43 protein-coding genes (1 of these 43 cut by a window edge) are annotated in these 57,671 nt (G+C 50.3%); 30 read left to right on the forward strand and 13 right to left on the reverse strand.

All coding sequences use genetic code 11. The features are described 5' to 3' along the window. The first annotated feature begins 348 nt into the window (after window positions 1–348). Window positions 349–918 (forward strand): c-type cytochrome, encoded by a 570-nt coding sequence (locus tag J2I46_RS33020; RefSeq protein ID WP_310589097.1) that lies wholly within the window; start codon window positions 349–351, stop codon window positions 916–918. 321 nt (window positions 919–1,239) lie between these two features. On the opposite strand, the gene J2I46_RS28715 is transcribed toward J2I46_RS33020, so the two are convergent. Next, a complete protein-coding gene (locus J2I46_RS28715; protein ID WP_207332550.1) occupies window positions 1,240–2,265 on the reverse strand; it encodes a sensor histidine kinase in 1,026 nt (341 codons plus the stop codon). Window positions 2,266–2,593: 328 nt separating this feature from the next. Next, window positions 2,594–3,619, reverse strand: coding sequence for a sensor histidine kinase (locus J2I46_RS28720; RefSeq protein ID WP_207332551.1), 1,026 nt, complete (start codon window positions 3,617–3,619; stop codon window positions 2,594–2,596). Between the two features lie 236 nt (window positions 3,620–3,855). Between J2I46_RS28720 and J2I46_RS28725 the strand changes: the two genes are divergently transcribed. From J2I46_RS28725 to J2I46_RS28750, 6 genes are all read left to right on the forward strand, one after another. Continuing rightward, window positions 3,856–4,434 (forward strand): cupin domain-containing protein, encoded by a 579-nt coding sequence (locus tag J2I46_RS28725; RefSeq protein ID WP_207332552.1) that lies wholly within the window; start codon window positions 3,856–3,858, stop codon window positions 4,432–4,434. Between the two features lie 135 nt (window positions 4,435–4,569). Beyond that, a complete protein-coding gene (locus tag J2I46_RS28730; protein ID WP_207332553.1) occupies window positions 4,570–5,703 on the forward strand; it encodes an NHL domain-containing protein in 1,134 nt (377 codons plus the stop codon). A 41-nt stretch (window positions 5,704–5,744) separates the two neighbouring features. Beyond that, window positions 5,745–6,473, forward strand: a complete 729-nt coding sequence (locus tag J2I46_RS28735) for a hypothetical protein (RefSeq protein ID WP_207332554.1) — start codon at window positions 5,745–5,747, stop codon at window positions 6,471–6,473. A gap of 203 nt (window positions 6,474–6,676) precedes the next feature. After that, window positions 6,677–8,452, forward strand: a complete 1,776-nt coding sequence (locus J2I46_RS28740) for an IPT/TIG domain-containing protein (RefSeq protein ID WP_207332555.1) — start codon at window positions 6,677–6,679, stop codon at window positions 8,450–8,452. Window positions 8,453–8,681: 229 nt separating this feature from the next. Then, window positions 8,682–10,208: a PKD domain-containing protein gene (locus J2I46_RS28745; RefSeq protein ID WP_207332556.1), complete on the forward strand. Its 1,527-nt coding sequence runs from the start codon at window positions 8,682–8,684 to the stop codon at window positions 10,206–10,208. A gap of 283 nt (window positions 10,209–10,491) precedes the next feature. After that, entirely contained in the window at window positions 10,492–11,535 is a 1,044-nt protein-coding gene (locus J2I46_RS28750; RefSeq protein WP_207332557.1) for a sensor histidine kinase, read from the forward strand. A gap of 122 nt (window positions 11,536–11,657) precedes the next feature. Here the strand turns inward: J2I46_RS28750 and J2I46_RS28755 are convergent, their stop codons facing one another. The 3 genes from J2I46_RS28755 to J2I46_RS28765 all read right to left on the reverse strand — a co-directional run bounded on the left by J2I46_RS28755 (window position 11,658) and on the right by J2I46_RS28765 (window position 13,814). Next, on the reverse strand, window positions 11,658–12,449 hold the full coding sequence (locus tag J2I46_RS28755; protein ID WP_207332558.1) for a LytR/AlgR family response regulator transcription factor: 792 nt from the start codon (window positions 12,447–12,449) through the stop codon (window positions 11,658–11,660). Between the two features lie 761 nt (window positions 12,450–13,210). Next, window positions 13,211–13,411: a hypothetical protein gene (locus J2I46_RS28760; RefSeq protein ID WP_207332559.1), complete on the reverse strand. Its 201-nt coding sequence runs from the start codon at window positions 13,409–13,411 to the stop codon at window positions 13,211–13,213. Between the two features lie 229 nt (window positions 13,412–13,640). After that, on the reverse strand, window positions 13,641–13,814 hold the full coding sequence (locus tag J2I46_RS28765; RefSeq protein WP_207332560.1) for a helix-turn-helix domain-containing protein: 174 nt from the start codon (window positions 13,812–13,814) through the stop codon (window positions 13,641–13,643). Between the two features lie 126 nt (window positions 13,815–13,940). On the opposite strand from J2I46_RS28765, the gene J2I46_RS28770 reads away from it, so the two are divergent. The 3 genes from J2I46_RS28770 to J2I46_RS28780 all read left to right on the forward strand — a co-directional run bounded on the left by J2I46_RS28770 (window position 13,941) and on the right by J2I46_RS28780 (window position 16,108). Beyond that, window positions 13,941–15,212: a replication-associated recombination protein A gene (locus tag J2I46_RS28770; protein WP_207332561.1), complete on the forward strand. Its 1,272-nt coding sequence runs from the start codon at window positions 13,941–13,943 to the stop codon at window positions 15,210–15,212. Between the two features lie 228 nt (window positions 15,213–15,440). Continuing rightward, window positions 15,441–15,680: a hypothetical protein gene (locus J2I46_RS28775; RefSeq protein ID WP_207332562.1), complete on the forward strand. Its 240-nt coding sequence runs from the start codon at window positions 15,441–15,443 to the stop codon at window positions 15,678–15,680. Window positions 15,681–15,691: 11 nt separating this feature from the next. Beyond that, window positions 15,692–16,108, forward strand: a complete 417-nt coding sequence (locus J2I46_RS28780) for a hypothetical protein (protein WP_207332563.1) — start codon at window positions 15,692–15,694, stop codon at window positions 16,106–16,108. A gap of 131 nt (window positions 16,109–16,239) precedes the next feature. Here J2I46_RS28780 and J2I46_RS28785 read toward each other — a convergent pair whose 3' ends face one another. Beyond that, window positions 16,240–17,001, reverse strand: a complete 762-nt coding sequence (locus J2I46_RS28785; protein WP_207332564.1) for a LytR/AlgR family response regulator transcription factor — start codon at window positions 16,999–17,001, stop codon at window positions 16,240–16,242. Then, window positions 16,998–18,062, reverse strand: coding sequence for a sensor histidine kinase (locus tag J2I46_RS28790; protein WP_207332565.1), 1,065 nt, complete (start codon window positions 18,060–18,062; stop codon window positions 16,998–17,000). Before J2I46_RS28790 ends, J2I46_RS28785 begins: the two co-directional genes overlap by 4 nt. 253 nt (window positions 18,063–18,315) lie before the next feature. Here J2I46_RS28790 and J2I46_RS28795 point away from each other — a divergent pair, with 253 nt between their 5' ends. The 7 genes from J2I46_RS28795 to sufD all read left to right on the forward strand — a co-directional run bounded on the left by J2I46_RS28795 (window position 18,316) and on the right by sufD (window position 35,849). Continuing rightward, the gene (locus J2I46_RS28795; RefSeq protein WP_207332566.1) at window positions 18,316–20,925 is read left to right on the forward strand and encodes a TonB-dependent receptor; all 2,610 of its coding nucleotides are present in this window, start codon (window positions 18,316–18,318) and stop codon (window positions 20,923–20,925) included. A gap of 164 nt (window positions 20,926–21,089) precedes the next feature. After that, window positions 21,090–22,064 carry a sugar phosphate isomerase/epimerase family protein gene (locus J2I46_RS28800; protein ID WP_207332567.1) on the forward strand — a complete coding sequence of 325 codons (975 nt, stop codon included), beginning with the start codon at window positions 21,090–21,092 and terminating at the stop codon, window positions 22,062–22,064. Window positions 22,065–22,371: 307 nt separating this feature from the next. Then, a complete protein-coding gene (locus tag J2I46_RS28805) occupies window positions 22,372–23,592 on the forward strand; it encodes an ATP-grasp domain-containing protein (RefSeq protein ID WP_207332568.1) in 1,221 nt (406 codons plus the stop codon). A 238-nt stretch (window positions 23,593–23,830) separates the two neighbouring features. Next, window positions 23,831–29,569, forward strand: coding sequence for an SdrD B-like domain-containing protein (locus J2I46_RS28810; RefSeq protein WP_207332569.1), 5,739 nt, complete (start codon window positions 23,831–23,833; stop codon window positions 29,567–29,569). Between the two features lie 32 nt (window positions 29,570–29,601). After that, complete coding sequence (locus J2I46_RS28815; RefSeq protein WP_207332570.1) at window positions 29,602–33,474, forward strand: Ig-like domain-containing protein; 3,873 nt, start codon at window positions 29,602–29,604, stop codon at window positions 33,472–33,474. A gap of 185 nt (window positions 33,475–33,659) precedes the next feature. After that, window positions 33,660–34,415, forward strand: coding sequence for a Fe-S cluster assembly ATPase SufC (sufC, locus tag J2I46_RS28820; protein WP_207332571.1), 756 nt, complete (start codon window positions 33,660–33,662; stop codon window positions 34,413–34,415). A 111-nt stretch (window positions 34,416–34,526) separates the two neighbouring features. Continuing rightward, window positions 34,527–35,849, forward strand: coding sequence for a Fe-S cluster assembly protein SufD (gene sufD, locus J2I46_RS28825; protein ID WP_207332572.1), 1,323 nt, complete (start codon window positions 34,527–34,529; stop codon window positions 35,847–35,849). Window positions 35,850–35,930: 81 nt separating this feature from the next. On the opposite strand, the gene katG is transcribed toward sufD, so the two are convergent. Both katG and J2I46_RS28835 read right to left on the reverse strand, forming a co-directional pair. After that, window positions 35,931–38,162, reverse strand: a complete 2,232-nt coding sequence (gene katG / locus J2I46_RS28830) for a catalase/peroxidase HPI (RefSeq protein ID WP_207332661.1) — start codon at window positions 38,160–38,162, stop codon at window positions 35,931–35,933. 256 nt (window positions 38,163–38,418) lie between these two features. Further along, window positions 38,419–38,784 carry a DUF1801 domain-containing protein gene (locus J2I46_RS28835; protein ID WP_229380005.1) on the reverse strand — a complete coding sequence of 122 codons (366 nt, stop codon included), beginning with the start codon at window positions 38,782–38,784 and terminating at the stop codon, window positions 38,419–38,421. A gap of 819 nt (window positions 38,785–39,603) precedes the next feature. Between J2I46_RS28835 and J2I46_RS28840 the strand changes: the two genes are divergently transcribed. From J2I46_RS28840 to J2I46_RS28860, 5 genes are all read left to right on the forward strand, one after another. Beyond that, a complete protein-coding gene (locus tag J2I46_RS28840) occupies window positions 39,604–40,341 on the forward strand; it encodes a phytanoyl-CoA dioxygenase family protein (protein WP_207332573.1) in 738 nt (245 codons plus the stop codon). A 190-nt stretch (window positions 40,342–40,531) separates the two neighbouring features. Next, window positions 40,532–41,770 carry a cysteine desulfurase gene (locus tag J2I46_RS28845; protein WP_207332574.1) on the forward strand — a complete coding sequence of 413 codons (1,239 nt, stop codon included), beginning with the start codon at window positions 40,532–40,534 and terminating at the stop codon, window positions 41,768–41,770. A gap of 7 nt (window positions 41,771–41,777) precedes the next feature. Next, window positions 41,778–42,194 (forward strand): SufE family protein, encoded by a 417-nt coding sequence (locus J2I46_RS28850; protein WP_207332575.1) that lies wholly within the window; start codon window positions 41,778–41,780, stop codon window positions 42,192–42,194. A gap of 21 nt (window positions 42,195–42,215) precedes the next feature. Next, window positions 42,216–42,527: a DUF59 domain-containing protein gene (locus tag J2I46_RS28855; RefSeq protein ID WP_207332662.1), complete on the forward strand. Its 312-nt coding sequence runs from the start codon at window positions 42,216–42,218 to the stop codon at window positions 42,525–42,527. Between the two features lie 96 nt (window positions 42,528–42,623). Beyond that, window positions 42,624–43,046 (forward strand): BrxA/BrxB family bacilliredoxin, encoded by a 423-nt coding sequence (locus J2I46_RS28860; protein WP_207332576.1) that lies wholly within the window; start codon window positions 42,624–42,626, stop codon window positions 43,044–43,046. A 106-nt stretch (window positions 43,047–43,152) separates the two neighbouring features. Here the strand turns inward: J2I46_RS28860 and J2I46_RS28865 are convergent, their stop codons facing one another. Next, a complete protein-coding gene (locus J2I46_RS28865) occupies window positions 43,153–44,064 on the reverse strand; it encodes a TIM barrel protein (protein WP_207332577.1) in 912 nt (303 codons plus the stop codon). 388 nt (window positions 44,065–44,452) lie between these two features. Here J2I46_RS28865 and J2I46_RS28870 point away from each other — a divergent pair, with 388 nt between their 5' ends. The 4 genes from J2I46_RS28870 to J2I46_RS28885 all read left to right on the forward strand — a co-directional run bounded on the left by J2I46_RS28870 (window position 44,453) and on the right by J2I46_RS28885 (window position 48,506). Continuing rightward, complete coding sequence (locus tag J2I46_RS28870) at window positions 44,453–45,037, forward strand: RNA polymerase sigma factor (protein WP_207332578.1); 585 nt, start codon at window positions 44,453–44,455, stop codon at window positions 45,035–45,037. Between the two features lie 511 nt (window positions 45,038–45,548). Further along, window positions 45,549–46,142: a TnsA endonuclease N-terminal domain-containing protein gene (locus J2I46_RS28875; RefSeq protein WP_207332579.1), complete on the forward strand. Its 594-nt coding sequence runs from the start codon at window positions 45,549–45,551 to the stop codon at window positions 46,140–46,142. Then, a complete protein-coding gene (locus J2I46_RS28880; protein WP_207332580.1) occupies window positions 46,139–47,983 on the forward strand; it encodes a TnsB C-terminal domain-containing protein in 1,845 nt (614 codons plus the stop codon). Before J2I46_RS28875 ends, J2I46_RS28880 begins: the two co-directional genes overlap by 4 nt. A gap of 4 nt (window positions 47,984–47,987) precedes the next feature. Continuing rightward, window positions 47,988–48,506 (forward strand): TniB family NTP-binding protein, encoded by a 519-nt coding sequence (locus J2I46_RS28885; protein WP_207332581.1) that lies wholly within the window; start codon window positions 47,988–47,990, stop codon window positions 48,504–48,506. Between the two features lie 970 nt (window positions 48,507–49,476). Here J2I46_RS28885 and J2I46_RS28890 read toward each other — a convergent pair. Continuing rightward, complete coding sequence (locus J2I46_RS28890) at window positions 49,477–49,920, reverse strand: IS3 family transposase (RefSeq protein ID WP_207332582.1); 444 nt, start codon at window positions 49,918–49,920, stop codon at window positions 49,477–49,479. Window positions 49,921–50,489: 569 nt separating this feature from the next. Between J2I46_RS28890 and J2I46_RS28900 the strand changes: the two genes are divergently transcribed. From J2I46_RS28900 to J2I46_RS28915, 4 genes are all read left to right on the forward strand, one after another. Next, on the forward strand, window positions 50,490–50,774 hold the full coding sequence (locus J2I46_RS28900; protein WP_207332584.1) for a hypothetical protein: 285 nt from the start codon (window positions 50,490–50,492) through the stop codon (window positions 50,772–50,774). A gap of 42 nt (window positions 50,775–50,816) precedes the next feature. Beyond that, on the forward strand, window positions 50,817–51,146 hold the full coding sequence (locus J2I46_RS28905; RefSeq protein ID WP_207332585.1) for a hypothetical protein: 330 nt from the start codon (window positions 50,817–50,819) through the stop codon (window positions 51,144–51,146). Window positions 51,147–51,231: 85 nt separating this feature from the next. Further along, on the forward strand, window positions 51,232–51,984 hold the full coding sequence (locus tag J2I46_RS28910; RefSeq protein ID WP_207332586.1) for a GLPGLI family protein: 753 nt from the start codon (window positions 51,232–51,234) through the stop codon (window positions 51,982–51,984). Between the two features lies 1 nt (window position 51,985). Beyond that, complete coding sequence (locus tag J2I46_RS28915) at window positions 51,986–54,685, forward strand: carboxypeptidase-like regulatory domain-containing protein (protein WP_207332587.1); 2,700 nt, start codon at window positions 51,986–51,988, stop codon at window positions 54,683–54,685. 95 nt (window positions 54,686–54,780) lie between these two features. Here J2I46_RS28915 and J2I46_RS28920 read toward each other — a convergent pair whose 3' ends face one another. Then, complete coding sequence (locus J2I46_RS28920) at window positions 54,781–56,325, reverse strand: YifB family Mg chelatase-like AAA ATPase (RefSeq protein ID WP_207332588.1); 1,545 nt, start codon at window positions 56,323–56,325, stop codon at window positions 54,781–54,783. 39 nt (window positions 56,326–56,364) lie between these two features. After that, window positions 56,365–57,671: the 3' portion of a hypothetical protein gene (locus J2I46_RS28925; RefSeq protein WP_207332589.1), read on the reverse strand. 460 nt of this gene lie beyond the right edge of the window; only the last 1,307 of its 1,767 coding nucleotides appear in the window; its start codon lies beyond the right edge, outside the window; its stop codon occupies window positions 56,365–56,367.

The raw sequence follows: 57,671 nt of genomic DNA on the forward strand, positions 1-57,671 counted from the left end.
GAGATGGACCGCTATATCCTACCTCCTGTAAGCAATGGGCCATAAGGCATTGCTCTACTCATAAACGGGACATTGAACCCCTACATCAGCATGCTGGCTGATAACCAGCCGGTTCTGCTGCGGCTTCAGGCCGGATTTCTTCCGTTTCAACGGCACCTATCTTGAGCGCGGCGGCCCCTACATGCAACTTTACAACGTACCTGGCAGCTAAATATCTTCCTCTCAATCACATCTAACGCCATCATTATCATGAAAAAATGCTGAGATTCGTCTCCATTGTAGTCGTTAGTCTGGTATCGCTGCTAGTCAGCTTCTGTGGCTATGTGGCTACGGTAGGCGTACCAAGCTGTGACCCGTCTGCGGTTCCTAATTACTCCCACCCCGGTAGCGCGTGGCGAAGTCATTGAGAACATTCAGTGTATGTCCTGCCATGCGGATAATGAGAACCGACTAACGGGAAAACGCATGGCCGAGGTACCCGCCATCTTTGGTATGGTGTACTCGAAAAACACTACTCAGGACTGGGAGAAGGGCATTGGCAACTGGACAGATGGAGAACTCATCTATTTTCTACGCACGGGTATCCGGCGCGACGGTAGCTATGCACTCATCATGCCACAATACCCCAATATGGTCGACGAAGACCTGCAATCGGTGGTAGCCTGGCTGCGTTCTGATCGGTTTCCGGTGCAGGCGTCGAAGCCGGAGCCACAGGCCTCGGAGTTCAGCCTTGTGACCAAACTGCTGACGCACGTGTTGCTCAAACCGCTCCCCTATCCGCAACAGTTCATTACCTTCCCCGACACAACCGATCAGGTAGCGTTTGGCCGATACACCGCCGATGCCATTGGCGATTGCTGTGCATGTCATTCTTCCGACCTGGTCGATCAGGACAAGATTCATCCACACCGCACCTAAAGGTATTACGGCGGTGGCATCGAGATGGTGGGTGAAGACGGTAACAAGGTTACCGCCCAAAATTTGATGTTCGATGAGCAGACTGGTATTGCTAAAAAGTATTCCAGAGAGCCGTTTATCAAGACAGTGAAAACGGGAGTCCGGTCTGATGGGAGTATCCTCAAATTACCAATGGAACCCAAAATGGTCCTGTCAGATCGGGAGGTCGGTGCTATTTACGACTACTTGAAAACGGTACCGAAGATTCACAACGACATTGCGCAGAAAACAACGGCACTACATTTGGTTAACAAATGAGGCCGCAGCGTAACTCAGGCATCATTAGAGTAGTGGCAGCGTTACCTTAAACTCCTGTCCGTCCTCTTCAACAACTGGCTGAATGTCCCCTAGTGCCTGGTAGCGGGCTAGGATATTGCTTAGGCCAATACCCGTAGAGAGAATACGGCTCTGTTTTCGTTGCAGGTTATTACTCACGATCAGTTGTTGCCCAATTGCCGTTAAGCTAACAGTGAGCGGTTGGTCGGGCAGGACAACATTATGTTTGACGGCATTCTCGATCAACAATTGCAAGGTTAGCGGGGGTAATTGGTACAGCTCTGCACCAGGTTGAACGCGCGTCACCAGGGTAAGCGCATCGCCATGGCGGGTTTTTAACAGGTGGTAGTACGATTGAATGAACTCCAATTCATTTGCCAGCGAGGTCAGGCTACATTCGTTACTGCGAAGCAGATAGCGATATACTGTGCTCAGTTCTTCGGCAAACGTGCTGGCTTGCCGGGGATCTTCATCAATTAGGGAGATCAACGAGGTCAGGCTGTTGAAGAGAAAGTGGGGATTGACCTGTTGGCGCATGGTGTCCAGTTGGGCTTGTAACTGGGCTCGGCTCAGGGTATCAACTTCTCGACGAGATTGTTGCCAGTAACTAAAATTATGAATACCCTCGTAAATGGCAACAACCAGCAGCACAAAAGCAGCCGTAGATAAGACACCAAAACCCAGCCGATAGACATTTGGGATGAAACCAGGCAGGTTTATGAGTTTATACAGACTGAAGATAAGACAACTATGTGTGCAGGAGCTAAACAGGCAGGCAACTGTTTGCCTGCCTATTCGGGCAAAGTATTGTCCGGGTTCAGGATACCAACCGTGTAGCCGTAGCGAAATCGTGTTATTTACCAGCCAGTTAACAAACGTGATGACGAGTGTAATGAAGGTAGCAAAACCAAAGGTTGTCTCATTACTCCAGTACTCGTTGCCAATAAATATCCAGTTTAACGAACCGATGTGCAATGGCAACACAACGGCCTGCAACAACGAGTCGTAACGGGAATAAGCCGGTAACTTCATACTATAAGTAGAACGGGTAGGCAATCAAAGTTATAAATTTCTACCCACTCAAGTTACAGCTTGTAATACCTGATGATTTATCGGTAACTGCAGCTATTCATTTTAGGTTAATTGGCAAGTAATTAACTTTATATATAGGCTAGTATTTGATTGATATGATGAGCGTTGGTTACTACTTTCGCCACATAGTCTATGCTAAATAGAAGGCGAAAGTAGTACTAGACATTCAATTCCCCATGGCTTCGTGATTGCTTCAACTCGTTGCAGTTCCACCAAATCTACCTAGTATAATTTATCGTTATCTGGAACAGCGGAGCAGACGAAATCCTCAAAGCAAGGGTAGTGTTACCCGAAATTCTCGCCCGTCGTCTTCTATCATTGGCTGGAGGTCGCCTAGTGCTTGATAGCGGGTCAGGATATTGCTCAGACCTACCCCGTTGGAGAGCACCCGTTGCGGTTTACGTTGCAGATTGTTACTGACGATCAACTGATTTCCGTTCGAAGTTAGTGAGATGGTGAGTGGCTGGTCTGGCAACGCCACATTATGTTTGACAGCATTCTCAATAAGCAGTTGTAACGTCAACGGGGGTAGTTGATAACCCTCCGCACCAGGTTGTATTTGGGTTTCCAGCGTCAGGGCATCGCCGTGCCGTGTTTTGAGCAAGTGGTAGTACGACTGAATAAACTCCAGTTCACTAGCCAACGAGGTTAGGATAGAGTCGTTACTACGAAGCAGATACCGATATACTGTACTTAATTCTTCTGCGAAGGTGCTGGCCTGCCTAGGGTCCTCATCGATTAGGGAGATCAACGAGTTCAGGCTGTTAAAAAGAAAGTGGGGATTAACCTGTTGGCGTAACGCGTCGAGTTGGGCCTGTAGCTGGGCTTTGCTGAGTGTCTCAACTTCTTGTCGAGACTGTTGCCATTGGCCGAAATTATCGATGCTTTCGTACGATACCGTAATCACGGCGTCAACAATAATGGTGAAAAGCACGCCCAGCGCCAGACGCAATGGATCGGGTACGTAACCGGGCAGATGTATCCACTGGTAGATAAAAAACGCCGTACCAAAAAACAGACTCGAACAGGTGGCTGTAACGATAAACTTCCTGAGCGTTTTAGCCATATACTGCTCAGGTTCAATAACTGTCCGGCGCATCCGCTTCACAAACAGCTTATTAGTATTGAAATTAATGACGGCCAGAAGGAGCAGCACGCCCGTTGCCACCCCAAAAGTGATCCAGTTTTGCCAATACGTATTGCCAATCAGAATCCAGTTGAACAGGCCTATGTACAGCGGAATAATGATGAACTGCAGCAGAACCAGATACCGGGCAGGTGTTTTCAACGTCATGGGTGTAAGTGAATCTGGCTAAGCCACTCAAAACTATATAATTTATATACATCTATACACTCCGCTTACATTGTTCGTAATGCTTTACCCGCATACAGTTCTTACATCCGTTTCAAACTTCAGTTCACCCCCGGCTTTTAACGCTTCGTCGGTTTGTCCGTTGGTTACCCCTCGGTGAATGCGAACCTTTGATCCAATCAACTTTTACTACCAGCATCATTAGGAGCACAACTACCATGAACATCACGTATCCGCATACGATTGAGAATTGCATTGGCGAAAAACTAATCTTTCGGGAAGTCCGCCGAGAGGCCGACGGCGACCGGGTGATTGTAGAGAACTTTGTAGCGCCGGGCAGCGGCCCGCCTATGCACGTACACCGGCTACAGGACGAAGGACTGACGGTCATCAGCGGCCGGATCGGTTATCAGATTCAGGGACAATCCGAACAATTTGCTGAAGAAGGCGAAACGGTTGTATTCGAGCGTGGTGTACCGCACCGATTCTGGAACGCCGGGACACAGACGCTTCATTGTACTGGCTGGATCAATCCGGCAAACTCGGTCGTCTTTTTTCTGTCGGCTATTTACGCCGCGCAGAACAAATCGGGTAAGGCGCAGCCGGAGGTGTTCGACGCTGCTTTTCTGCTAACGCGGTACGCAGCCGAATTCGATATGGTGGAGATCCCCCGCTTTGTACGTACCGTTATTATACCCGTCACATATCAGATCGGGCGGTTGCTGGGCAAGTACACGCATTTCAAGAACGCACCGGAACCGTTACCTACCAGTAGCCAGTTGGCAGTGCTCCAATAGCCCCTTCCGGGTACGTTGTCCATGAAAAGCCGCTTGAAACTTCGTTTCGACAGCGGCTTTTTCCGTTTCAGCCTATTCGCGATTCTCCCCCGGCTTGGGCCCGGCTAGCTTTGACTCAGCTAAACAACAACTACCATGAAAAAGCCAATGCTGGTGCTCCTGCTACTGATGGCATCGATCGCCTGCACCACCCCAGACCCCAATGTCGTTACCCCCAACCCCGGCGGTACAGATGTCAATGCCGGTAAACTACCCTATGTGACCATCACAACCATTGCAGGGTCCGACACGAAGAAAGGCTTCGTGGATGGCAAGGGCACATCGGCTCAGTTTGACTACCCCGCCCAGATGACGTTCGATCGAAATGACAACCTCTACGTCATCGACCAGCGCAAAAGCTATTACGGGGGAAGTGTCATCCGTAGAGTAGACCCGGCCGGTAACGTGACCACATTTGCCCGAGGACTGGGTTCGGTTACCGACATCTGCGTGGACCCCCGCGATGGTGTTACGCTCTACGCCATTGAAAGTGGTGATGCCGTTGGGGTCTATAACGGCATCTTCCGCATCAGCAGCAATGGCGAGGTGACCCGCCTGAGCGGTGGCCCGGATGCCAGCGGCGGCTATAGCTTCGGGTACCGCGATGGTCCCCTTGCCCAAGCCAAGTTCAGTAATCCCTGGAGCATTGTCATGGACAAAGCGGGTATGCTCTACATCGGCGACGGACTGAACCACTGTATTCGAAAAGTGAACCTCAGCACGGGTATGGTCTCGACGCTGGCGGGCAAACCGGAGGAAAATAGTTCGACCTGTAAACTGGTGGATGGAAAAGGAACTGATGCCCGGTTCTGCACCGTCGAAGACCTGACCCTCGATGATGCCGGCAATCTATACGTGCCGGATTGGGGCAACCACGCTGTCCGGCAAATCACCCCCGACGGCACCGTATCAACGTACCTGGGGCTAAGCACCGGCTATTCGGCCGACAAGCCGCGCAGCAAAAGTGGCGTCTACCAACCCTACCGTGTGCAGTACGATCCAATCAATAAACGACTATTCGTGATCGTCGATACCGGGTCATACATGATTATGGTCACACCCGACGACTATGTACATAGCTTGGATCGCCTGCTAGCGCATGATTACGCCGATACCAGTCCTGGAACGAGCCATGCCAATTATAGCCTGGCTGTCAACTCGAAGGGCGAGCTGTTTACGCTGGACAAATACAACCACTGCATCCGCAAGCGTACGATTACCTGGAAATAAGCCAACGTGGTCATTCACCAATCAATAAACCACTGGCCATCATGAAACGGCTCCTTTATTTCCTGCTCACGTTGAGCACAATTGCCCTGCCTTCGTGCAAGCAACATACAGACATTGACCTGATAGACGGGTCTGACTCGACCGACATAGGTTTACGTCCCCAAAGTTCGGCTCCAGGCTTTGGTGATTCGAAAGCCCGGCCACTGGGTACGCCCTTTGTTTATCCGGCAGGTATCAGGGTGGTCGATAAACCCAGGCATGAGTATGCCTGCTGGCAGGAATCTGTCGAAAAAAACACCCGACTGGGTGGCGGGGGAATGGTGCAGTTCTGTGTCTCGTTTCAGAACACGACAAACGGGCCCATTAAACTGGAATTTCCGCCAAAGACCATCTGGATTGCCGAGAATCTGAGCATGCAGAACGGAATCAACCTCAAGTGGATCAGACTAGTGGTGCCGGCCCAAAGCGTGCTGGTATGTCACATCAATGCGTTTTGCATCAATCCATCCCGCTCCCCGACCGGTCTTGGCGAGCAGTATCAAAGCCAGCCCATCATCAGTAACCACCCCGGTCTGGACGAACTGGTACAGTTGGTAGCGACTAAAAAAGTAGACTTTGTCGATTATGGTATCAACATCCAGAATGGTGACGTAAAAGCCTTCACCGAGGCATTCGTGGCGGGGCAGCTAGCCGCTGAAGACATCGCCCGAGAGGGTATACTGAGTTCAGAAGCCAAGCAGCGAATAGCCGCCCTGCCCGACATCAAGTAAGCAGGATACAGCGTGTATGCCAGACTGTTGGCCAGTGCTGGCAGCCATGTTTCTTCCATGACCAATACCAAAAGCCGCTTCACAAGCGGCTTTTTCCGTTTCATCAAACTGGCGGCTGGGTACGTTGTGGGTACCTGCCAATTTTGAGTCGTCAGTACGCAAGTGCGTCTGCAACTCCTGTTCGATCAGTAAACAACAACACGATGAAATCCTTCCTCTATCTCCTGCTTACCATTCTTACGCTGGGTACTATATCCTGCAAACACGACCCCGATGCTGTAATTCCCGGCTCCCCGGGTGGCAACGGTACCCAACGACCCACCGGAGAACCACTGGGAGAGCGGGAAACAAAACAGATCGGCCCCGCCGGGGGAAGTCTTCAGTCTGGCGATGGTACGCTAACGATCACCGTACCCGCCGGAGCACTCACCGCCCTGACTGAGGTGGGCATTGAGCCTATTACCAGCACCTGCCCTGGTGGCATTGGCGATGGCTGGCGGCTCACTCCCCACGGCAAGGCGTTCGCCAAACCCGTAGAAATCAAGCTGAACTATGCTGCCCGAAAAGACAGCGTTAGCCTGCCTCAGGCGCTGGGCCTTGCTTATCAGGATAGCAAGGGCGTCTGGCGGTTTGTGGGCAACAGTAGTGTTAACGCCAGTACCCACACACTGACCCTGCAGACGACGCACTTCAGCGATTGGGTTGTGGTGCAGTGGATGACCCTCTCGCCCCTCTCAGCCCGGGTTGGCGAAAAGCAACAGGTAACCCTCAAAGCCCTTAAGTACATTACCCCTTCTTTATCAGAAGACGGGCTGGTGCTCCAATCAGTGGCCGAATACGAGAATGGCTACCCGATAGCTGAGCCGGAGCCGCTCGATCCCAAATACATCAAGAAATGGTCGCTGGGGGGCGTGGGTTCGCTGAACGTTTCGCCGGCAACAAACCAGGCGGTCTATTCAGCGCCGGCTCAGGTTCAGAAAACGTCGACAGCCGCGGTTAGCCTGGAGTTGAAAGGCCTTTTTTCCACGTTTACCGGGCAGAACCTGCTGGTGTCGAACATCACGGTGATGGGCTTCGAGGTAGCATACCTACAAGTGGCTGAGAAGAACGGACCCGGAGGTGGTCGAGATAGCGAACTGATCATCTACGGCAGTAACTTCGGTGCCCAGGACAAAGCCAAATCGAGCGTTACAATCGACGGTCAGGTGATTGGCGCACAGGACATTTCGGTGTGGGGAGACAACCTTATTATCTGCCGGATTCCGATGATCGGCCCCGGTTCGTCGGGACCAGTACGGGTAAAAACAGCATCAGGTGCCATGACTGAACCGCACTTGTTGAACGAATGGACTGTGCCGATGCGCATCAGTCGGCCCAGCGCCCGCGTAGGCCAAAGTATGAATGAAGCAGCCACCATTTACCTGCGTATTCGTGGCGACGCCTCGCCCGTCCCGCCCGACCTGACACTCATCTACGATGAAGATTCGCAAAATACGGCAGCCTTCAAGTCCTACGTACGTTGGGAGGCGCAGGGCGAAGGCTTCTCCACGATGAGAAACGCCGAGTTCTGCGGTACCGAAAAGGAGGTATGGACCAAAAGCGCGGGCGACATTGACCTGACGTATATGGTCAGCCCTACTGATAAACAATATTTCAACGTAAATCTGTATCACCTGCCGGGCAAAGGGTTTACTGTCAGTTTCAGGTATCAATCCAAGGATGCGGTACCGTCTAATCACGTGTCAACAGACTGTGAAGGCAATACGATTCGGAGCAATCGGCCTCATACGATCAGCTTTCCAAGTGAGTTTCACGAAGAGCGTTTCCCGTTGCTGTTCAGCGGGAATACACTGAAAGGAGGTAAGTCTGCCATACACGAAACGGGTATCAATTGCTACCTGCACTACGACTTCGACGATTCGATCAACTGGGGGCAGACTATTCAATTAACCTGGGATACCACTACGGGGAAATTCTAGTTTGCTTTCGCGTACTGCTTCGCGAGCTAGGCCCTTCGACAAGCTCGCGAAGCAATAAGCTAAACCTTCCCTCAGATCATTCGCCAAATCACGTACCTAAAGCCGCTTCACAAGCGGCTTTTTCCGTTTCATCAGGTTAGGTCCTTCCCCCCTCGACGGCCTCAAATACCTTTGGTTCAGTAAACAACACCCCTTAAAGCCGTGCGGGCTTCTCTGCACACCGACTCTTATGAAACCAGTATTACGCATTGCGACCCTCCCTGTTCAATCGCTTCCAACCGTCAATCTGGCTGCTGCCAGGTGGGTCACTCTTCTGCTGCTGGCCAGCCTTTTTCTGATGACAGGCTGTAAAAAAGAAACCGACGTAACACCAGCCGGAACCGTTATCGCCAAAGCCGGTCCAGACCAGCCCGTGCAGGTTGGGCAGACAGTTACGCTCGATGGATCAGCCTCGGTCGATAGCGACGGAAAGCCACTAACGTACCTGTGGACCGTTGTCCGTAAACCCGCCAAGAGCACGGCCGTGCTCTCGGACCCTACCTCGTTTAAACCGACCTTCAAAGCCGACGAAGTAGGTGAGTACGAGTTCGAGCTGATGGTGACCAGCCCCAATGGTAAAAGCACCGACCGGGTAGTCGTAGCGGCATCAGTTGCCGAACCCCTGGCTATCACCGCCAATATTACCGTTAAGACCACACTCGTTGACCGGATTGCGAACCCTGACCTGCCAGATTATATCGTAACGAAGTCTATCGACGTAACGCACGAGTTAACCATTAACCCTGGCGTTGTGATTGCATTCGAGCGCGACGTTCGGATGAATATCAATGATGGCGGAGGGCTGTTAATTGCCAAAGGCACCGCCGATCAGAAAATCAAACTGGTTGGCGTTCAGAACACCAAAGGGTACTGGGCGGGCCTTACGCTCTATTCGGGCAGTAATGCCAATACGATGGAATACGTGGAGGTGAGGAATGCGGGTAGCCGAACGGCATTTAGCACCACCAAAGCGGCCCTGTTCGTGGCGGGTAGCACCAAAGCGCAGATCGGTCTGAAAAACTGCCTATTCACTCAGAATGACGGGTACGGCGTCTACGTATACGAAGGTGCAATTATCCGGGAGTTCAGCCAGAACGCCTTCACCGCCAACACAGAGGCTGGTATCTTACTCGATGCCCTGAACGTGGTGAAACTGGACCCGGCTTCCACCTTCACCGGTGGTAACGGACGCAACGTGGTCGAGGTAACGCCATCAGCTATTACCGGCAAAAGTGAGGTAGTCTGGGCTGGCTTTGCCGACAAAACACCGTACCGGATCAACGGCTCGTTCGGGATTGATGCAGGCTTTAAACTGGCGCCGGGGGTAACAATGGAGATGAATCGCGACGCGGTAATTCAGATCAATGCGACGGGTTACCTGAGCGCCAAAGGAACACCCACGCAAAAAGTTATTTTTACCAGCGCCGACAATACGGCTGCGTACTGGCGTGGAATCATCAGTTACTCGGCCGACGCTAAAAATGAACTGGAAAATGCCGAAGTTAATAACGCAGGCAGTAGTTCGATTGTATCGGGTAAGAAAGCCAACATCGCCACTTGGGGCACCCGGTCCACTATAAACGTTACCAAAACGCGCATCAGCGGCAGTGGCGGCTACGGTGTGTTCGTTGGCTATGGCTCGTCTGTCAACACGGATATCAGCACCGCCAATACATTCGAGAAAAACACCCAGGCGAATGTACTGATTGATAAATAATCGATCAACGTGCTGTCTCAACAGGCCGTTGTCGGATCCCCAGTCGGATCCGCTCAGATTACCGGACATAACTAAAATCAGGCCGATAGCCGGCTACATACGTCGATGTATGTAGCCGGCTATCGGCCTACCTAGTATCGGCAACCGGTTCAACCTAAAAAAGTGACGGTTCACAGCCGATTCATTCCTCTCCAGGCACGTGCTTCTTTGTCATGTGTTAGGGTCGCTGTACATTAAGAACCTTTGATGACCTGGCTTAAAGCTACGATGAGGAAAGTACACTATGCAGCGATTGAATGATACCTGGATGCGGCTCGCTGGTGTACCCTTGCTGGCGCTCATGGGTCAATGGATGATGTATGGGTACACTAATACCCCGTATCCCAACGACTGGCGAATTCCCTTTTTTTTTATGATAGGCGCCATACTGGTTTGGGAATTCAACCGGGTGGGCATCATCTTCTCGCGACGGCGATACCCCGAACTGGCGCAGACCCTGAAGCGGGTGTTGTACCAGCTTGGTTGGTTTGTTTTGTTTTGTAGCCTGATCCGAATCACTCAGACATTCGTATACCAACTCATCGGCCTCTGGCAAGCTGTCGGCGAGTCCTCATTTCAGCCCTACTTTTTCAATACCCTTGTTTCGGTTGTTGGTACCATTCAGGTTGCTGCTGTTCTGGAGGGCATTTACCTCTACCAGCGCTGGCAGATGATGTATATTGAAACACAGGAATTGAAGAAGGTAACCCTGCAAAGCCAGCTCGATTCGCTGAAGACACAGCTCAACCCTCATTTTCTGTTCAATAATCTGAACTCGTTATCTGCTCTGATTGCCAGCGATGCTGTTGAAGCCGAGCGGTTTCTCGACGAGCTATCAACGGTGTATCGGTATCTGCTTCAACAGAATAGCCGATCACTATGCCCGCTTACTGATGAACTGGCGTTTCTGGATGCCTATTTTCACCTGATCAAAACCCGGTATGGCGATGGCATCTCCCTGAAAATGGCCATCGATACGCACTTTATGACGTACCTGATACCACCGCTTACGCTCCAGATTCTGTTCGAGAATGCCATTAAGCACAACATTATTTCGGCCAGTTGCCCGCTAACAATACAGATTTATAGTAGGGACGGGATGCTGTATATCGAGAATAACCTCCAGGTAAGGAAAGTCACTGTCCCTACCCATCAGGTTGGCCTGGAAAACGTCATCATGAAGTATAAACTGCTCGATCATTCATCGGTGCTGATACATCACAACGATGAAACGTTCCGGGTGGGTATTCCGCTGATTGCGCCCCAACCTAACCTGCTGTCAACGTAGGCAGGCACTCCTATAGGGGGAACTGTAATGGGGAGCGACCCGGCCAGCTGATCAGGCCAGCACGTAGCCCGGAGGACGTACATGCGCCCGGTCAGCAGTTGAACTGATTTGGATGTAAGCGGTTATTTTCCCATCCACTTCTTGAATTCCGTAGCGCGTTCCCGGCTTACCAGTACTTCGTCGTCGGGGGCGGGCTTCAAGGTCAGTTTGAGCTTATTATTAAAATACGGGTGAATTTGCTGCACCGAGTTGATGTCGATGATGAACTGGCGGTTAGCGCGGAAGAACTGGTTCGGATTGAGCATGGCTTCCAGTTCATCGAGGGTATAATCGACCGGATATTTTTGATTGCTGCGGGTCCGAAATAAACTGACACCTTCTTCTGAATAGAAATAGGCAATGTCGCTCACGTCGACAGGTACCCACTGCGAAAGGTGTCGTACCAGAAACCGACGCCGATGTTCGGCGGGTGCTACCTGTTGCCGGAGTTGTTGTACCAGCGCGTCAATCGACATGGGCGAACCTGTCTCCGGGGGGGCTGCGGCATTCAGGCGGCGGTGTTTTTGCAGGCTGGCTTCGAGTTCGTGGCGTTTGATGGGCTTGAGCAAATAATCGATGCTGTTTACCTTAAAAGCCCGCAGTGCGTACTCATCGTAGGAGGTTGTAAAAATTACCGGGGCCGTTACCGTGGTCTGCTCGAAAATCTCAAAACTCTGTCCGTCAGCCAATTCGATATCCATCAGAATCAGGTCAGGCGCTGAGGGTTGCCCCGGCGAATTGGCTTCCAGCCAGCTAACCGAAGCCCGGACGCTGGCGGCTGTGCCAACGATCTGGATGGTAGGGTCGACATCTTGGAGTAGCTTGGTCAACTTACGGACAGCTAGTTCTTCGTCTTCGATGATGAATACGTTCATAGCGCAGGGGCAAGGCTTAAAAGGTTATAACGTAAAACTATCCTATTGAGCCCCTCGAGCCAACGTTATATCAGTGAAACCATCAAAATTATAGACGGACCTGCAAAGGATGGCAATGAAACGTTTCTATCAATAAAGGTGGCTAGCAATGCAGGGGTGGCGAAGACTATTGTACTTTGACTGGCCATACGGAAACCCAGAAGAAAATCAACAGCCCCTAGTCATTCCGGTAGTCAGTCAGTTGGCTCGGCTTACTATTGAAAAAAAGGCTGGTTTAGCTCCGTGATAAGTTAATTCAGTTCATATAGACTTTTTCACACTTCACCTCTGCTATTGCCAATTGGACTTACAACCAGTATACTGTATGGTGCACCCCAGTTACTGGACAGGATTTTGGCGTTTTCAAACTTGCTGAACTAAGCTCGAAAGTTGTACTTTTTCTTCCCCTTCTGCTCTCATACCCTATTACAGGAGGTTGACAGCCCAACGATTGGTGCTTACGCTCGTGGTTGTAGAAGTGGACATACTCGGGTAGTCCCTGATGCAGGCTGTGCCCGTCTAGCGTAGGCCCGCCCGTAGATAAAGATGCTCATACTTAATGGTCCCGCACCGGCGGATCAATAATAGCACAGAGATACAAAAAACCAGTAGCCACGGGTAGATAAGTGATATGGGTTGACCAGACATAATTAGGGCGATCCACTACTAGCCCTTTTAGTAAGTAGGGATAAATCGTATGGCCCTGTTGGGGCATGGACTGGTTATGTTTCGGCCCAATAGCCGCTAGCCCCATTGAGCGCATTAACCGACGTACCCCTCTTGATATTGACCGGGTTATCTGGCGTGGTCAACTCGTGATCCATCCGTCTGACCGGTACGCCGGCGCGGCTCATTTCAGGACGGGTTGTAAACAGCTTATCGATGCGCTCCATCAAAGCCAACTTTTCCAGTGATTCCCCCACTGGTTGATAGTAGTAACAGGAACGAGGCCGGTCTAAGAGGGCCCATTGTTGGGCGATGGAGAAGTGCTTATCAGCTGGGTCGATAAGAGCCCGCCGGTCAGGACTCAGTTGGTCCGCAATTTTTTTTGAGCCAATCGTTCTCCACTTTCAGTTGCCCTATTGACTGAAACAGAGGCGCTTCGATCTCTTCGCGTTGGTGTTCGGAACGGGGGGATTTGGGCGAGGAGCCCTAGACGAGGACGGGGAACTTGTCGAGCGTCTGTTTCTTCCAGTCGGTGATCTGCTGGGCGTGAATACCAAATTTGCTGGCGAGTTGGGGAAGCGTTTTGAGCCCTTTGAGGGCTTCTAAGACGACTTTGGTTTTGAAAGCCGCGTCGTGAACACGACGGATTGACTTGGTCATATTTGGACATTTTGCAGATAGGTGCTTGACGATTCAAGTTACACTACCTGTCCAGTTTTTGGGGACCACTATACCGGTACCCTGCTTTCCCAGAAATGACCTTCACGGTTTTTGTAGCTTTGTGGAATGAACATGTCCTCAACGCCCCTCCCCGAACGCATCCGTCCACGTACCCTTGATGACGTCATTGGTCAATCGAAATTGATTGGTCCCAGCGGTTCATTGCGCCGAGCCGTGGCTTCGGGCCGACTGCCTTCCATGATCTTATGGGGACCGCCGGGGGTGGGGAAAACAACGCTGGCACTACTGCTGGCAGAAGCAGTAAAAAGACCGTTTGTGGCCCTGAGCGCCATCAATTCAGGGGTTAAAGAAGTACGCGACGTGCTGGCCCGCCCCGCCGGGATGTTTCCGCCGGTGGTATTCATCGACGAGATTCACCGCTTCAACAAAAGCCAGCAGGATGCATTGCTGGGAGCCGTAGAAAAAGGACAGATCACCCTGATTGGCGCTACCACCGAAAATCCGTCGTTTGAGGTAAACGGCGCATTACTCTCGCGCTGTCAGGTATATGTCCTGGAAGCACTCGACCGCGACGACCTGGTCCAGCTCATCGACCGGGCGCTGACGACTGATGTTATTTTGAAGCAACGCCAGGTACGTGTCGCCGAATACGATGCGCTGCTTCGACTGTCGGGGGGTGATGGCCGGAAATTGCTGAACCTGCTCGAACTGGTTGTGACCAACCATGTATCGGCCGATGAGCTGGTGGTGACCGACGATTACGTGACGAGCGTAGCGCAACAGAACATTGCCCGCTACGATAAATCGGGGGAGCAGCATTACGACATCATTTCGGCGTTTATCAAATCACTGCGCGGCTCTGACCCGAACGGGGCGTTGTACTGGATGGCCCGGATGCTGGTGGCGGGTGAAGACCCCGTGTTTATTGCCCGCCGGATGCTGATCATGGCCTCGGAAGATATTGGCAACGCCAACCCCACCGCCTTGATTATGGCCACCGAAGCTATGCAGGCTATCCGCGTAATCGGCATGCCCGAAGGCCGGATCATTCTGTCGCAGGTAGCGGTATATCTGGCTACGTCGCCGAAAAGCAATGCCAGCTACGTGGCTATTGACGCGGCAATGGCACTGGCCGAAAAGACAGCCCATCTACCCGTACCGCTACACCTGCGGAATGCGCCCACCAAGCTGATGAAGCAATTAGGCTACGGGAAGTCGTATGAGTATTCGCATAATTACAACGGCAACTTCAGTCAGCAGAATTACCTGCCCGATGAGTTGGAAGGCCATAAATTGTATGAGCCGGGTCAGAACCCGCGGGAGCAGGATATTCTGCGTAGCCTGAAAGCCTGGTGGGGCGAGTGGTACGGGTATTGACCAACGACGAGTTGATGGGCTTCGTCGCAGGAAACCGACTGTTGCTCTACACAAGGGCGATTTCGGGCAACGCCTGGATACATTCGGCGGTAAAAGAAAGGGAAACGCAACGGGGAAACGGGGTCGTTAAAAGACCTTAAGAATTCCCACAAACCCTTTAGTAGATGCCCTATCTGTACGTTTTCCCCGTAAACCGAGAAACAGCGGTCAACCTGACTCCCTCAATTTATGCTACGTACATGCCCATCTGCCCAAAACGCCCAGCCAGTCCTGGCCAGCCAGCAACCCCTCAGCGCCCTGCTATCTAGCTCGGAAGACGAATTTTATGGCAGTCTCCAGCGAATCTGGAACAACGTCGTGCAGCTCGAAGACATGGGAATTATCCATGACAACAACGACAAGTTTGCCTATGCCTACCGGTTTGCCGAGGCGGAACTGCGTCGGTTGTATTCAGAAAAAAGCGCGTAGCCATTGCCTGCATGAAAACCTACCGGAATGAACACGCCGTCATACTGGTCGACGGCGGGGTACACTTGATCCAGCAGGTTTGGACAGGTGTACCATCCAGCGAGAATTTCAGAGACGGTTCGATAGCCTCGTTGACGTTGGCCAAACGGCACCACATTAAACGCTGGCTCGTCGATCTGCGAACGCTACGACTGTTCAATCCGATTGATCTACAGTGGTTTGTAAAAAGCTGGCTTCCCGAAGCGGTGCACGACCTGCCCCAAAACGGGCGGGTCGCTATTTTGCTCAATGAGTACAACCAGTTTGGCAAACTAGGTGCCGATCTGTTATTACGAGCCTCTACGAACCAGAACCCGGCCCTGTCGAGTCGGTATTTTCTGAGTGATCAGGAGGCGCGTGACTGGCTGTTGCGTGCACCGGAAGCCTAAGTGGTTTACTCCTATCGGAAAGACACTGGTAATCTCTCCCGTTGTCGTTTGCCTTTGGCGAGCGATAATAGGGAATTGTAGTGACGATGAAGGCTAATGACCGATACGCCGGGGCACAGCGTAATGATCATTCACAGCCACCGGCTGATAAACTGGCTGAACGACTCTTTGTATTGATCGCTAACGGGAATTGTCGTGGTGCCGATTTGCACGGAATTGCGTGTAACGGCATCAATTCGGTCGAGGGCAACGATGAACGAGCGGTGCACCCGCATGAACTGGCGGGCGGGCAGTTTCTCTTCGAGTGTTTTTAGGCTCGTTAGCGATAATAATGGCTTGGCCGGATCGCTGTTACGGTACACTTTCACGTAGTCTTTTAGCCCTTCGATATACAGAATATCACTGTATGCCACCCGCACCAGTTGGTATTCTACCTTCAAAAACAAGTAATCGTCCGTAACCTCAACGGGCAACAGGGGCTGTTCAAGACCAAGCGGCGCTTCTGGTCGACGTACCAACTCGAAGTAGTGTAATGCCTTGCCCGATGCCCGTAGGAATTCCTCGTAGTTGAACGGTTTCAGGAGGTAATCCAGCGCATCGACTCGGTAGCCATCAAGGGCAAACTGATTGAAGGCCGTCGTGAAAATAATGCGGCTCGTATGTGCGCCGCGGCCGCTTCGGTCCAGCACACGTGCCAGTTCCAGCCCCGTCAGGTCGGGCATCTGGATATCCAGAAAAATTACGTCGACAGGATTGATCAACAGGCCCTGCAAAGCCTCAACGGCACTGCTGTATCGGCCAACCAACCGGAGAAAAGGCGTTTTTTCGATGAAGGCGCACACCAGCCCCAGGGCCAGCGGTTCATCGTCGACGGCAATGCAGGTCAGGTTCATGACAAGGTCAGGGTTAAACGTACCTGGTATTCGTGGTCGTCAGTATGTTCATTGATCTGCAAAACATATTGCTCCGGGTAGAGCAGATCGAGCCGCCGACGGGTGTTGGTCAGGCCAATGCCACCCGTTTCCAGCGAGGGCAATTTAGCCGTAAACAGTGTATTCCGAACGTCCATCAGTAACTGGTTCTGTTGCTGCTGAATCTCGATATGAATCTGGCTGAGCTCCGTGGCGCTTACGCCATGCTTAAACGCGTTTTCTACGAACGGCAACAGCAGCATCGGTGCAATGGATTGATCGCGCAGGCTTGGCGGGGTAATCAGCCTGACGGTGACCTTATCGGTAAGCCGGAGTTGCATCAACTGAATGTAGTCACTTACAAAGGCGATCTCTTTGCTGAGTTGGGTCGTGGTGGTCTGGGTTTCGTAGAGCACATAGCGCATCATCCGCGAGAGCCGGTGCAGCGCCTCGCGGGCAGTGTCGGCGTTGAGCAGCGTCAGTGCGTAGATATTGTTGAGGGTATTGAAAAAGAAATGCGGGTTGATCTGTGCCTTCAGAAACGAGAGTTCAGAGGTGGTCTTGGCCTGTTCGAGCGCCAGCCTCAGGTTGGCATCGGTCTGCCACTTTTGTACCACGGCGATACTGGTACTCACGCCCAGCACCAAAATAATAGTAACCAGGTTGGGCTGCACCCAGCCATATAGCCGGGGAGTACCTGTACCGTCGGGATGGAAAACGAGGTGCACCAGTCGGGGAAGATCGAACCAGGTTTCGATGCCCCATACGATAAGCATCACGAGGGTGACGACTCCGAGCATGGTCAACAAATAGCGACTGGTTTCTTCGCGAAGGAGCAGCCGTGGAATCAGCACCTGCGCGTTCAGGTAGAAAAGGCCCACCACCAATATGAAGAATATGCCTTGCCGAACCCAGAACAGATCCGGGAAATGCAGGTCCATGTTGTGCAACTGGGCAAAAAACAGCAGGTAGCCCATCAGCCCCCAGCCAAGCAGGTGGCTCAGGATCGGAACGTAGCGACGGGAAAAAAGAAGAGCGGCCATAAGCAGTTGGGGAAATACAAGTTTACGTGAACTATCTGTCTCCACGGCTAGCAATCGGCCGCCACACCAAATTTGCCGATGAGTTATCCCTTTCTGCCGACGAAACGGCTTTTTCCGGATTGACCTTCCGGCAACCTGCAGTTCATCGGGTAAAACAGACCATCTGCCGACGTTCTACCCTACCCCGTCTATTGCGTTTTTGTGCCTGCCCATCCCCTCGTTGCTTTGAGTATACGTCGAACGTAATGCAGCTATGAAAAAGCACTTCTTACTCACCCTATTACTATCAATCAGCATCTGGAGTGGCCTGGCGGTCCAGTCGGCATACGCCCAGTTTGGCGGTCCTCCGGGCGGGGGGCCTCCCGGCTTTGGCGGTCAGGACGGTCGCAAAAAGGCCGAGTTTACCGGTGTTTCTGACGATACGCCGAAAGGTAACGGCAAAATCAGCGGCCAGCTTGTCGATTCTCTGTCGGGTAAACCGGTTGAGTTCGCGACCGTGGCCCTCATGAACATCAAAACAAACAAACCCATCGACGGTACCACATCTGACGACAAGGGCAACTTCTCGATGACCAAACTGGCACCGGGCGAGTACCGGCTGCAGTATTCATTCATCGGCTATAAAAACCTGCTGTCGCAACCGTTCACCATTGCCAAAGGCACTGATCTTAAAGTGGGTGCTGTTCGATTACCCGCCGACATACGGCTGCTGGGCGAAGTGGTCGTAACGGGTCAGGCGGCGCTGATCGAGGAAAAAGTCGACCGGCTGGTGTTCAACGCCGACAAAGACATTGCGACCAAAGGCGGTGATGCATCGGACGTGTTGAAACGGGTGCCGATGCTTTCGGTCGATCTGGACGGGAACGTGAGCCTGCGTGGCAGCAGCAACATCCGCGTGCTGATCAACAACAAACCATCCACCATTGTAGCGTCGAGCATTGCTGATGCGTTAAAGCAGATCCCGGCCGACATGATCAAAACGGTGGAGGTGATCACCAGCCCATCGGCCAAATACGATGCCGAAGGGGCCGCCGGGATCATCAACATTGTAACAAAAAAGAATACGCTGCACGGCCTGACACTGAACGTAGATGCCGGCGCGGGCTTACGGGCGTCGAACCTGGGCCTGAACGGATCATACCGGCAGGGGAAACTGGGCATCACGCTCGGCGGTTTTGGCCGGGCGGGCTACAACCGGGCTTCGTCTTCACTGGACCAAACTACGCTGGTAGGCACGCAGTTGCAGAAAACAAGTCAGCAGGGTACGGCTTTCGACAATCCGATCTTCGGTCAGTATACGATGGGCTTCGATTATGAACTATCTAAAGACCAGGCGCTCTCGGCCAACATCCGCTACGGCACCCGGAACTTCATTCAGCAACAGACCCAGCTAACCAGCGCATCCATCGCCGATTCGATCCTGAGCATGACCAACCGCGATGTGAACCGGAAAGACCTGTCGAACTCAATCGACATGAACCTGGATTATGTCCGCACGTTCAAGCCGCAGCAGGAATGGAGCATCTCTACCCAGTATAGCCGCACGGGACTGGTCAACAACTTTTCGGCCGACCTGCTGAATATGAGCAACATACTAACAGGTCGCCAGCAGAATATCAATAATAACAGGAATCAGGAGATGACGATCCAGACGGATTATCAGACGCCGATCCGGAAAAACCAGTTGCTGGAATTCGGCGGCAAAGCCATCATGCGGACCGTCGACAGCGACTACCGCTACCTGATCAGCCGGGGCGAAGGTACATTAGCCAACGATCCAACGAACCCATCAGGGGCCCTGTCGTACAATCAGAATATCGGAGCGGGCTACATTTCCTATACCTATGTAACGCCCAGCAAGTACACGTTCAAAGTGGGCACGCGCTACGAGTTCACGGGCATTTCGGCAAAAACGGAGAACAGCACACTGGCCATTCCCAATTACAGTAACCTGGTGCCAAGCCTCAACGTATCAAAAAGCCTGAACAGCACCACTACGTTGAAAGCGGCCTACAACCGGCGTATCCAACGGCCGGGGCTGCAACAGCTGAACCCCAACCCCAACGCGGCCAACCCGCAGATGATCTCGGTTGGTAACCCTACGCTGAAACCAGAATTGACCGACAATGTAGAACTGAGCCTAAGCACAACCATCAAGAAGACGTACCTGAACGCCTCGCTCTTTGGCCGCCTCACCGACAATGCCATTACGCAGATCCGGATTCCGTCGGATACACTGGCGGGGGGTATCATCACCACCTTCCAGAATATCGGTGTGCAACGTACCTACGGGGCCAATGTTTTCTTCAACGCCACGCTCACCTCGAAATGGAGCGTCAACGGTGGGCTCGATGGCTACTACGTGTACATGCAGGGCGCAACGCCGGGGGTTGATGGCCGCTCTGTCACGATCAGCAATTCGGGTGTCAGCATCGGCGGTCGGCTGATGAGCCAGTTGCAGCTCAACAAAGGCTGGAGCGCGCAGGTGTTCAGCTTCTGGCGCGGCCCGAATCCGCAACTGCAGGGTACGATGGGCAGCTTCTATATGTATTCGCTGGGCCTGCGGAAAGACATTGCCGAGAAGCGTGGCAGCATTGGCCTGGCGGCAGAAAACTTCCTGGGCAACGGCGTCACGATGCGTACCAACCTGAATTCGCCTCTGCTCTCACAGGTCAGCACCACGCACCTGTACAATGCCAACGTGAAAGTAACTTTCACTTACCGCATCGGTAAAATGACATTTGAAGAACGCCGGAAAAGCAAATCCGTCAATAACGACGACGTGAAAAGCGAAGGCGGTGAAGGTGGTGGCCAGCAAGCCGCCCCAGCCGCAGCCCCGGCCGGTGGTGGCCGCCCACGGTAACCAGCCTTTCAGGTACGTTGCTGAATGAGGTAACGTACCTGATTGCGTTTCAGCTAACGCATTGCTGGCTTCGCGCTCTTCGACAGCAACAGCAACCCACTGCGCGAAGCAACTATAAGCATTATATACCCTTTCAATATCAACCTTTACCCCCCTTTACTTACATGACAACAAGACGTGACTTCCTGCGCACGGCCGGAGCCCTTACCCTGGGCTCATTAGCTCTGCCAACCTTTGCCAATGCGCCGGCCCGGCCGATTGGTATTCAGCTTTTTACCCTCTTCGGACCAATGAACGAAGACCCTAAAGGCACGCTGGCGAAAGTAGCGGGAGCCGGTTACAAAGAGATCGAATCGGCGTTCAGCCTGCGCGGTGGGTATTACGGGTACACGGCGACGGAGTTTAAAAAGATCGTGTCGGATCTGGGCATGCACTGGCGGGCACACCATGCGGGCGGTGCTCCGTTTCGGCCTCGTCCGGCGGCTGGTGGTCCACCTCCGGGCGGCGCAGCCCCAGCGGGTTCACCCCCTGCCGGACCGCCACCTGCAGGTGCCCCCGCCCGGCCGGCCATGGATTTCTCGAAGATGCCGCCCATGCTGAACCTCCGCGACAATTACCAGCAACTGGTGGATCAGGCAGCCGAGGGTGGACTAACGTACCTGGTTTGTGCCAGCACCCCCGTGGCAACTCTTGACGAGATCAACAAGTCGATCGAGGTGTTCCAGAAAACGGGTGAAGCGTGTAAAAAGGCCGGTATCGGATTTGCCTACCACAACCACTCCACTGAATTCGACGCCGTTGACGGTGGCAAAACACCCTATGAACTGATCCTGTCGCAGACAGACAAAGAGCTGGTGAAGATGGAACTGGACCTTGCCTGGGCCACGAAAGCTGGTAAAGATCCCGTGGCGCTGTTCAACGAACAACCCGGTCGGTTCCCGCTTTGGCACGTGAAAGACATCAAGGCCGACAAGAATTCGATTACCGAAGTGGGTAACGGCATCGTGGATTTCAAACGGATCTTTGCCGCCGCTAAAGTGGCTGGTATGCAGTATTTTTTCGTGGAACAGGACATGGCACCCGGTGGCATTGAGAGCATTACCACGAGCCTCACAAACCTCCGGAGAATCCTGGCCTGATCCCTAAACCCTGCGTGTAGCCGGCAAGAACAAGCAGGCAAAAGCCATTTAACCCGTGGTACAACGCTCAACGATCAAGTTTTGGAGCGCAATAAACGGCAGCGGTTGGCAAACGCGCTGGACTTAGCTTCGTGAGCCAGGCCCCGCGCGTTCGCCAACCCGCCTGCGTCATACAATAGGATTACGGCCCATTTTAAGTGTATCAGCGAAATTTGATTGAGAAAACGAACCGTCGTGTATGAGTTTCGGGTAATTTCCAACTCCATAGTCTCTGTACGTCCTTCTTCAACCTATTCGACACCGGATAATGCCCGCCCATACTCCCCTCTCCTTTCTGTGCATCGCTACATTTTTCAAAGGCGAAGCCTTTATGCGGGCCAGTAAAGCCCTTGGCCATACGGTCTATCTGCTCACCGAAGAGCGCCACCGCGACAAAGCCTGGCCACATGAGGCCATCGACGAAATTTTTTACCTTCCATCCGAAAGTAACGATAGCCAGAATCTCGACACCATGATTATAGGTCTGGCGCATACCATGCGCTCACGACACATAGACCGGGTGATTTCGCTGGATGATTTCGATGTGGAGAAAGGCGCGCTGGTTCGCGAAACGTTCCGGCTGCCGGGTATGGGGCAAACTACCGCCCGGTTCTTCCGCGATAAACTGGCCATGCGGATGCGGGCCCAGGCCGAAGGTATTCGTGTGCCCCGGTTCAGTTCGCTCTTCAATGACGAGCAGTTGACAACGTACCTGCGCGAAAGCGAAGGCCCCTGGCTCATCAAGCCACGTTCGGAAGCATCGACCACCGGTATTCGGAAGGTGCATTCGCTTGATGAAGCCTGGCAGGTGGTGCATAGTCTGGGTGATAATCGCCACCAGTTCCTGATCGAAGAGTTCAAGCCCGGCACCGTTTTCCACGTCGACTCGCTTTCGTATAACTCCAGGGCGGTGTTTACCCGGGCCAGCGAATACCTGGCCACGCCGATGGAAGTAGCGCATGGGGGTGGCGTGTTCCGCACGCAGACCCTGCCGCTCGACAGCGCGCTGGTGGCCGATCTGATGGCCATCAATGATGCTGTAATGGCAGCGTTTGGTATGCGCCATAGCGCGTCGCATTCTGAGTACATCCGGGGAAACCACGACGGCGAACTGTACTTTCTGGAAACAGCCTCGCGGGTTGGCGGGGCCCACATCGCCGAAATGGTTGAGGCTGCATCGGGCGTGAACCTTTGGGCCGAGTGGGCCAGGCTCGAAACAGCCGCCGCGCTCAACGAAACCTACACTCCCCCCGTTGATACCGGCCGCCATGCAGGTCTGATTGCGTCGCTCGCCAATGAGGCACAACCCGACACCTCTGCCTTTACAGACCCCGAAATTGTGTGGCGTATGAACCGTGAACACCACATCGGATTCATCGTTCAGGCCGAGGCCCCGGAGCGGATACGTACCCTGCTCGACGACTACATTGTTCGCATTAAAGGAAGTGTTCACGCTTCCATGCCTGTGGCTGACAAACCAACTAATTAATTCAGCCAATACATACACAAAATAGTAACTATTTGCTTGCAAACGAACACATTTTGATTTTTTACATAAAACACATTACTATTTTTATTTCATAGATTAATAGTCTGCTTTTTGCAGGTATAAGCGTAGCACTCCGACACAGGCGGGGGCTACGCTTTTTTTATTGGCTTTACCAATGAGCAGCGGCACAAGCATATGTTGATTACGCGCCCTGATATCCAACCATTTACATCAACATATGAATATAATTTTACAAAAATACGCAAAAATACTACGCTATCATTTACCGGTACTACTACTCTGTTTACTTGCAGGAGCGGCTTCCGCTCAGATTTCTGGCACGGTTTTTAGAGACTTCAACGCCTCGGGAACCCGCGAAACGCCCGGTGAAATTGGGGTGAGCGGCGTTACGATTACCATCACTGGCGCAAACGGGGTTATCAATACGGCAACTTCCAGCACGGTCACGGCCAGCCTGGGTACCTATAGCATCACGCCAACCGGAACGGCCCCGTATCGGGTCCAGTTCTCGAACCTGCCACCTGGCTATTTCAGCGGCCCTGTCAGCAGCGGCAGCGGTTCGGCCATCCAGTTTGTGGCCACGGCTACAGCTACCAACATCAACCTCGGCATTAATTATCCGGCCGATTATAGTCAGGCGAACCCCTACTACCTGGTGCCCTGCTACGTAAATGGCGACCCCTCCAGCACAACGGGCAACTCGGGTTCGCAGGGTGTGCTGGTGGCTCTTCCGTATAGCAGCACGGGCAATGCACCCGCCGAGTTTGCCATCTCGCTGAACAATCAGATTGGTACCGTTTTCGGCATTGCCTACCAGCGTGTGGTCAAACATGCGTATACGGCCGCGTTTGTTAAACGCCATTCCGGGCTGGGGCCGGGCGGGGCGGGTGCCATCTACCTGACCAGACCGACCAATGCAGCCTTCACCTCGTTTACGTCGACGGTGTTTACCACCCTGCCCATGGCCGTTACGGTAGCCACAAATAGCGCGCGATCGCTTCCGGGCAGCACAACGGCACTGAATCAGGATCCATCGGTTTTTGGTCAGGTGGGGAAAACCGGCCTGGGTGATCTTGAAATCTCGGAAGACGGCTCGCAGCTCTACGCCGTAAACCTGTCGGATCAGAAACTCTACCGGATTCCGATCAACAACCCCACATCGGCCAACCCAACGGCCAATACCGCCGGCATTACCAGCTTCAGCATCACGGGGTCATCATCAGTTTGCCGAACGGGCAGTACGTTTCGGCCTTTTGCCCTGAAAGGCTACCGCGACAAGATGTATATCGGGGGCGTTTGTACCAATGAAAGCGTTCCTACGTCAACGACGATCAACTTCGGGTCGGGATCGATAGGGGGCAATTTATACACCCGCGATACGACCGGCATGAAGGCCGTAGTCTACGAATTTGACCCGGCTACCAATGCCTTCACGTCAGTACTGGCATTTCCGCTGACCTATAAAAAAGGAGCAACCAACAACGACAAAACAGGCGTTGACCGGGCTACCTACTGGCTCCCCTGGACCGACGTGGTGCCCGGTAGTACAACTGTTCCATCGCGCTTTGCCCGGGCCGATCTGCCCAATGCAACGTACCCACAGCCCTGGCTAACAGGTATTGAGTTCGACGTTGACGGAGCCATGATCCTGAGCATTCGCGATCGGACCGGCGATCAGTTCGGCAACAATAACTACGGCCCCGCCAACACCACGCTGTACCGGGTTATTGCGCCCGGCGACATTCTGCGGGCGGGTAAGTGCAGCCCAACCGCTACACAGTGGACGATGGAATCGAACGCGACGGTGTGCGGTGTAACGTCGCTGAGTGGGGCGGGTAACGGTCAGGGGTTTGGTAACGGTGAATATTATTACAGCGACGCCATTTCTCAGCCTAACACAACTTCTCCTTTTCATACGGAAATGAGTGAAGGGGCGCTGGCCCTGCTGATGGGCAGCGGCGATGTCTCGTCGATCGTTATTGACCCAACTGACCAGATCGACGCGGGCGGGATTCGGCGCTTCAGGAATTCCGACGGCTCATCCAGCCCGGCCACCAGCGTTCAGGTTTACCAGAGTACCGACGTAGCAACGTACGGAAAAGCCAATGGCCTGGGCGACATTGAGTTATTATTCGACCCGGCACCAATCGAAATTGGGAACCGCGTCTGGAACGACCTCAACAAAGACGGCATTCAGGATCCGGGCGAGACCAATTATGCGGCTGTTTCGGGTTTAACGGTGCAACTACTTCAGGGAGCCACCGTCATTGGCACCACAACCGTTTCGGCCACGGGTACGTACCTGTTCAGCAGTGCAGCCATACCGGCCATTCTGCCCAATACGGCGTACCAGGTCAGGCTGGTGATTCCAACCAGTACGTCGCTGCTTGTCACGTCTACAACAACAGGTGCCAATGCCTCGATCGATTCAGATGCCAGTGCTACGGGCGTTATCTCGCTGACAACCGGTGATTACGGCGAGAATAACCATACCTACGACATTGGTGTGTTCGTCTGTACAACGCCGACCGGCACCACCTCGTTTACCAACGCAACCTGCTTCAATGGTGTTGCCCAGCCAATTGCCCGCATTGCTGTCACGGGCATTACCAACGCCACACAGGCCAATATTTCGCCCGGAAGTACCTACACGCTGGCAGCTGGCTTCAATGACCCGACCAACCAGACGGTGACCGGTGCCGCCGTGTCCTTCTCCGGATTGTCGGGTGGAACAACCTATACCGTTCGGCTCTTCAACGGGGCTACAAACTGCTTTCAGGATTATGTAATTACCATACCGGCGGTTACCTGCTGCGGTATTTCGCTGACCAACGTTGCGGCGGGTGCCTGCAACACAACCACTAACCAGTTCAACACGACGGGTATCGTTCGGTTGAGCAACGTACCTGCCGCAGGTACGTTGTCGGTGAGCAACGGCACCTACACCCAGACGTTTGCCGTCACCACGTCGACAACGGCGGTATCGTTCACGTTCGTGGCCGAGTCGGATGGTATATCACGAACAATCTCGACCTCACTGGCCAGTTGCGGAACGGCTTCGACAACGGTGGCCAGTCCGGCGGCCTGTTTTGTCGCCTGCGCCTCCAGTTGCAGCACCATTGCCGTCGCCCGGTATACATCGACGGCCAACGCCAACGCACAGTTCAGGTACGTTGGTCTGGGAACCGAGGTACGCTATGGAAATGGCGTCAATACAGGTACGTATGAACTCGACTTTTTCCGAACCACACCTACGGCCACTACGCTTGTCAACGGGCAGTATAACTGGAGCAACAACACGCCAAACTCCTTTACACTTGCGTATAATCCGGCGTTGACGGGCGACAACCGGACCGTTTTCACGCTCTCGTCGGGAGCAGCGCAAACGGTTAGTATTCAGATCAATCCGCAGACGCCTCCCGATGGCCTGCCTATTCCGCTTCAGTTCAATGCCATCCAACTAACGGTTCAGGCCAATAACCTGCTTTCGTCGACCGGGCAGGTCTCTGGTCTGGCCTTGAATGGGACTCCGCTTAATCAGGGTTTATCGGCAACCAGCACCCTTACATTCACCGATAGCGACAATATTATCCTGCGTTCGGCTCAGCTCAACCAGGCCTTCGTACTGACAGGGACAATCACCTTCAACTGGCTTATTACCCCGCCTTCCGACCTGGCCGTTAATCTGCGACTGGGTGTAGTAAATGACTGTGCGGCGATTCCGGTCACGACCGTCAGTAGTGCAACGATCGCCTGCCAGGCCACATCAACTACTCTGACAGCCACCAGCAGCCAAACCGGGCTGGCCTACGCCTGGTCTGGCCCTAACAGCTTTACGGCCAACACGCAGAGCGTTACCGTAATAGCAACAGGTACGTACACCGTGGTTAGCACGAACCCACAAACGGGTTGTTCAAGCACGACAACGGCCACGGTCACGCAGAACCCTTCGGTTACGGCAACGGTCTCGGCCCTGCCCGCTACCACGATTTGCCAGGGAACGCCTGTCACGCTGACGGCCAATGCCAGCGGCGGAACGGGCTTTACCTACAACTGGTCACCAGCGGGTACAGGTACGTCCCAATCCGTGATTGTGTCGCCAACGATCACGACCACTTATTCCGTGACGGTGACGAATGCAACGAATTGTTCGGCAGTAACGTCGGCAACGATCACGGTGAATCCGGCGGTAACGGCCACGGTAGCCAGTCAGACAATCTGTAACGGCACATCGGCTACACTGACGGCCAACGCCAGTGGCGGAACAGGATATACTTATGCTTGGTCTACCGGGGCCAGCACATCGGCCATCGCGGTGTCGCCCGGCAGTACCACGCCCTATACCGTAACGGTAACCAACAGCAACGGTTGTTCGGGAACGGCCACCGCTACTGTCACGGTGAATCCGGCGGTGACGGCAGTGATCACGGCCAGTCCGGGCAATACCATTTGCCAGGGAACAACGGCCACGCTGACGGCATCGGGCGGAAGTGCCTATCGCTGGTCGACGGGGGCGACAACAGCTACCATTACTGTATCACCGACGAGCACCACTGTCTACAGCGTAACAGTCACCAACGCGACCAATTGCTCGGGTGTCGCGACAGCTACTGTCACGGTGAATCCAGCCGTAACGGCTACGGTGGCCAGTCAGACAATTTGTAACGGCGCCTCGACGACGCTAACGGCTACTGCATCGGGTGGATCAGGCTTTACGTACACCTGGTCACCGGCTGGCACCGGAGCAACGCAGTCGGTTGTGGTTGCTCCATCCGTAACAACAACCTATAGTGTCACCATAACGAATGGGAACGGCTGTTCAGTGATAACTGCGGCTACCGTTACGGTGAATCCGGCGGTAACGGCCACGGTGGCAAATCAGAGCATTTGTAACGGCACGTCTGCTACACTAACAGCTAACGCATCAGGGGGAACAGGGTTTTCGTACACCTGGTCACCAGCGGGTACAGGTACGTCGCAAAGCGTGGTGGTGTCGCCATCCATAACAACCACCTATTCAGTAACCATTACCAATAGCAATGGCTGTTCGGCCGTCGCGTTGGCCACCGTTACGGTGAATGCAGCCGTAACCGCAACAGTCAACAGTGCCACGTTGACCTGTCAGGCCACATCGGCCACGCTAACAGCTACCAGCACCCAGACGGGCCTGACCTATCAATGGCGCGGACCGGCTGGTTTCACTGCCACCACGCAAAGTGTTACGGTCACATCGGCGGGTACGTATACGGTCGTGACCACTAATCTGCAAACGGGTTGTTCGGGCACCGCCGTGGCCACCGTAAGCCAGAATTTGACGGCACCCGTTACCACGGCAACCAGCGCTACGCTGACCTGTCAGTCACCAACAGCCACCATCACGGCCAGCAGCAACCTGCCGGGAACCACTTACCAGTGGCGGGGCCCGATCAGTTTCTCCGCAACAACCGCCACGGTGACGGTCAGCACGCCGGGTACGTATACGATTATCTCGACCAATCCGCAGACGGGCTGTTCGTCTACCATCACCACAACGGTCAGTCAGCTGGCTGGTGTGGAGGTCACCCTGTTCACGCAGAGCAATTGCCTCAACAACGGAACAGACGCAACTACCACCGACGACTATTTCACGGTAACGGTCCAGGCCACGAACAGCACGCCGGGTGTTTCCGGGCGCTACGACGTAGTACTGGGCGCCGATGCGAATGGTCTGGGCGGCACGGTGCTTAACCCCGGCGGAACCCTCTACGGCACCACGGTGACGGTGGGTGGTGTGGGGCAACCCAATGCCAAAGGCTTTCTCGCCAATAACTCCTCAATCTACTCGCTCTCTATACGCGACAGCAACAATACCAGTTCGAACGCTGGCTGTCGTAGTACTCGCCTTACTGGTCAGGTGAGCCCGTGCTCTTCGTGCTTACCACCTTTATGCCAACTGGCCCGCATTCTAAAACAATAATTAATCTTCTTATTACCAACCGATTACCGCATATGAAAACCACTACTTATCCGATCCGCTGGCCGTTCTGCCTGCTGATGCTGCTGGGGCTTCTGAGTAGTTACTCAGGTGCTTTTGCTGCCCCTCCCCGCCATCCGGCCCATCTGGCCGGGCCTACCCCACCGGGGAACTACGTCTTCCGCGACGATAACCAGAACAATATTTTCGATGCGGCGGAGCCCGGTATTCCCAACGTACAGGTGAATCTGTATACCAGCGACGGTGTTCTGCGCGAAACAACGCTGACGACCTCAACTGGTCAGTTCTCGTTTACCAGCACCATTCAGCCAAATACCAGCTACGACATTCGAATTACCGGGGCCAATGCTCCCGTTAATCGCAGGCTCGTGCTGGCCAATCAGGGCAGCGATGATTTTGCCGACAGTGACGCCAGCCTGATTGGCAACACAGCGGTCATTGTAGCGCAGAGTAGCCCTACAGGTACGTTGGCCAACAATTTTGGTTTCGGATACGCCGCCGGTGACCCTGATCTGGTGCTCACCAACACCAGTGATAGTTATAGCGTAGCTAAGGGAGCAACGGCCACCTGCAGCATTACGGTGATTAACGCAGGAGCCAGTACGGCTACGGGTGTCGTCATCCGCGATACACTCGATGCAGGTGCTGAATACGTGTCTTCATCGCCTGCCGGCACAACGGCCCTGCTTGGTTCAGGTCAGGTTCAGGTCACCTGGACCGTAGGTACGCTGGCAGCAGGGGCTTCGGTTGTTTATTCTGTAACGACCCGCGCCATTGCGGACGGTGTAATCTCGAATGTGGCGGCCGTTACCGCTGCGTCGGCTGATGGCACACCGCGCAACAATATTGCCCGGACCTGCTTTACGGTACCGGTCAAACTGTGTGCGGGTGATACCTACGTGACCAGCCTTTCGGCAAACCTGACCAATGTAGAGTGGTTCCGGGATGGCACTTCGGTTGGCACCGGCAACAGCCTGACCATTGCCACCGCAGGTACGTATAGCTACACCTCAACCACGGTAGGCAGTAATTGCCAGGCCAGTAGCTGCTGCCCGATCATTATCTATAACGGCGCACTACCAAACCTGAACGTTACGCTGGCGAGCACGTCTATCTGCGCGGGCCAATCAACTCAGTTAACAGCTACCGGTTGCGCAGGAACGCTGGCCTGGAATACGAACGAAACCACAACAAGCATCACCGTTTCGCCGCTGGTGACAACGACCTACTCGGTAACCTGTTCGCCAACAGCCGATAACGCCTGTCCGGCTTCAGCTACAGCCACGGTAACAGTAAACCCGTCGGTAACGGCCACACTGAGCAGCGCTACCATCTGTGACGGCACAACCGCCACGCTGACAGCTACGGGAGGCGCCTCTTATCGGTTCAGCGACGGCACCGTAAACAATACTGGCATACTGGCCATTTCACCTGTGATAACAACGACGTATTCGGTAACAGTAACCAATACGTTTGGCTGTACGGGTGTTGCTACGGGCACAATCACGGTGAACCCGGCCGTAACGGCAACGGTAGCCAACAGCACGATTTGCTACGGTACATCGGCGGTGCTATCAGTAACGGCAGCGGGCGGCACGGGCTTCACCTACGCCTGGTCGCCAGCCGGTACGGGCACCACCCCGACCGTGACGGTTTCACCGCTGGTGACCACGACTTACTCAGTAACGGTAACCAACAGCTTTGGTTGTTCGGCCGTAACGGCGGCCACGGTAACGGTGAATCCAGCCGTAACGGCCACCGTAGCCAGCCAGACGATCTGTAACGAAACCACGGCAACGCTTAGCGTTACAGCCTCGGGCGGCACGGGCTTCACCTACGCCTGGTCGCCGGCCGGTACGGGCACCACCCAGACCGTGACCGTGTCACCATCGATTACGACGAATTACTCGGTAACGGTGACCAACAGCACGGGTTGTTCAGTGGTTGCTACAGCCACGGTAACGGTAAACCCGGCCGTAACGGCAACGCTTGGCAGCACAACGATCTGTAACACGACAACCGCAACACTGGTAGCAACGGGGGGCACCTCGTATACCTTCAGCGACGGTACGGTCAACACGAATGGCTTACTGGTTGTGTCGCCAGCCGTAACAACGGCTTATAGCGTAACGGTTGCCAACAGCAGCGGCTGTACCGGCATTGCTTCAGCCACCGTGACGGTGAACCCGGCCGTAACGGCAACGGTAGCCAACAGCACGATTTGCTACGGTACATCGGCGGTGCTATCAGTAACGGCAGCGGGCGGCACGGGCTTCACCTACGCCTGGTCGCCAGCCGGTACAGGCACCACCCCGACCGTGACGGTTTCACCGCTGGTGACCACGACTTACTCAGTAACGGTAACCAACAGCTTTGGTTGTTCGGCCGTAACGGCGGCCACGGTAACGGTGAATCCAGCCGTAACAGCTACCGTAGCGGATCAGATTATCTGCGACGGCACCTCGGCGGTCTTGTCAGTAACGGCCTCGGGCGGCACGGGCTTCACCTACGCCTGGTCACCAGCCGGTACGGGCACCACCCCGACCGTGACGGTGTCGCCAACGGTAACCACTGTTTACACGGTTACAGTAACGAATAGCAATCTGTGCTCAACAACAGCCACGGCAACGGTGACGGTGAACCCATCGGTAACGGCTACGCTCAGCAGCGCAACGATCTGCGACGGAACCGTTGCGACGTTAACAGCCAGAGGTGGTACAGTGTACGCTTTCAGCGACGGCACGGTCAATGGCACGGGTATCTTCACGGCATCGCCGTCAACGACTACGCCTTACAGCGTAACGGTGACCAACGTATTCGGCTGCTCTGCAATAGCGACGGGTATCGTGACGGTGAATCCAGCAGTGACCGCCACCGTAGCCAGCCAGACAATCTGCTTCGGCACTTCAACCACGCTAACGGCCACCGCAGCGGGCGGCACCGGCTTTACCTACGCCTGGTCGCCAGTTGGCACGGGCGCTACCCAGTCGGTAATTGTATCGCCAGTCATCACTACGCTCTATTCGGTAACGGTAACCAACAGCAACGGTTGTTCGGCCGTCACTACAGCTACGGTAACGGTGAACCCAGCTACGTCAGCAACCATCGGCGTTGTACCAAGCCAGACAATCTGCCAGGGCACAACCGTTCAGCTGACGGCCTCCGGAACCGGCGGTTCTACCTACAGCTATCTGTGGTCGACGGGTGCTGTTACGCAGGCGATCTCCGTTACGCCAGCTGTCACTACGGTTTACTCGGTAACGGTGAGCAATACGGAGACAAGCTGCGCAGGTATCGCCTCAACAACGATCACGGTGAACCCAACGCCAGTGCTGACGGTCAACAGCCCAACGATCTGCCAGGAGTCAACGGCGATCCTGAGCCTGACCGGTTGCGCGGGCAACGTTACCTGGTCAACAGGTACTACGGGAGCCACGCTGGAAGTGACACCGCTGCAAACGACGACCTACTCAGCTACCTGTGTGCTCACGACGGGCTGCTCAGCTACGATTACCACAACGGTAACCGTTACGCCAGCGCCAACCGTACAGGCACAGAACGTGGTAGCAACGCGGGCAACGTGTAACGGAGCAACGGCAAATAACGACGCCAGCATTGCCCTGACCGGCCTGCAGAACACGGTGCGGGTAAGCATCTCAGCGGCCGACGGCACAACCCTGCCTGACTTCGCCAGTGCGTCGCCGGTAACGGGTGGAGCCTTCACGTTCACGAACCTGCCAAACCCAGCCCAACGGGTAACGTACCTGATCCGCCTCTACGGTGTTGCTGGCGGTTGCACCAGCACAGTAACCGTAACGCTCGACCCAGCGGCCTGCACCTGCCCCGCACCGGGTTGCGTACCGATCATGGTTCGGAAGATCAGGTAATTGGGCCGACTGATTTTCAGTAGCTTGCCAAAAGCCGCCTGCCGCACAGCAGGCGGCTTTTTTGTGGGTGTATATCCCCTGATACCCATCAACTTTTACCCGGAATTGTTTGTTAGCCATACAGACACATTGGGGCTAAAAGCGTACCTTTGCCCCTTCATTTTAGCTGACACATATAAGATAATATGCTATCCATCAGTAACTTACAGGCCTCCATTGGCGATAAGCAGATCCTGAAAGGCATTAACCTGGAAATTAAGCCGGGTGAAGTGCACGCCATCATGGGACCAAACGGTTCGGGTAAAAGTACATTGGCGTCCGTTTTGGCCGGGCGCGAAGATTACGAGGTCACCGGTGGTCACGTTGATTTCGACGGCAAAGATTTGTTAGACATGTCGGCAGAAGTGCGGGCGGCAGAAGGCATATTTCTGGCGTTTCAATACCCCATCGAAATTCCGGGAGTAAGCACTACGAACTTCCTCAAAACAGCCCTCAATGAAATCCGTAAGTACCGCGGCCTGGACCCACTCGATGCCGTTCAGTTTCTCAAGCTGATGAAAGAGCGTATGAAGTTCGTCAACATCGACCAGTCGCTGTTGAGCCGGTCGTTGAACGAAGGGTTCTCAGGTGGCGAAAAAAAGCGGAATGAAATTTTCCAGATGGCCATGCTCGAACCAAAGCTGGCTATCCTCGACGAAACCGATTCCGGCCTTGACATCGACGCCCTCCGCATCGTAGCCGAAGGCGTAAATAAACTCCGCTCTCCGGAACGGTCGGCCATTGTGGTAACCCACTACCAGCGCCTACTCGACTATATCGTGCCCGATTACGTGCATGTGCTCTACAAAGGCCGGATCGTGAAATCTGGCACTAAAGAACTGGCCTACGAACTCGAAGAAAAAGGCTACGACTGGATCAAAGCCGAAGTCGAAAGCGTCTAAAAGAGTTTACTGTTTACTGTCTTCGGTTTACTGTTGCTTCACTGCGTTAAGTTAACGTACCTGAGCAGCGCAACTGAAAACGGTAAACTGCAAACTGTAAACTGTTTTGCAATGACTCCAAACCAAGAATATACGTCTTTCAAAGACCAGCTCATTGCGGCATTCCGCGAGGGTGAGGAACGCATGAACGGCGAAAGTAAATCAGCCTTTCATCAGGTACGTCGGTCGGCTCTGCAATCGTTCGAAACGCTGGGTTTCCCCACCATCAGGCACGAAGAGTGGAAATACTCGAATGTGAAAACGATGATCGGCGAGCAGTATTCGTTCGACGAAGGCACCGCCCTTACCGTCGAAGATATGGCTCCGCTGCAAATTCCGAATTTAGAGGGTAACATTCTCTTTTTCGTGAACGGCCACTACCGCGCTGATCTCTCGCAGATTGTTAGTCCGGCTACACACCTGCAAATCAAGAGCTTTGCTGAGGCCCAGCAAACCGACGCCGAGACAATTGGCCTGCACTTTAGTCGGTACGCCGATTTTCAGGATAGTGCGTTTACGGCGCTGAATACGGCTTTTGCGCAGGATGGTGTGTTTATCCGCATCCCCGACAACAAAGTGGTGGAAGAACCCGTCATTCTGCGATTCATCACCGATGCTCGGCATAAAAACGTAGCCGTTCAGCCGCGTAACCTGATTGTGGTTGGCCGGAATGCCGAAGTGAAAGTGGCCGAATCGTACCGGACACTCGGCGACGGCGCGGGTTTCACCAACGTAGTAACGGAAGTGGTTGTTGCCGCCGACGCCCGCGTTGAGCATTACCGCATTCAGAATGATTCGGAACGTGCCTACCACATCGGACGTACCCAGGTCAGCCAGGCCGATAACAGCCATTATTACAACGCCACGATCACGCTCAACGGCGGTTTCGTGCGGAATGACCTGAACATCGTGTTGAACGGTCAGCACTGCGAATCGTTCATGTACGGCCTGTATATGCCAAACGGCAGGCAGCACGTTGATAACCATACCCTGGTTGATCACGCCATGCCGAACTGCTACAGCAACGAGTTGTACAAAGGCATTCTGGACGATAAAGGCACCGGCGTTTTCAACGGCAAGATCTACGTTCGCCCCGACGCGCAAAAGACCAATGCTTACCAGTCGTGCAAAAACGTGGTGCTGTCGCCCGATGCCAGCATGAATACCAAACCGCAGCTGGAAATTTACGCCGACGACGTAAAATGCTCGCACGGTACCACCACCGGCAAGATGAATGAAGACGCCCTCTTCTATCTGCAATCACGGGGTATTCCGAAAGATGCCGCCCGGACGCTGTTGCTCTACGCCTTCGCTGAAGAAGTGGTCAGCAATATCAAGATACAGCCCATACGCGAGTATCTTGAAGGTATCATTCGCGAGAAACTGGCGCTGTAATCTTAGTCTCTTTCTCACTAAAAAGGGCTGCTACGAATTCGTAGCAGCCCTTTTTTCTATTCAGTCCTTAACAAAATTGATCTATTGCAGATCGAACCGGTCAAGGTTCATCACTTTGCTCCAGGCCGCAACGAAGTCGTTGACAAACTTCTCCTGCGAATCTGAACAGCCATATACTTCGGCCAGGGCGCGCAACTCGGAGTTCGAACCGAGGATCAGATCCACCCGAGTACCCGTCCATTTCAGTTCACCGGTGGTACGGTCTCTTCCCTCAAACTGATCCTGCACATCGGAGGTCGATTGCCAGGTAGTTCTCATATCGAGCAGATTGACGAAGAAATCGTTCGTCAGCACCTCCGGCCGGTCAGTGAACACACCAAGTTTCGATCCATTATAGTTGGTGTTCAGCACCCGCATACCGCCCAGCAGAACCGTCAATTCCGGTGCCGTCAGGGTCAGCAGTTGCGCCTTGTCGATCAGCAGGTTTTCGGCCGTTACTTTATACCGGTTTTTTACGTAGTTGCGGAAACCATCGGCAATCGGCTCAAGGGCCGCAAACGACTCAACATCAGTATCTTCGGCAGACGCATCAGCCCGACCCGCAGTAAACGGAACCACTACGTCGAAGCCCGCTTTTTTAGCCGCCTGTTCAACGCCTGCACAACCACCCAGCACGATCAGATCGGCCAGTGATACCTGTTTGCCATCGGCCTGCGCGTTATTGAATTCAGTCTGAATGGCTTCCAGTTTAGCGAGCACAGTGGCTAATTGCGCAGGGTTATTCACCGCCCAGTCTTTCTGGGGTGCCAGCCGGACACGAGCACCATTGGCCCCACCCCGCTTGTCGGAACCCCGGAACGTTGACGCCGACGCCCAGGCCGTTGACACCAGTTGAGCCGTGGTCAGACCGGCCTCGAGCAGCTTGCCCTTGAGGGCGGCTACATCAGCCTCGTCGATCAGCTTGTGCGAAACGGCTGGAAGCGGATCTTGCCAGATCAGTACCTCTTCAGGCACTTCGGGGCCAAGGTAACGAGCCCGTGGGCCCATGTCGCGGTGCGTTAATTTGAACCACGCTCTGGCAAACGCATCAGCAAACTGATCGGGGTTTTCCAGAAAACGACGCGAAATGATCTCGTAAGCCGGATCAACCCGTAACGATAAGTCGGTGGTCAGCATCGTTGGCTTATGGCGCTTGTTAGGATCGAAGGCATCCGGAATAATGTCATCGGCTCCTTTGGCTACCCACTGATGCGCTCCGGCCGGGCTTTTGGTCAGTTCCCATTCAAAACCAAAGAGGTTTTCGAAGTAATTGTTACTCCACTGAGTTGGCGTTGTTGTCCAGATCACTTCCAGGCCACTCGTGATCGTATCAGCGCCTTTGCCGGTGCCGTAGCTATTTTTCCAGCCAAAACCCTGCTCTTCGATACTGGCAGCTTCCGGCTCATTGCCCACGTGGTCTGACGAAGCAGCCCCGTGTGTTTTACCAAACGTGTGCCCACCAGCTATGAGAGCAACGGTTTCTTCGTCGTTCATCGCCATCCGTCCAAACGTTTCACGAATGTCACGAGCTGCCGCCAGCGGGTCAGGATTGCCATCTGGGCCTTCGGGATTTACATAGATCAGACCCATGTGGGCTGCGCCAAGCGGATCCTCCAGTGTACGGGAATGAACAGGGCGGCCCGGATCTTCATCCGACGATACCACGCCGTGTGCCGCTACACCCGCCGAACCCTTGCCGTAGCGTTGATCGTTGCCAAGCCAGGTCGTTTCTGACCCCCAGTATACATCTTCCTGTGGCTCCCAAACGTCGGCGCGGCCACCGCCAAAACCAAAGGTCTTGAAGCCCATCGACTCCATGGCAACGTTGCCCGCCAGAATCATCAGATCGGCCCATGAAATCTTCTGACCATATTTTTGTTTGATCGGCCACAGCAACTGACGTGCTTTATCGAGATTGACATTGTCGGGCCAGCTATTGAGTGGTGCAAAGCGTTGCATCCCGGCACCGGCGCCACCCCTACCGTCGCCAATCCGGTACGTACCTGCACTGTGCCAGGCCATACGGATGAACAAACCACCATAATGGCCAAAATCGGCAGGCCACCAGTCCTGCGAGTCGGTCATGAGCGTATGAAGGTCCTGCTTCACCGCGTTGAAATCCAGGCTTTTGAACGCTTCAGCGTAATTGAACGACTGCCCCATCGGGTTCGACAGTTCAGAATGCTGACGCAGTATATTCAGCTTCAGTTGATTCGGCCACCAGTCACGATTGCGGGTGCCACCACCCGAAGCGTGGTTTAGCGTGCCACTCATGAAGGGGCATTTAGCAATAGCGCCGGGATCATTTGCCTCGAGGGCACCGTGATGACCATTCACCTGATAACTAGCCGTAGTTTCGGAAGGGTTCATGTGGTTATTCGTTTATGTGTTCTACTAAAGACTTCTTATGCAAAGCTGATACTTATCGATGTATAGAACAAATTGATATTATCTATAGTACCATTAACAATATCTATAATACATAAGTAACCGGCTGCCAAAGCTGCCTGGCCAGAGCAAGCATCGTACGTCAATCAGTCAGTACTTGCCGGAACTCATCAGGAAGGGTGAATGCAGAAGTTGACTTGAAGGATATTGATAAGCCCGCCTTTTCCACTTCGATCGCTTCGTAGATAGAAGCCTTTACTATCGCTGCTACCGAACTAATAACATTAGTTGATGTAAAACGTATCTGACGGGTTGCCTGCGTATTTTCTGTCTGCTGAACCAGAAGGCCATTGGCATCGTGTAACAGGGCACCTTTGAAAAATGAAATCGCGCAGTATTCTTTGACTATATGCAGCAAAAGAATATTCTTTTTCTGAACAGTGTAGCAGAGAACACCCCACTTCAATTCTTCGGTCAGGCCACAGTTGAGAACAATCCGTCTTAACATCACCAATTCATTCTGCCAGCTTTATCAAAATAAAAATCAACTTCAGGATTCGTAGTATTCATCGATCAGCGGACTAAATAATGGTCAGCATAAACCAACCGCATTACTCAAGACGTTACTCGACACAAGTTACTCTATCACTTTTTTATACAGACTGTATAGTGTTACAGTAATTATCAGATGTTGTGCCACTACTTATTCTGATTAACGTGAGAATCTGTTTACACTGGGTCAATCAACGTACCTACCATATCAGGGCTTTCTCATAGAAAATCGGAGCGATACGGTGTCGGCCCATCGGGCCATACCCTGAGTAAATAAGGGTCGGCCGCTCTGGCCCTTTACGTCCCGCCAGAGACACAACATCGGTTTTAGCTCACCCAGGTACCAGTATCATGGCGCGGACGGGGGCGTTCGTTTGCTGGCCTATTCTAGTTGCAACCCAGGTTACGATGGACCGGCACCACACTGTTCCACTTTTTATGAGAAAGCCCTGCCTGTCCTATTAGCCAGGGCAAAAACGTACTACGTTCCAGCATACCGAACGCAACTGATTTTATATTTTTTTCATGTCTTTTTTCGATCGAAAAAGTAGTTAATTATTTCACGGCAGCAGGCTACGTCAACCACGCCTAAATCAATAAATAACTAAACCTGATAATGCCATTCTATGAAAGTCATAAGTAACAACACATCAGCCCATTATATTTATATTGCCTAAAAACTTATAACGCAAAAAAGTAGCTACCTATCAGGTAGAATCCTGATATCTGGTGTTTTGTCTTTCGATCAGCTTCTCTATCGGTACGTTACTTCGACATGCTTACAAATCAGGAAATTGAGTTTTTAGATACATACGGGTATCTCAACTTGGGTCAATTATTAACGCCAGAACAAGTTAATCAAATCAATGACCGTCTTGCTGAATTAATCCAAACAGAAGGAGAGAAGGCTGGCGCAGAACTAGCCGAATCGAAATACATCCGTCACCCAAAAGAAGAGGGAGCAGACCGGTTAGCTGACTTGGTCAATAAGGGGCAGATTTTCGACGTATTCTACACACATCCACGTGTACTGGCAGGTATTGAAGCGGTTTTAGGGCAGCAGTACAAATTATCTTCCTTGAATTACAGGGCCGCCAAACCCGGTAAAGGCCTGCAGCAACTTCATGTAGACTGGAAAAACACGGTGGTACATGGCGCGTACAAAGTCTGTAATAGCATATGGCTTTTAGACGATTTCACCGAACATAATGGTGCTACGCGTATTGTTCCTGAATCGCATAAATTAGCCAGCTTACCCAGCGAAGCGATGACGGATACGAATGACAGGCATCCTGACGAGATTTATATCATTGCCCCCGCCGGATCTGTCTTTATTTTCAACTCGCATGTGTGGCACGGCGGAACAACTAATCAGACAGGCCGGGACCGTAGAAGCATCCATAGCTATTTTTGCACCAGAGACCAGCCACAACAGATCGACCAGAGAAAGTATATCACTCAGGAAACCTTACAGCGGATTGGCGAAAAAGGTCGGCATATATTGGATGTCTAAGCCTGGTTGCGCGGCATTATCCCCACACAATACTTTGGTCAAAACAGATGCCTGTTGCATCATGGGTACGTTTGAATCCACAGCGGAAGTTCGCATCAGCTAGTCCGGAAAGACAGATGGACTCACCGATACCGCCCATATTCATGGCGGTCAGGCCAACTTTTTAGCCCTGTTCCAGTGTTCTATAAGCATGCAAGCCATTACGCAGACACCGCTCGACATTCAGAAGATACGGGCCGATTTTCCGGTACTTGACCAACTCGTCAACGGGCGGCCGCTCGTTTATTTCGATAACGCCGCCACCACGCAGAAGCCCCGCACCGTGCTCGATGCGCTTACCCGCTACTACGAACACGATAACGCCAATATTCACCGGGGTATCCACGCGCTGGCCGAACGGGCTACGGCTAATTTTGAAGCCACGCGGCGGGCTATTCAAACGTTCATGAACGCCCGAGAGGCCGAGGAGATCATCTTCACCTACGGTACCACCGACGGAATTAACCTCGTCGCTAAAACCTACGGACAAACGTACCTGGGACCTGGCGATGAGATCATTATCTCGACGCTCGAACACCACTCGAATATTGTGCCCTGGCAGATGCTCTGCGAAGCGCGTGGTTGCGTACTGAAAGTCATTCCGATCAATGATGAGGGCGAACTGCTGATGGATGAGTACGAAAAACTGCTCACCGAACGCACTAAAATCGTATCGGTCGTTCACGTATCCAACGCACTGGGCACCATCAACCCGATCAAAACGATCATCGACAAAGCTCACGGAGTTGGCGCGGTGGTGTTGATCGACGGGGCACAGGCGACCTCGCACATTGATATTGATGTACAGGCGCTCGATTGTGATTTTTACGTCTTCTCGGCCCACAAACTGTTTGGCCCAACCGGTATGGGCGTATTGTATGGCAAACGCGCCATCCTAGAAGCTATGCCCCCCTTCCGTGGCGGTGGCGAGATGATCAAGGAAGTAACCTTCGAGAAGACGACCTACAACGATATTCCGTACAAGTTCGAAGCAGGTACGCCTAATATCGCCGATGTGATTGCGGTTAAAAATGCAATCGAATACGTTGATTCGCTGGGAAAAGAAAATATCGCCGCCTACGAACACGAGTTGCTGTCTTATGCTACCGACGCGCTACGAAGCATTGATGGTCTGCGTATTATAGGAAATGCGAAAGAAAAAGTCAGCGTGATCTCGTTTGTACTGGACGGTATTCACCACGAAGACACGGGCGTTATTCTGGATCAGCAGGGCATTGCCGTCAGAACGGGGCACCACTGCACCCAGCCGCTAATGCGCCGCCTTGGTATTGCCGGAACCACGCGGGCGTCGTTTTCCGTTTACAACACAACCGACGAAATCGATAAGCTCGTGAAAGGGCTCCACCGTGTAAAAGCGATGATGGCGTAAGCAAAGCATGACGATAAACGAGAAGCAAGACGAGATCATTGAGGAATTTGACCTGTTCGATGATCAGTTAGATAAAACCCAGTACATCATTGACCTCGGCAAAAAGCTGCCGCCGCTCCCTGATTCATTGCACGTACCTGAGAACCTGATTCCCGGTTGCCAGTCGAAGGTGTGGCTGAACAGCGAACTAAATAATGACCTGGTGCATTTTGAAGCAGACGCCGAACCCACTGCCCAGATTAGCCGGGGCTTGGTAAGCTTACTCATACGGGTGCTGTCTGATCAGAAACCGGACGACGTGGCCACTGCTGATTTGTATTTCATTGACCGTATCGGCCTCAGCAACCTGGTTACCTCGCGGCGGGCAGGCGGCATGGCCTCAATGATCCAACGCATGAAATCGTTTGCTATGGCAAACGCCTGACACCTTATGAATGCGACAATTATGTCAGAAACTGAATTGAAAGAACAGGTCGTTCTGGCCCTTAAGACCGTGTATGACCCCGAAATTCCGGTGGACGTGTATGAGCTTGGCCTGATCTACGAGATCAAGATATTCCCCGTCAATAACGTCTACATCCTGATGACGTTAACGTCTCCTTCCTGCCCTTCTGCCGGATCTATTCCGGGCGAAATTGAGCAGGCGGTGCGCAACGTAGAAGGGGTGAACGATGTCAGTGTTGAACTTACCTTCGACCCGGCCTACTCATCCGATATGATGTCGGAAGTAGCCAAATTTGAACTCGGATTTATGTAGGAACTACGCCGCAGGACTTACGCTTTGTAGGCCCTGCGGCGTAGTTCGCAACTATCACATGAATCGTCATTCGTAAATCATACTTTGTAAATCACTATGTATCCTCCTCATTTAGTTGCCCCCATGCGGGAAGACCTTACTAGCGTAGGTTTCCAGGAATTGACGACTGCTGCCGACGTTGACGCTGCTATGGCGGCTGAAGGCACCACGCTCGTTGTTGTAAACTCAGTTTGTGGTTGTGCTGCCGGCGCGGCCCGGCCGGGTGTGAAAATGGCCCTGGCAACAACCGATGTAAAACCAGATAACCTGGTGACGGTATTTGCCGGTGCTGACCTCGACGCTACGGCGAAAATGCGTGAGTATCTGCTCCCCTACCCTCCATCGTCGCCAGCCATTGGTATTTTTAAAGATGGTGATTTGGTGCACTTTATCGAGCGGCACCACATCGAAGGCCGGTCGGCTCAAATGATCGCCCAGCACCTCGAAATGGCTCTCGAAGAATTCTGCGAGAAAGCGTAAACTGATTTTGGATTGGGGATTTTGGATTTACGGCCAACGCGTCTGCCTGTTCTTGAGACAGATTGCGCGTTAGCCATAAATCCAAAATCCCCAATCCAAAATCAGTTTACCCCACCCGCTCCAGCAATTCCTTGGTTTTGCGGATACCGGCGTACTCGTCTAACTTGCTGCCTTCGTATTCGATCCCGATGATCCCTTTGAACTTGCTCTCCTTCACGATCTTCATGATCTGAGTATAGTCGGTCTCCACGCAATTACCTTTTTCGTCGAAATCATACGTTTTAGCCGACAGCCCTTTGGCATATGGAATTAGTTCCTGCGTGCCTTTATAACGGTCATACGAATCATCGCAGCCGGTGGCACTGCGCTTTATACAGAAGTTACCAAAATCGGGCAACGTACCTACGTTCTTCATCCCTACCTGCTTGATTACGCCGGCCAGCCAGGCACCGTTTGAGGTAATACCCCCGTGGTTCTCAACAATCACGTTAATACCCGACGCCTTACCTACTTCACCTAACTTGCTGAGGCCTTCTACGGCTGCTTTAGCTACGTCTTCGGGCGAGCCGCTACCCTGCGCATTGACGCGGATGGTTTTGCAGCCCAGATACTTGGCGCATTCAATCCACTTTTTATGATTTTCAACGGTCTGGTTACGCTTCGCAGCGTCCAGATCGGCCAGCGGACCTTCGCCATCGATCATGATCAGGTGATTGGTTACGCCGTTGTCTTTGCAACGCATCAGTAGTTCGTCCAGATAGGTTTTGTCCTGCGCTTTATCTTTAAAGAACTGGTTGACATACTCGACAATGCTGATGCCAAACTCTTTCTTGGCAATACCAGGGAAATCGAGGTTAGTTATCTGCTTTCCGAACAAAGCCTTGTGCAGCGACCATTCAGCCAACGAAATGTCGAACGACAGCTTCGTTGGAGCGGCTTCGGCCCAGGTAGGTAATACGGCTGTGGCAGCAAGTGCGCCAGCTCCTTGCAGGAACGACCGGCGATTCAGGTTAGTCATAGCGGCTATCTCGTTTGAGTTAGTTTGTCAACGTATAAGGTAAATACCACCCGAATCTACGGCAAAAAAAAAGGCGGGCTGTAGGGCAGCCCGTCTTTCCAGTTCAGAATACAACCTGAATATCATTTTTGTGGTGAACCAACCCGGTAGCATCAGTGAAATGATACACTCGAAAGGTACAATTTTTTCCGCGAATATGTCAAGTTATCTAATGAATAGTGTGTAATAAATAAAGATTTTACCGAGTCACGTACCTAAGCAAATTCACGGACCCATCTATTTATTCCGTATAATAACTAGTTTATAATACTTAACTTAATTTTTAGATTATTTGTATTTTTCAAAGTAAAAAATTAACTATATCGATGTTATACACCGATAAATCGGCATGAAACCAGTTTATACGGATCAACGTCTGATTGATTTTATGCTGGAAGGTGATCCAGTAGTAATGATATGGATTTACAAAAAGTATCGATTATTCATCCAGCATTACATTCTGCTGAACGGAGGCAACCGCCAGGACGCTCAGGATGTATATCAGGATGTGATGCTGGCTCTCCTCACCAATGTTACATCAGGCAAACTGACCTGCCTGCAAGGAAAGCTCAGTACGTACCTGTATAAACTAACCCAGAATCTCTGGCGCTCCCGGCTACGTAGGCATGAGCCGTTACGGGGTGCTTCCACGTTAGCTGATTACGCATCAGAGCCATCGACAGATACAGCCAGTGAAGATGTGTTGCTGGAACGGCTCATGAGCATACTCGATGAACGATGCCGTCTGATTTTGAGGCTGTATTATTTTGACAAACTGCCCATGAGCACCGTAGCGATCCGGGTGGGGTTAAATAGTGCCGAATCTGCTCGTAAGCGAAAATGCGACTGTTTAAGCAGGCTGAGAGAACTGGCGCTGCACGTCCATGTTGAGACAGGCAACGTTTCTGAAACCGAATCTTTACCAGCAGTCTGACGAGACCGATAAATTACCGTTGAATCAATCGTAAGACAGCGTACTAGCCGCCAGCCGGACGTTTCCCCCCTTTGTGCTACTCATATCCTAGACACCCTAAATGAGTTAGCCATGAAGCATGTACCTGTCAATCGACTGCTGGCAATCTGTTGCCTGTTAGTAGCAACCGGATTACCCTTTAGCTGCATCGACCTCAGCCGAATGCTAGAGGATCACTGCTGCGTGCCGGAGAAAGCCAATTTAGACAAAGCGCAAAAAGCGTATGATCAGGCGGCGTGTCAAATACATTAAATTGTGCGAAAATTAGACCAGTTTTTGGCCTGATTTACTACAACTTAATGAGAATATTGACAGAAGAGAGTGAGAGTGTTTTGGCTTATTACAAGAGATAACAAGAACCCTTTGTATGCCCGTCCGTAAAATACCCCTTCGTTATTCCTCCGTATCAGGTGTAGCGCCTAGTCAGAAGAATGATCGACTCCATGAATTTGAATCAACACTAGAGAGGGACTTGATAAGCCTACTTGAATTCGACACCAACGTAGAATCATACGAGGAGCAACCTGTCTGTATCCATTACATAGATCAGGCCGGTAAACCGCGTACGTACACGCCAGATATGCTTATTCGTTACCGGCAGGAGCGAGCACCAGGTTGTTGGCTAAAACCCCGGTTGTGCGAGGTAAAGTACCGCGTCGACCTGTGGGCAAAATGGCACGAGTTGAAACCAAAGTTTCGTGCGGCGGTCCAGTTTGCCGCTGAAAACGGAATGGAATTCAAGATTCTAACCGAAAAAGAGATTCGGACGGAGTACCTGGAGAATGCCCGATTCTTGAACCGCTATCGGACAGTACTCATTGAGCCGGGTTACGTCGAACGGCTAGAGATGATTCTAAAACAGGTGCCACAGACGACGCCGCAAGAGATTATTCAGCTGGCCGCCCGCGATCTAGTTCACCAGGCTCACTATTTGTATGTCCTCTGGCACATGGTGAGTCTGGAAATGGTTGGCATCGAATTAACCCATAAATTAAGCATGAAAACGCCCATCTGGTCACTCGACGGGCCGATGCCCCACTTTAGTAAACCGCGCCGAAGACTATGAATCCTCAGATTGTCAACCAAATATATATCACACCAGGAGCTGCAGTCGATTTTGAAGGAGATACGTATCAGGTGAAAGCCATTTTGGATGATCGTCGGATACTGGCCCACCGGGTTATTGATGACCACATTGCTGTGCTACAGGTAACTGGTTTGACACCTTCGGTTCAAGCAGCCCCGGTTGGCCCTGAAATTCAGTTGGCTGACGAAGAGGCGTGGGCTTTAGCGACCCGTCGGTATAACCTGATAAAGCCCATTTTAGCCAATCGAAGTGATGGTGCATTGGTCAAAGCGATTGCCAAAGAAAACCGGGTCAGCGTCAGTACGCTTTACCGATGGCTGGAGCGCTATGAGCGTACAGGGCTTGTATCGGCTTTGATGGATTACCCTAGGGATGGAGGAAAAGGTAAAAATAGACTTAGTCCGGAAGTTGAGGTGCTCATCGAGGAGACAATCCGGCAGGAATACCTATCGGTTCAACGCAAGCCAATTTCTAAAGTCTACCAATCGCTGGTTAGCCAATGCCGGCAGGCAGGTCTGGAAGAGCCTCATCCAAACACCGTTCGAAACCGGGTGAGGCAACTCACCGAGTATACACGGTTAAGGTTCCGGTACGGTAAACCAATTGCCGATGAACAACTGGCCCCCCTGAGAGGCAATTTCCCCGGGGCTGATTTTCCTCTGGCAGTGGTGCAGATTGATCACACCAAACTGGACTTGATACTTGTCGATAACCTCCATCGGCAACCCTTGGGGCGGCCCTGGATTACGCTGGCGATCGATGTGTTCAGCCGCATGGTGGTGGGCTTCTACGTTTCCTTCGATCCACCTGGCGCAATGGGTACCGGACTCTGCATCGCTAACGCAATTTTGCCCAAAGAGACCCTGTTAGCCAGTCACAACCTGGGTGGTGAATGGCCCTGCTGGGGCGTTATGCGAATGATACACCTGGACAACGCCAAAGAGTTTCGGGGAACCATGATTAAACGGGCCTGCGAAGAATATGGAATCGAATTGAATTGGCGTCCCGTTGCCCGGCCCCAATATGGAGGTCATATTGAACGGCTCTTGGGGACTGTCGCCCGGGAGATGCATACCCTACCGGGTACCACCTTTTCCAATACCAGAGAACGAGGGCGTTATCCTTCCGAGCAAAAGGCGACGATGACACTAGACGAGCTGGAAAAGTGGCTGCTGACCTACGTGACTGAAGTGTATCATAAGCGCATACACAGTAGCCTGGGAACGAGCCCGCTGGAGTATTTCCGGCAGGGCCTATTGGGACGCGATGGCCAATCTGGGACAGGTTTGCCCTTTCGAACATACAACCCCGAAAAAGTGCGGCTCGATTTTATGCCCTTTGAGGAGCGTACCGTGCAGGAGTACGGCGTATTGATCGACCATATCTACTACTATGCTGATGTGTTGCGACGGTGGATTAAAACCACAGACCCAACAAAGTATAAGCACCGCCTCAAGATGCTGTTTAAACGTGACCCGCGCGATGTAAGCATTATCTATTTCTATGATCCCGAACTCAAGGCCTACTTCCCCATCCCCTACCGGGACACCTCCCGGCCACCGATGAGCATCTGGGAGCACCGAGAGGCGCTCAAACGAGCTAGGGAACAGCAAGTGACCATCAATGAAGACAGTATTTTTGCCGCTTATGAGGCTATGCGCCAAATCGAGGAGGCAGCGGGAAAGCTCACCAAACAGGTGCGCCGCAAGGGGCAGCGCCAACCAGTGCATGAAGCTCGGCTAGCAGCCTTAACCAAATCACCCGCCCAGCCTTCCCTGGCAGCTGAACACCGTCAGTTTGATCCATTTGATTCACTCTAACTACATGGACCACCTAAACCCCGATTTATTGGTAACATTGGACAAGGCGGCCCCTCAACGGGTGCGCGATTTGGCCACTGGCCCTATTATAGGCTACCCGTTGGCTAAAAGAGCCATGGACTGTATGGAAGACCTGTTGGTCCACCCTCCTACCCACCGCATGCCAAACTTATTGCTGGTGGGGCACACTAACAATGGAAAAACGGTCATAGCTGACCGGTTTCTCCAACAGCACCCCGCTTATGTACTGCCCGGCGAAGACCATGTGCGGATGCCCGTACTCATGGTGCAGGCACCACCTGTACCGGATGAAAAGCGGTTTTACAATGGTATCCTTGAACGGCTGTTTACCCCCTACAAGGTCAACGACAAGATTGACCGCAAATGGCTATGGTGTGTAAGAATTGTTAATTATTTAGACAATAAAGCGAGTAAATCGGCTTCTGTGCTCAGTATATCAAGACGTTGCAGTACAGGCTCTTTAGACATAATAAACGCTCTTACTGTCGTTTCAAACCGCTGATAAATAGGCTTATTAAGTATTACAGCTAAGGTACTTTCAGGCCATATCATTCTAAAATCATCGTTACAATGATCTATGGCTCTCTGCTGACTTGCCTTTGCATAAGCTAAATGGGCCATTGAGGCGTACACAAGTACTAGCTCTATATTACCCTCCCTTTGTTGAAATAGACGCATTTTGTCTAAAATATCGCCAATCTGGCCATTTTGGAGCGTGTTTAACTGTTTGAGATGCTGCCAGGCTTCGTTCTTGCGCCCTGATTTATAGAGATAATTCGACTTTCTAAAAAGGATACTCAGTGAAGGAGTGTCATTATGTCGTGAGTAAATGTCAACTGCTTGCTCATATGTAGATAACGCGCTCTCGTAGTCACCTGAATTGGCTATTACAGTAGCCTACTTTAATAGCTCTCCGGCTTCAGTAATATACTCAGGCACTTGCATCGGTTGACTAAGTACTGTGTTCAAGGCCGTAATTAGCTCCTGAGTCTCTTCCTCGGCTAACTTTTGAAGAAACATTCGTTGAATTTTATTTAAGAATCTGTTCATATCAATAGTTGGATAAGTAGATCTTAACGTATAAACTGCTATCAGAAAAATGGTATCTAACCTGTATAATTAGTGTTATATACCGGCCTGACTCGGGAAAGCACAATTCCAGCCGTGACGAAACGCTGCTATTTCAGGCTGTTTTCGATTTTACCTATCCTGCGTTCTGCGTTCGATTCGATCCAGGTGACCAAGAGGGTTCCAGTTCATACAGTTGTGTCGTTAAACATGCCTCGAGGTGGTACAGCTGAGGTACTCCCCATTGATTGGACAAAAAATGGGCGAGTTATAAATAGATGCCACTTGGTGAAGGGGCGATTTTCAGACCGTTTCGTACTGTTCTGCCTTGCTTGAAACAAAGGACGGACGAACAGTCCTGTCGTTAGAAGCCGATTGGGAGGCGCAAAATTAACCGCCCCAGGCTATGATTCAAAGACCGCTTTCGGAGTGTGGCCACGGACAAACGTCCCACAAACCCATTGCCGCAGCAGTCGCCGTACTCGTTTAGGATTGACTTTATGCCCCTGTTGGTGAAGCCAGTCGGTGAACTGCCCCACCCCGAAAAAGGAAGTATTCAGATACTGTTTGTCAATGAGTTTCATAAGTTCGAGGTTGTAAGCCGACTCGCCACGCGGCGTATAGTAGAAACTGGATCGAGCCAGCCCCAACAGGGCGCATTGCCGCTCGATACTTAACTTACTGGCTGGATCGATGCATTTTTTACTTTGGCTCAGGTCATAGTTTTGTGTTTTTTTGAGCCAATCTAACTCGAACTGGAACTGCCCAATCTGTTGATAGAGTAGTGCGATCTTGGCCTCTGTGTCGTCGGTCAGCTTTTTGTTGGACTGCTCAAAAAGGGTGATCATGCCTTCGGTAACTTACTTTTTACAGACCTTAATCTGTGTGGGGTAGACGTCATGTTGCTGGGCAATCTCACTTAGCGTTTTGCGTTCGCGGATCGCCTCCAAAGCAATCTGACTTTTTTGTTGAGTACTAAATGTGCGATGGGCACGTCCCATGAGGGCGATGATTTGTGTGACAAAATATGCATCAGTATCACATTGTAACCACTGTCTGAATATTGGGTAGTATTTCAGTTGGGACTTGCTAGAATACCCGTAGTTAAGCAAGGACTCATTCTATTTTTCAGGACCATAATTGAGATGTTCACTAAGTGTTCTATTGTTTTCTGATAGCCGTGAATAGACGCTTAACAATGGTATACTATCAACATGTTGTTTATAGTATATACAACACGTTAATTGTAAAGTCACGGAAAGTAAGCATTGAATATTTGTAACTTATATATGAGTAATACTACATATAAGCCGTTTAATAAATCGATTTAGTTACTTATCAAACGTATCTATTTGTTGAGTAAATAGCGTTAGTAATATTACTAAGTACATCTATTTCTAATTAAACACAAACTTTCATGAAAACATCTATCAAGGTACTTTTACTAAGTACAATGCTAAGTGCTTGGCTAAGCAAACCGTGTCTTGCAAGTGACAAGAAGGATCATGGCATAAAATCACATACTGAGGTGAAAAGCAAACCTACAGTGCAGTGTTCTGTACAAACAATTGTCCAAGTTCGTAATAGTGATGGAAACTGCGTGGACCTGGCTATAAATGCAACTGCAGCTACTTGCGAAGAGGCAGGTAATATGGTTGACGGGCTCAAAGCTGTAATGTGGTACTTCGGTATACTTCAGTAATGCAATTACTCTCTAATCCCAAAATGCTTAAACACTAAACACATGAAATTTGTAAAACTCGTTCTCGTTTCTCTTTTTTTTGTGGGCACTCCTTTTGTCACCAATGCCTCAACACCCAAAACTTCAGGAGTTGAAGAAACTACTTTAAAGGAAAACCCATCTAGTAAGAAGCAAAAATCTAGCTTTGAGGCTCAGATGAAGGTATTTTATTGCCAGCTATCTACTGTAGTCGAATCTGTGGATTCACAAGGGTACGCGGTAAATGAACTTATCATTACAACAGGAGCAACATGTGCCGAAGCCGGTAGTAAAATGGATATAATATGTAGTGTAATAGAATACATGAGTGGTGGTACGCAGGCTTGCGATTAATAGTTAAATCAGTCAAATTCGTCCCCGCTTGATTAGAGGTTAACGAATTATGTTAACCTCTAATCAAACTAAGCACACTAAAACAATGAAAAGTTATATAATATTGGTATTTTTCGCCGTAGCGACATTGACCTATGGTCAGGCACCTGCAGTTTTGTATGGTAAAGCAACATATAAATACAAGTTTAACTTCCCATCCTCTGTTAATGATACACTTACTGGTGATTTATACTTTAACAGTGCGGGCGAGTCATACTATAAAACAGATCTTATAACGGTAACTAAACGGACTAATACTAATTCGACTGAAGGTACAACTAATACCAAGAATAGTCAGATTACTGATTCACTTGTTGTATATCGTGATTTATATAAAAATATTCATGTGTACCATAAAAGGGCTTTTATGGTAAGGAAGCTAGTAAAAGACACAGTTCATATTATTAAATGGAATCTACAAAAAGAAACAAAAACAATCGGTAATTTCGTTTGTAATTCAGCTGTAGGAAAAGTAGCAGGAAGGAACTATAAGGTATGGTATACTAACCAAATTCCTATTAGCTCTGGTCCGTGGAAGTTATATGGTCTTCCGGGTCTAGTGATTGAGGCATTTGATGAAAATAATTTAGTAGCTTTTCAACTTGTATCAATTAAAATAGATGATAAAGTATTAAAATATTATGGACAAGAAGATTTAATTAAAAAAGCTCTTGATTTAAAAACCTTTTCAAAACAAGCAGAAACTAATCTTCAAAAAGTTCAAGCGCAAGCTGAGTCTATGGGAGTAAAATTTTCATTTAACACTGTTAGTCAAGGCCTTGAACTGGAAGAGAATTAATATGTATGTAATTTTAACACAAGTTATTGTGTTAAAATTATCATTTACAGCTATTGCGCAACAGAGCGTAAAAATTAAAGTTATTTCTAAGGATTTAATTCCAGTACCATTTGCTATTGTTAAGTTGTCGTTGCCATCTACTCAAATTATAGCCTATGGCTCTACAGATGTAAAAGGTATATATGTAATTCCAACAGAAAGTCCTGATTCCTTAACTATATCCGTTAGCCGGTTAGGATATAAATCTTACGAAGATAGGCTAGATAAAACTTATCTTAGAGCACAAAAAGAAATTAGTATTATACTTTATGAATCTGAAACATTATTGAATGAGGTTATTATAAGAAAGGTAATTCCTTTTCAAGTAAATAAAGATTCTACAACGTTTGTAGCATCAAATTTTAGGGACGGCTCAGAGCGTAGCGTTGAAGATCTATTAAAAAAGTTACCAGGGGTCCAAGTATCAAGTAATGGAACTGTATCATTTAATGGAAAAGTAGTTGATAAAATAACTATAGAAAGTGATGATTTCTTTTCAACCAACTATAAGTTGATAACGAAAAATATGTCTGAGTATGTAATTGATAAAGTTGATGCAATTGAAAATTATAATGATAATCGATTACTACAGGGGATTACACGTTCAGATAAAACAATCTTAAATTTAAGGCTACGAAGTGACGTTAAAGGATTGCCTTTTGGTGATTTTAAACTTGGAACGAGCAATAATAGTCAGTATGAATTAACAAACTCGTTTTTTCTTATAAATTCAAAGTTTAAAATTGGTCAATTCTCAAATTTTAATGACGTAGGTAATAATCCTGGCTCTGAAGTTGAAGGACTAGTTAATAACCCTGCATCTACTGACCTAAGTAAAATTTTGATAAATCCTGTAAGATTTGGTATTAATGAAATAATAAATACTCCACGTATACCACAGCAACGATTTGTTTCAAATAAAGCGCGAATGGGAGCTGTAAATGTTTCAAAAACATTATCAAAGTTTAAATTCAGAAGCTGGGTATATGCATATAAGGATCAACTATCTCAATCGTATTCCAATAATTTTTCCCTTTTAAAAACTGTACAAGAAGTAAATAACTCAGAGAATGTTTTTTACAGTAGAAACCCTACACAACTAAAAAGTAATCTAGAATTAGATTACCTGATTACAGATAGTTGCGAAGTTAAAATCAGGTCTTCTTTTGGTTTTAATTGCAACAGTAATAGTTTCTATGCTAGTTCTAGTATTAATTCTGGGAAATCTTCATCTTTCTATAATCAAAACGGAAATGCATATACTCATTCTGTAGATCTTACAAACAGGCTTACGAAAAACCAAGCATTTCAGGTGTCTTTATATTTCTCAAATAAGAATTATCTTGATAATTATCTAGCTAATTCTTATTTGTATAGTTATATTCCTTTGAGTATTACTGATACGATCAACGGATTTAGGCAATATACTAATTTAGAAGAGTCAGTAAAGATATTTAGAGTTAAATATTTGACGCATTATAAATCACTTCTCTTGTCTTTTGCTGCTAATTATTCTTCAATTGATAATAATCTTTCATCCAAACTGAGAATTATCTCAAATGGAATAGAATATTTGACAAACGATTCTTTAAGTAGGAATTCGATTTATAATAATAAAACATACGCCTTTGAAACTACTTTTACATGGTTTTCAAAAAAATGGACATTGGCTAGCGGCGTCTCAAATCAACTAGTAAGTGTGAGTAATTTTTCTCCTATACTATTAAATGGAGAACATTATCAGTTGAATCGAATACCATTAACAAACTTATACGGCGAAGTTAAATATAAAATCAAGGATGGTATTTCAACGAATTTACTACTAACCTCGATTGGGGTACCCCCAAATATTACTGAAATATCTCAAGGTATATATATGTCTAACTATAGGACATTCTCTGAGAGTATTGGTTCATTTAATATGCGCCGAGATCATATAGCTTTATTTAATTTTGTTATCTCTAATCCATACGTTTTTTTAACATCAAATACTCAAGTACTTTATTCAGTAACAAATAAGCCTTATACAAATTTCAATAGTTTGCAGAATGGAATATCATATTTGCAATTAAAACCAGTAAGTTATCCATCTGAGACATATCAGATAGCCACTAATTTTGATAAATACTTTCATTTTATTCGAACAAGAATCAATCTGTCTGGCTCGTTTGCACATGCAAGTAGTTATTTAGGATTTAATGAGAATCAATTATTTCAAAATAAAATCGATAAAAGTGAATTTAAATTAATAATGAGTAGTGCCTTCAAATTTCCCTTTAACGTGGATTTTGGACTCACTAACTCAAAAATTAATATGGCGACTCTATCATCTTATCAAATTTCAAATAAGTTTTATGATCTCTCGTTTTATGGAAATTTACGAATAAGTGCATCAAATAATAAGTTTCAGGGCAACTTTAAAGTTGAACAAAACAATTATTATATTAATGATATCAAGTCATCAGCACTATTTGCTGATTTGTGGGTGTTATACAAGCCAACATCTGGTAAGTTTTCTTATGAAATTGTTGGAAGAAATTTATTTAAAGCTCCATCTGTATACACACTTTCAATATTAAACAATTTAGTAAATCGATCAATTTTTCATTTAGTTAAGCCTTTACTTGAAATTCGGTTGGAGTACAGATTGGGAGTTAAGTAGAATATGCTTAATCAACACTTTAAATTATCTATCTAAAGACATTTTAGAAAGGCATAATTAGCAAGTTTTCACAAGTTTGAATGGAAATCTACACGCTACTTAGTTCCCCATTTATCTTTATCCAAGCTACGGTATTGAATTGCTTCAGCTAAATGATCGAAGCCAATATTTGTCGAATCAGCTAAGTCAGCGATAGTTCTTGCCACCTTCAATATAGGGTTATAGGCTTTAGGTGACAAACCAAGGCGATCAATAGCTCTCTTAAGTAATGCCTTACTGGCGTCATTAATTATACATACCTCTTGCACCATCTCGGCAGTCATCATCGCATTCTTGTGAATGATGTTTGACCCTTCAAACCGCTTGGATTGCTTTTCACGTGCCTGTATAACTCGCTCTCGGATCTGTTCTGATGATTCAATTTTACGATTAGATGCTGTTGACTCAGAGTTTATAGGGTCAACTTCCACGTGAATGTCAATTCGGTCGTAAAGTGGTCCTGGAACCATGTTCAGGTACTTCTGAATAGATTCGGAAGTACAACTACATCTTTTTTCTAGGTGACTATAAGCTCCACAAGGACAAGAGTTCATGGAAGCAATAAGCATAAAGCTAGCCGGGAGCTCTACAGCTTGGGGTGTTGATGAAATAACCACTTTATGATCGTCCAAAGGCTGTCCAAGCCCTCCTAATACGGTTGGATTAAACTCTGGAAGTTCATCGAGGAATAATACCCCATTGTGTGCCAGAGATACTTCACCAGGCAGAGGTATACTACCACCCCCTACAAAAGCAACGTCACTAATCGAATGGTGTGGATTTCGGTACGGGCGTCTAGCTAACAATGTTGAATTGACGCCCAATTTGCCGGCTATTGAGTGGATTTTAGTCGTTTCCAGCGCTTCCATTAGTGTTAAGGGGGGTAGAATTGAAGAGAGTCGTTTGACTAACATGGTTTTACCTGCTGCAGGTGGACCAATCAAAATGACATTATGCCCCCCAGCAGCGGCAATTTCTAAAGATCGTTTTATCGTCTCATGGCCTTGCACGTGCGAAAAGTCGGCCTCAGGCTCACCAATACTGTGTAAAAACCGGTCCCGTGTGTCCGTTATCAACGGCTCAATAACTCGCTCATTCTGTAAGAATTCTATGGCTTCTGTCAGCGTATCTACACCAATAACATCTAACATGTTGACAATAGAGGCCTCTAGAGCATTTTCAGTGGGTAAAATGAATCCTTTAAACCCTTGACGTCGTGCTTCAATGGCAATAGGAAGTACACCCTTTATTGGACGTAGCTTGCCATCTAGAGCAAGCTCACCTAGGATCACATAATCGTCAAGGTTTTTTTGGTAAGAAAGCTTGCCAGAAGTAGCCATTAAACAAAGTGCAATCGGCAGATCATAGGATGAGCACTCCTTTCGAATGTCAGCGGGGGATAAGTTGATTACCGTTTTCTGATGACTTTGTTGATATCCTCCATTTTGAAGCGCCTCATCAATGCGTTGTAGACTTTCCTTAGCGGCATTCTCGGAAAGACCGAGGACAGAAGTACCAACGCCTTGACTGACACTAACCTCTACAGTTAGTAGCCTTGCATTTACACCATAAACTGCGGCACCGAACGTTTTAGCAAGCATTATATATAGAACAGGGAAAATCTGGATGCTGGTTACTATCTAAAAACGATTGATATATCGTACAAGTCGTTCTGCAACAGCAGACGGACTATCTTTTTTCAAATGGTCAAAGGGCTGTTTTATGATATTGAAGGACGTTAAATCACACTTACTCCAAATGCCTTTGTTGTCCATTAATAAACTGATGGTTTTTGCCATAAGTAAATGATCTATGTTGAATCGGCCAGGTGTATGTAAAAGAACGCGACTGAATCGTTCGCTGGTTCTGGCTTCACAGTCGACCAGATAAAAACCGGTTCCGCCATGAATGATTTTCACAATAGTCAAACGCCGAACTTTAAGTGGTACTTTACTTTTACCTCTTACTGAATTTATTAAACGCCAGTTTTTGACTGATTGATTGGTGCCCAGATAAGCGGGAAATGGGAAATCAATAAAAGAAGGAGAGTACTTCCATTCGTACCAATTATAATATAAACAGTAGAGATTGAACCACCGGAGACACGATACAATGCGTTGTAAAGCAGTGTAATCGGTGTTACCAAGGTCTTGATTGTCTTCTGTGGTTAAAGTAGTAGGCGCAATACCGGTAGTATCTGAAGGAAGACCTGAAGTGGTATAAGTCTCTGTATCAATCGTATATATAGGGACTCGTCCGATTGTTCGCACTTTTTGCTGATCCTTTTGAACACGCTCGGCGGGTGGCACATGGCCAAATCGATCATCGATAGGTATAGGAGTCAGCACGTTGCTGAAGTGGCTATCGGCTGATTCAGTTGAACTTATAGATGCATTAGGGGTTGGATCAGCTGGCTTTTTTAAAGCTGAAGGAGACGCCTTTTTTTCCTCTAATGCATCTTCCGTTTGCTGATTATTGTTATCCCGGTCAAAAAACAGTTTCTCAAAGGGAAAGGGAGCAGTACACAACAATATAGCGTACACTAAGAAGCCATATTCAGGGTTGTCTATGCCTTCTTTCAGACAAATAACTTTGCCTTTAACAGAAAGCGTGGTGGCTCCATTAAAGGGAAATTTTGCGTTTAGATATGGTTTCTTTTTGCTGTAGAACGCGTAACGAATTTGACGTCCAATATCTGTTGCATTCTGTAAGGCTACAGAGCATACGGCTATTCGACCAAGAATAAGACAATCGTTATCGACCGTGCCTTTCCGCATATTGATATAGGCCTCTTTAGTCTCATCATTAATCCTAGTATCAGCCTTTGTGAATAATTGGTCGTCCTGTATCCCGGTACCAATTAGATGTTTTATCACATAGCTTGACCCGCAGTAATAAAACTTCATTAACTCAGAAGGCGGGATAAGTATCTTGGTAATCTTGTGAT

This window comes from Fibrella forsythiae, from assembly GCF_017353175.1.
In the GTDB taxonomy this organism is placed as follows: domain Bacteria; phylum Bacteroidota; class Bacteroidia; order Cytophagales; family Spirosomataceae; genus Fibrella; species Fibrella forsythiae.

What these genes read in the sequence shown, in the direction of transcription:
- J2I46_RS28715 (WP_207332550.1), bottom strand. Translation starts at nt 2,265, where the DNA reads ATGAAGTTACCGGCTTATTCCCGTTACGACTCGTTGTTGCAGGCCGTT.
- J2I46_RS28720 (WP_207332551.1), bottom strand. Translation starts at nt 3,619, where the DNA reads ATGACGTTGAAAACACCTGCCCGGTATCTGGTTCTGCTGCAGTTCATC.
- J2I46_RS28725 (WP_207332552.1), top strand. Translation starts at nt 3,856, where the DNA reads ATGAACATCACGTATCCGCATACGATTGAGAATTGCATTGGCGAAAAA.
- J2I46_RS28730 (WP_207332553.1), top strand. Translation starts at nt 4,570, where the DNA reads ATGAAAAAGCCAATGCTGGTGCTCCTGCTACTGATGGCATCGATCGCC.
- J2I46_RS28735 (WP_207332554.1), top strand. Translation starts at nt 5,745, where the DNA reads ATGAAACGGCTCCTTTATTTCCTGCTCACGTTGAGCACAATTGCCCTG.
- J2I46_RS28740 (WP_207332555.1), top strand. Translation starts at nt 6,677, where the DNA reads ATGAAATCCTTCCTCTATCTCCTGCTTACCATTCTTACGCTGGGTACT.
- J2I46_RS28745 (WP_207332556.1), top strand. Translation starts at nt 8,682, where the DNA reads ATGAAACCAGTATTACGCATTGCGACCCTCCCTGTTCAATCGCTTCCA.
- J2I46_RS28750 (WP_207332557.1), top strand. Translation starts at nt 10,492, where the DNA reads ATGCAGCGATTGAATGATACCTGGATGCGGCTCGCTGGTGTACCCTTG.
- J2I46_RS28755 (WP_207332558.1), bottom strand. Translation starts at nt 12,449, where the DNA reads ATGAACGTATTCATCATCGAAGACGAAGAACTAGCTGTCCGTAAGTTG.
- J2I46_RS28765 (WP_207332560.1), bottom strand. Translation starts at nt 13,814, where the DNA reads ATGACCAAGTCAATCCGTCGTGTTCACGACGCGGCTTTCAAAACCAAA.
- J2I46_RS28770 (WP_207332561.1), top strand. Translation starts at nt 13,941, where the DNA reads ATGAACATGTCCTCAACGCCCCTCCCCGAACGCATCCGTCCACGTACC.
- J2I46_RS28775 (WP_207332562.1), top strand. Translation starts at nt 15,441, where the DNA reads ATGCTACGTACATGCCCATCTGCCCAAAACGCCCAGCCAGTCCTGGCC.
- J2I46_RS28780 (WP_207332563.1), top strand. Translation starts at nt 15,692, where the DNA reads ATGAAAACCTACCGGAATGAACACGCCGTCATACTGGTCGACGGCGGG.
- J2I46_RS28785 (WP_207332564.1), bottom strand. Translation starts at nt 17,001, where the DNA reads ATGAACCTGACCTGCATTGCCGTCGACGATGAACCGCTGGCCCTGGGG.
- J2I46_RS28790 (WP_207332565.1), bottom strand. Translation starts at nt 18,062, where the DNA reads ATGGCCGCTCTTCTTTTTTCCCGTCGCTACGTTCCGATCCTGAGCCAC.
- J2I46_RS28795 (WP_207332566.1), top strand. Translation starts at nt 18,316, where the DNA reads ATGAAAAAGCACTTCTTACTCACCCTATTACTATCAATCAGCATCTGG.
- J2I46_RS28800 (WP_207332567.1), top strand. Translation starts at nt 21,090, where the DNA reads ATGACAACAAGACGTGACTTCCTGCGCACGGCCGGAGCCCTTACCCTG.
- J2I46_RS28805 (WP_207332568.1), top strand. Translation starts at nt 22,372, where the DNA reads ATGCCCGCCCATACTCCCCTCTCCTTTCTGTGCATCGCTACATTTTTC.
- J2I46_RS28810 (WP_207332569.1), top strand. Translation starts at nt 23,831, where the DNA reads ATGAATATAATTTTACAAAAATACGCAAAAATACTACGCTATCATTTA.
- J2I46_RS28815 (WP_207332570.1), top strand. Translation starts at nt 29,602, where the DNA reads ATGAAAACCACTACTTATCCGATCCGCTGGCCGTTCTGCCTGCTGATG.
- sufC (WP_207332571.1), top strand. Translation starts at nt 33,660, where the DNA reads ATGCTATCCATCAGTAACTTACAGGCCTCCATTGGCGATAAGCAGATC.
- sufD (WP_207332572.1), top strand. Translation starts at nt 34,527, where the DNA reads ATGACTCCAAACCAAGAATATACGTCTTTCAAAGACCAGCTCATTGCG.
- katG (WP_207332661.1), bottom strand. Translation starts at nt 38,162, where the DNA reads ATGAGTGGCACGCTAAACCACGCTTCGGGTGGTGGCACCCGCAATCGT.
- J2I46_RS28835 (WP_229380005.1), bottom strand. Translation starts at nt 38,784, where the DNA reads ATGTTAAGACGGATTGTTCTCAACTGTGGCCTGACCGAAGAATTGAAG.
- J2I46_RS28840 (WP_207332573.1), top strand. Translation starts at nt 39,604, where the DNA reads ATGCTTACAAATCAGGAAATTGAGTTTTTAGATACATACGGGTATCTC.
- J2I46_RS28845 (WP_207332574.1), top strand. Translation starts at nt 40,532, where the DNA reads ATGCAAGCCATTACGCAGACACCGCTCGACATTCAGAAGATACGGGCC.
- J2I46_RS28850 (WP_207332575.1), top strand. Translation starts at nt 41,778, where the DNA reads ATGACGATAAACGAGAAGCAAGACGAGATCATTGAGGAATTTGACCTG.
- J2I46_RS28855 (WP_207332662.1), top strand. Translation starts at nt 42,216, where the DNA reads ATGTCAGAAACTGAATTGAAAGAACAGGTCGTTCTGGCCCTTAAGACC.
- J2I46_RS28860 (WP_207332576.1), top strand. Translation starts at nt 42,624, where the DNA reads ATGTATCCTCCTCATTTAGTTGCCCCCATGCGGGAAGACCTTACTAGC.
- J2I46_RS28865 (WP_207332577.1), bottom strand. Translation starts at nt 44,064, where the DNA reads ATGACTAACCTGAATCGCCGGTCGTTCCTGCAAGGAGCTGGCGCACTT.
- J2I46_RS28870 (WP_207332578.1), top strand. Translation starts at nt 44,453, where the DNA reads ATGAAACCAGTTTATACGGATCAACGTCTGATTGATTTTATGCTGGAA.
- J2I46_RS28880 (WP_207332580.1), top strand. Translation starts at nt 46,139, where the DNA reads ATGAATCCTCAGATTGTCAACCAAATATATATCACACCAGGAGCTGCA.
- J2I46_RS28885 (WP_207332581.1), top strand. Translation starts at nt 47,988, where the DNA reads ATGGACCACCTAAACCCCGATTTATTGGTAACATTGGACAAGGCGGCC.
- J2I46_RS28890 (WP_207332582.1), bottom strand. Translation starts at nt 49,920, where the DNA reads ATGATCACCCTTTTTGAGCAGTCCAACAAAAAGCTGACCGACGACACA.
- J2I46_RS28900 (WP_207332584.1), top strand. Translation starts at nt 50,490, where the DNA reads ATGAAAACATCTATCAAGGTACTTTTACTAAGTACAATGCTAAGTGCT.
- J2I46_RS28905 (WP_207332585.1), top strand. Translation starts at nt 50,817, where the DNA reads ATGAAATTTGTAAAACTCGTTCTCGTTTCTCTTTTTTTTGTGGGCACT.
- J2I46_RS28910 (WP_207332586.1), top strand. Translation starts at nt 51,232, where the DNA reads ATGAAAAGTTATATAATATTGGTATTTTTCGCCGTAGCGACATTGACC.
- J2I46_RS28915 (WP_207332587.1), top strand. Translation starts at nt 51,986, where the DNA reads ATGTATGTAATTTTAACACAAGTTATTGTGTTAAAATTATCATTTACA.
- J2I46_RS28920 (WP_207332588.1), bottom strand. Translation starts at nt 56,325, where the DNA reads ATGCTTGCTAAAACGTTCGGTGCCGCAGTTTATGGTGTAAATGCAAGG.